52 protein-coding genes (2 of these 52 running past the window's edge) are annotated in these 55647 nt (G+C 64.3%); 15 read left to right on the forward strand and 37 right to left on the reverse strand.

What is annotated here, in order from left to right:
- From ACZ1JX_RS19230 to ACZ1JX_RS19240, 3 genes are all read right to left on the reverse strand, one after another.
- A protein-coding gene (locus tag ACZ1JX_RS19230; RefSeq protein ID WP_465126877.1) for a TonB-dependent receptor crosses the window boundary here: on the reverse strand, positions 1-1235 show its 5' portion. The gene continues 340 nt to the left of window position 1, outside the view; only the first 1235 of its 1575 coding nucleotides appear in the window; it begins with the start codon at positions 1233-1235; its stop codon lies beyond the left edge, outside the window.
- Positions 1130-1903 carry a TonB-dependent receptor gene (locus ACZ1JX_RS19235; protein WP_465126551.1) on the reverse strand — a complete coding sequence of 258 codons (774 nt, stop codon included), beginning with the start codon at positions 1901-1903 and terminating at the stop codon, positions 1130-1132. Before ACZ1JX_RS19235 ends, ACZ1JX_RS19230 begins: the two co-directional genes overlap by 106 nt.
- A gap of 249 nt (positions 1904-2152) precedes the next feature.
- Positions 2153-2833 (reverse strand): GntR family transcriptional regulator, encoded by a 681-nt coding sequence (locus tag ACZ1JX_RS19240; RefSeq protein WP_465126552.1) that lies wholly within the window; start codon positions 2831-2833, stop codon positions 2153-2155.
- Positions 2834-2927: 94 nt separating this feature from the next.
- On the opposite strand from ACZ1JX_RS19240, the gene ACZ1JX_RS19245 reads away from it, so the two are divergent.
- Positions 2928-4460, forward strand: a complete 1533-nt coding sequence (locus ACZ1JX_RS19245; RefSeq protein ID WP_465126553.1) for a malonate--CoA ligase — start codon at positions 2928-2930, stop codon at positions 4458-4460.
- Between the two features lie 10 nt (positions 4461-4470).
- Entirely contained in the window at positions 4471-5703 is a 1233-nt protein-coding gene (locus ACZ1JX_RS19250; protein WP_465126554.1) for an SLC13 family permease, read from the forward strand.
- On the opposite strand, the gene ACZ1JX_RS19255 is transcribed toward ACZ1JX_RS19250, so the two are convergent.
- Positions 5700-6785 carry a DUF1214 domain-containing protein gene (locus tag ACZ1JX_RS19255; protein ID WP_465126555.1) on the reverse strand — a complete coding sequence of 362 codons (1086 nt, stop codon included), beginning with the start codon at positions 6783-6785 and terminating at the stop codon, positions 5700-5702. The genes ACZ1JX_RS19250 and ACZ1JX_RS19255 overlap by 4 nt on opposite strands.
- A gap of 32 nt (positions 6786-6817) precedes the next feature.
- Here ACZ1JX_RS19255 and ACZ1JX_RS19260 point away from each other — a divergent pair, with 32 nt between their 5' ends.
- Positions 6818-7303, forward strand: a complete 486-nt coding sequence (locus ACZ1JX_RS19260) for a nuclear transport factor 2 family protein (RefSeq protein ID WP_465126556.1) — start codon at positions 6818-6820, stop codon at positions 7301-7303.
- Here the strand turns inward: ACZ1JX_RS19260 and ACZ1JX_RS19265 are convergent.
- Positions 7288-8013, reverse strand: a complete 726-nt coding sequence (locus tag ACZ1JX_RS19265) for an SDR family NAD(P)-dependent oxidoreductase (protein WP_465126557.1) — start codon at positions 8011-8013, stop codon at positions 7288-7290. The genes ACZ1JX_RS19260 and ACZ1JX_RS19265 overlap by 16 nt on opposite strands.
- 26 nt (positions 8014-8039) lie before the next feature.
- Complete coding sequence (locus tag ACZ1JX_RS19270; protein ID WP_465126558.1) at positions 8040-10409, reverse strand: TonB-dependent receptor; 2370 nt, start codon at positions 10407-10409, stop codon at positions 8040-8042.
- A 176-nt stretch (positions 10410-10585) separates the two neighbouring features.
- On the opposite strand from ACZ1JX_RS19270, the gene ACZ1JX_RS19275 reads away from it, so the two are divergent.
- Positions 10586-12370, forward strand: a complete 1785-nt coding sequence (locus ACZ1JX_RS19275; protein ID WP_465126559.1) for an FAD-binding protein — start codon at positions 10586-10588, stop codon at positions 12368-12370.
- A gap of 3 nt (positions 12371-12373) precedes the next feature.
- Here the strand turns inward: ACZ1JX_RS19275 and ACZ1JX_RS19280 are convergent, their stop codons facing one another.
- Positions 12374-13171 carry an SDR family NAD(P)-dependent oxidoreductase gene (locus ACZ1JX_RS19280; protein ID WP_465126560.1) on the reverse strand — a complete coding sequence of 266 codons (798 nt, stop codon included), beginning with the start codon at positions 13169-13171 and terminating at the stop codon, positions 12374-12376.
- 74 nt (positions 13172-13245) lie between these two features.
- Positions 13246-15771 (reverse strand): TonB-dependent receptor, encoded by a 2526-nt coding sequence (locus tag ACZ1JX_RS19285; protein ID WP_465126561.1) that lies wholly within the window; start codon positions 15769-15771, stop codon positions 13246-13248.
- A 435-nt stretch (positions 15772-16206) separates the two neighbouring features.
- On the opposite strand from ACZ1JX_RS19285, the gene ACZ1JX_RS19290 reads away from it, so the two are divergent.
- Positions 16207-17259, forward strand: coding sequence for a hypothetical protein (locus ACZ1JX_RS19290; protein ID WP_465126562.1), 1053 nt, complete (start codon positions 16207-16209; stop codon positions 17257-17259).
- A 21-nt stretch (positions 17260-17280) separates the two neighbouring features.
- Here ACZ1JX_RS19290 and ACZ1JX_RS19295 read toward each other — a convergent pair whose 3' ends face one another.
- Entirely contained in the window at positions 17281-18531 is a 1251-nt protein-coding gene (locus tag ACZ1JX_RS19295) for a TetR/AcrR family transcriptional regulator (RefSeq protein WP_465126563.1), read from the reverse strand.
- A gap of 157 nt (positions 18532-18688) precedes the next feature.
- Here ACZ1JX_RS19295 and ACZ1JX_RS19300 point away from each other — a divergent pair, with 157 nt between their 5' ends.
- From ACZ1JX_RS19300 to ACZ1JX_RS19310, 3 genes are read left to right on the forward strand one after another with little or no spacing between them, the layout of a single operon-like run.
- Positions 18689-19543, forward strand: a complete 855-nt coding sequence (locus ACZ1JX_RS19300) for a hypothetical protein (RefSeq protein WP_465126564.1) — start codon at positions 18689-18691, stop codon at positions 19541-19543.
- Between the two features lie 13 nt (positions 19544-19556).
- The gene (locus ACZ1JX_RS19305; protein ID WP_465126565.1) at positions 19557-19961 is read left to right on the forward strand and encodes a steroid Delta-isomerase; all 405 of its coding nucleotides are present in this window, start codon (positions 19557-19559) and stop codon (positions 19959-19961) included.
- 17 nt (positions 19962-19978) lie between these two features.
- Positions 19979-20749, forward strand: a complete 771-nt coding sequence (locus ACZ1JX_RS19310) for an SDR family NAD(P)-dependent oxidoreductase (RefSeq protein WP_465126566.1) — start codon at positions 19979-19981, stop codon at positions 20747-20749.
- A gap of 11 nt (positions 20750-20760) precedes the next feature.
- Here the strand turns inward: ACZ1JX_RS19310 and ACZ1JX_RS19315 are convergent, their stop codons facing one another.
- The 21 genes from ACZ1JX_RS19315 to ACZ1JX_RS19415 all read right to left on the reverse strand — a co-directional run bounded on the left by ACZ1JX_RS19315 (position 20761) and on the right by ACZ1JX_RS19415 (position 39743).
- Positions 20761-21423 (reverse strand): TetR/AcrR family transcriptional regulator, encoded by a 663-nt coding sequence (locus tag ACZ1JX_RS19315; RefSeq protein ID WP_465126567.1) that lies wholly within the window; start codon positions 21421-21423, stop codon positions 20761-20763.
- A 101-nt stretch (positions 21424-21524) separates the two neighbouring features.
- A complete protein-coding gene (locus ACZ1JX_RS19320) occupies positions 21525-22295 on the reverse strand; it encodes an SDR family NAD(P)-dependent oxidoreductase (RefSeq protein WP_465126568.1) in 771 nt (256 codons plus the stop codon).
- 13 nt (positions 22296-22308) lie between these two features.
- Positions 22309-23838: a FadD3 family acyl-CoA ligase gene (locus ACZ1JX_RS19325; RefSeq protein ID WP_465126569.1), complete on the reverse strand. Its 1530-nt coding sequence runs from the start codon at positions 23836-23838 to the stop codon at positions 22309-22311.
- 6 nt (positions 23839-23844) lie between these two features.
- Positions 23845-25047, reverse strand: a complete 1203-nt coding sequence (locus tag ACZ1JX_RS19330) for an acetyl-CoA C-acyltransferase (protein WP_465126570.1) — start codon at positions 25045-25047, stop codon at positions 23845-23847.
- Positions 25048-25058: 11 nt separating this feature from the next.
- Entirely contained in the window at positions 25059-25436 is a 378-nt protein-coding gene (locus ACZ1JX_RS19335) for a steroid Delta-isomerase (RefSeq protein WP_465126571.1), read from the reverse strand.
- A 5-nt stretch (positions 25437-25441) separates the two neighbouring features.
- The gene (locus ACZ1JX_RS19340) at positions 25442-25900 is read right to left on the reverse strand and encodes a MaoC family dehydratase (RefSeq protein WP_465126572.1); all 459 of its coding nucleotides are present in this window, start codon (positions 25898-25900) and stop codon (positions 25442-25444) included.
- 4 nt (positions 25901-25904) lie between these two features.
- Positions 25905-26690: an SDR family oxidoreductase gene (locus tag ACZ1JX_RS19345; RefSeq protein ID WP_465126573.1), complete on the reverse strand. Its 786-nt coding sequence runs from the start codon at positions 26688-26690 to the stop codon at positions 25905-25907.
- Complete coding sequence (locus ACZ1JX_RS19350) at positions 26687-27865, reverse strand: acyl-CoA dehydrogenase family protein (RefSeq protein ID WP_465126574.1); 1179 nt, start codon at positions 27863-27865, stop codon at positions 26687-26689. Before ACZ1JX_RS19350 ends, ACZ1JX_RS19345 begins: the two co-directional genes overlap by 4 nt.
- Complete coding sequence (locus tag ACZ1JX_RS19355; protein ID WP_465126575.1) at positions 27862-28917, reverse strand: acyl-CoA dehydrogenase family protein; 1056 nt, start codon at positions 28915-28917, stop codon at positions 27862-27864. Before ACZ1JX_RS19355 ends, ACZ1JX_RS19350 begins: the two co-directional genes overlap by 4 nt.
- Before the next feature lie 22 nt (positions 28918-28939).
- Positions 28940-29845 (reverse strand): SDR family oxidoreductase, encoded by a 906-nt coding sequence (locus tag ACZ1JX_RS19360; RefSeq protein WP_465126576.1) that lies wholly within the window; start codon positions 29843-29845, stop codon positions 28940-28942.
- Positions 29846-29867: 22 nt separating this feature from the next.
- On the reverse strand, positions 29868-30308 hold the full coding sequence (locus tag ACZ1JX_RS19365; protein WP_465126577.1) for a nuclear transport factor 2 family protein: 441 nt from the start codon (positions 30306-30308) through the stop codon (positions 29868-29870).
- 2 nt (positions 30309-30310) lie between these two features.
- Positions 30311-31462 carry an acetyl-CoA C-acetyltransferase gene (locus ACZ1JX_RS19370; RefSeq protein WP_465126578.1) on the reverse strand — a complete coding sequence of 384 codons (1152 nt, stop codon included), beginning with the start codon at positions 31460-31462 and terminating at the stop codon, positions 30311-30313.
- Positions 31455-32486, reverse strand: coding sequence for an acyl-CoA dehydrogenase family protein (locus tag ACZ1JX_RS19375; RefSeq protein ID WP_465126579.1), 1032 nt, complete (start codon positions 32484-32486; stop codon positions 31455-31457). The genes ACZ1JX_RS19370 and ACZ1JX_RS19375 overlap by 8 nt, the downstream gene beginning before the upstream one ends.
- Positions 32487-32500: 14 nt before the next feature.
- Positions 32501-33646 carry an acyl-CoA dehydrogenase gene (locus ACZ1JX_RS19380; protein WP_465126580.1) on the reverse strand — a complete coding sequence of 382 codons (1146 nt, stop codon included), beginning with the start codon at positions 33644-33646 and terminating at the stop codon, positions 32501-32503.
- A complete protein-coding gene (locus ACZ1JX_RS19385) occupies positions 33646-34401 on the reverse strand; it encodes an enoyl-CoA hydratase family protein (protein ID WP_465126581.1) in 756 nt (251 codons plus the stop codon). Before ACZ1JX_RS19385 ends, ACZ1JX_RS19380 begins: the two co-directional genes overlap by 1 nt.
- 3 nt (positions 34402-34404) lie before the next feature.
- A complete protein-coding gene (locus tag ACZ1JX_RS19390; protein WP_465126582.1) occupies positions 34405-35472 on the reverse strand; it encodes an NAD(P)H-dependent flavin oxidoreductase in 1068 nt (355 codons plus the stop codon).
- On the reverse strand, positions 35472-36365 hold the full coding sequence (locus ACZ1JX_RS19395; RefSeq protein ID WP_465126583.1) for an enoyl-CoA hydratase: 894 nt from the start codon (positions 36363-36365) through the stop codon (positions 35472-35474). Before ACZ1JX_RS19395 ends, ACZ1JX_RS19390 begins: the two co-directional genes overlap by 1 nt.
- A 13-nt stretch (positions 36366-36378) precedes the next feature.
- Positions 36379-37173: a CoA-transferase subunit beta gene (locus ACZ1JX_RS19400; protein WP_465126584.1), complete on the reverse strand. Its 795-nt coding sequence runs from the start codon at positions 37171-37173 to the stop codon at positions 36379-36381.
- Positions 37173-38099 (reverse strand): CoA transferase subunit A, encoded by a 927-nt coding sequence (locus tag ACZ1JX_RS19405; protein WP_465126585.1) that lies wholly within the window; start codon positions 38097-38099, stop codon positions 37173-37175. Before ACZ1JX_RS19405 ends, ACZ1JX_RS19400 begins: the two co-directional genes overlap by 1 nt.
- On the reverse strand, positions 38051-38974 hold the full coding sequence (locus ACZ1JX_RS19410) for a VOC family protein (RefSeq protein WP_465126586.1): 924 nt from the start codon (positions 38972-38974) through the stop codon (positions 38051-38053). The genes ACZ1JX_RS19405 and ACZ1JX_RS19410 overlap by 49 nt, the downstream gene beginning before the upstream one ends.
- Before the next feature lie 7 nt (positions 38975-38981).
- The gene (locus ACZ1JX_RS19415) at positions 38982-39743 is read right to left on the reverse strand and encodes an SDR family oxidoreductase (RefSeq protein ID WP_465126587.1); all 762 of its coding nucleotides are present in this window, start codon (positions 39741-39743) and stop codon (positions 38982-38984) included.
- 233 nt (positions 39744-39976) lie between these two features.
- On the opposite strand from ACZ1JX_RS19415, the gene ACZ1JX_RS19420 reads away from it, so the two are divergent.
- Both ACZ1JX_RS19420 and ACZ1JX_RS19425 read left to right on the forward strand, forming a co-directional pair.
- On the forward strand, positions 39977-41428 hold the full coding sequence (locus tag ACZ1JX_RS19420; protein WP_465126588.1) for an FAD-dependent oxidoreductase: 1452 nt from the start codon (positions 39977-39979) through the stop codon (positions 41426-41428).
- A gap of 100 nt (positions 41429-41528) precedes the next feature.
- On the forward strand, positions 41529-42491 hold the full coding sequence (locus tag ACZ1JX_RS19425; protein WP_465126589.1) for an aldo/keto reductase: 963 nt from the start codon (positions 41529-41531) through the stop codon (positions 42489-42491).
- Positions 42492-42493: 2 nt separating this feature from the next.
- Here ACZ1JX_RS19425 and ACZ1JX_RS19430 read toward each other — a convergent pair whose 3' ends face one another.
- Positions 42494-43294: a sugar phosphate isomerase/epimerase family protein gene (locus ACZ1JX_RS19430; protein WP_465126590.1), complete on the reverse strand. Its 801-nt coding sequence runs from the start codon at positions 43292-43294 to the stop codon at positions 42494-42496.
- A 209-nt stretch (positions 43295-43503) separates the two neighbouring features.
- Here ACZ1JX_RS19430 and ACZ1JX_RS19435 point away from each other — a divergent pair, with 209 nt between their 5' ends.
- From ACZ1JX_RS19435 to ACZ1JX_RS19445, 3 genes are read left to right on the forward strand one after another with little or no spacing between them, the layout of a single operon-like run.
- Positions 43504-44196 carry a hypothetical protein gene (locus tag ACZ1JX_RS19435; RefSeq protein ID WP_465126591.1) on the forward strand — a complete coding sequence of 231 codons (693 nt, stop codon included), beginning with the start codon at positions 43504-43506 and terminating at the stop codon, positions 44194-44196.
- 19 nt (positions 44197-44215) lie between these two features.
- Positions 44216-45820, forward strand: coding sequence for a GMC family oxidoreductase (locus ACZ1JX_RS19440; protein ID WP_465126592.1), 1605 nt, complete (start codon positions 44216-44218; stop codon positions 45818-45820).
- The gene (locus tag ACZ1JX_RS19445) at positions 45817-46905 is read left to right on the forward strand and encodes a zinc-binding dehydrogenase (RefSeq protein WP_465126593.1); all 1089 of its coding nucleotides are present in this window, start codon (positions 45817-45819) and stop codon (positions 46903-46905) included. The genes ACZ1JX_RS19440 and ACZ1JX_RS19445 overlap by 4 nt, the downstream gene beginning before the upstream one ends.
- Positions 46906-46959: 54 nt before the next feature.
- Here ACZ1JX_RS19445 and ACZ1JX_RS19450 read toward each other — a convergent pair whose 3' ends face one another.
- The 3 genes from ACZ1JX_RS19450 to ACZ1JX_RS19460 are packed head-to-tail and all read right to left on the reverse strand — an operon-like array spanning position 46960 to position 50202.
- Positions 46960-48045: a Rieske 2Fe-2S domain-containing protein gene (locus ACZ1JX_RS19450; RefSeq protein ID WP_465126594.1), complete on the reverse strand. Its 1086-nt coding sequence runs from the start codon at positions 48043-48045 to the stop codon at positions 46960-46962.
- Positions 48046-48059: 14 nt separating this feature from the next.
- Positions 48060-49229, reverse strand: a complete 1170-nt coding sequence (locus ACZ1JX_RS19455; protein WP_465126595.1) for a flavin-dependent monooxygenase — start codon at positions 49227-49229, stop codon at positions 48060-48062.
- Positions 49230-49281: 52 nt separating this feature from the next.
- Positions 49282-50202 carry a VOC family protein gene (locus ACZ1JX_RS19460; protein ID WP_465126596.1) on the reverse strand — a complete coding sequence of 307 codons (921 nt, stop codon included), beginning with the start codon at positions 50200-50202 and terminating at the stop codon, positions 49282-49284.
- A gap of 238 nt (positions 50203-50440) precedes the next feature.
- Here ACZ1JX_RS19460 and ACZ1JX_RS19465 point away from each other — a divergent pair, with 238 nt between their 5' ends.
- Positions 50441-52195 carry an N-acyl-D-amino-acid deacylase family protein gene (locus ACZ1JX_RS19465; RefSeq protein ID WP_465126597.1) on the forward strand — a complete coding sequence of 585 codons (1755 nt, stop codon included), beginning with the start codon at positions 50441-50443 and terminating at the stop codon, positions 52193-52195.
- A 12-nt stretch (positions 52196-52207) separates the two neighbouring features.
- Here ACZ1JX_RS19465 and ACZ1JX_RS19470 read toward each other — a convergent pair whose 3' ends face one another.
- Positions 52208-52855 (reverse strand): TetR/AcrR family transcriptional regulator, encoded by a 648-nt coding sequence (locus tag ACZ1JX_RS19470; RefSeq protein ID WP_465126598.1) that lies wholly within the window; start codon positions 52853-52855, stop codon positions 52208-52210.
- A gap of 126 nt (positions 52856-52981) precedes the next feature.
- Between ACZ1JX_RS19470 and ACZ1JX_RS19475 the strand changes: the two genes are divergently transcribed.
- Positions 52982-54064 carry a hypothetical protein gene (locus ACZ1JX_RS19475; RefSeq protein ID WP_465126599.1) on the forward strand — a complete coding sequence of 361 codons (1083 nt, stop codon included), beginning with the start codon at positions 52982-52984 and terminating at the stop codon, positions 54062-54064.
- A 116-nt stretch (positions 54065-54180) separates the two neighbouring features.
- Here the strand turns inward: ACZ1JX_RS19475 and ACZ1JX_RS19480 are convergent, their stop codons facing one another.
- Together ACZ1JX_RS19480 and ACZ1JX_RS19485 are read right to left on the reverse strand one after the other, a co-directional pair.
- Complete coding sequence (locus tag ACZ1JX_RS19480) at positions 54181-54861, reverse strand: TetR/AcrR family transcriptional regulator (protein ID WP_465126600.1); 681 nt, start codon at positions 54859-54861, stop codon at positions 54181-54183.
- A gap of 166 nt (positions 54862-55027) precedes the next feature.
- Positions 55028-55647: the 3' portion of an SDR family NAD(P)-dependent oxidoreductase gene (locus ACZ1JX_RS19485; protein WP_465126601.1), read on the reverse strand. 196 nt of this gene lie beyond the right edge of the window; 620 of the gene's 816 nt are visible here — the last part of the coding sequence; its start codon lies off the right edge, out of view — the gene reads right to left on this strand; its stop codon occupies positions 55028-55030.

Consider the following 55647-nt stretch of genomic DNA (forward strand, 5'->3'; position numbering starts at 1 on the left):
AGGCCCTTCCAGTCCCGCTCGACGGTGGCACCGCTGATGATCAGGTTCGGCTTGAAATTGCCATAGCGGGCATTGAGCCAAGCCACGGCAACGTCAAAGTGATCGTTGTCGCCAGCCTGGATGTTGCTTTCGAGTTCGATGCCATCGACCTTGGCAGTCGCCGCGTTGGTCGTGACCTGGCACTGGCCGCCTGCCGGGGTACACGTGGCGACCTGGCTGACCTGCAGGTTCTTGTAATCGTAGTGGAAGCCCGAGAGGTTTAGGCGGACGCCGCCGCCGAGGCGGGTCTTCAAGCCCGCTTCGTAAGAGGTCAGGGTCTCCGGCTCGTAGTACAGCGCGCCAAGCGTGCGGTTCTGGTTGCAGGAGGCGTTTTCAGCGGTGTTGCAGCCGTCATTGAAGCCGCCGGCCTTATAACCCGTCGAGACGGTGGCGTAGAGCAGCGTCGTGGCGTTCACGTCATAATCGAGTCCGAGACGCCACGTGGTCTTGCTGAACGAGCGCGCAGCGTTGTTGTTGGCCTTGCTATCCGTCGGCAGGTTGCAGGCCACGGTCGAGCAGGTGACGGTGTTGCCGATGCGCGACTTGTCGTCGTGCGAATAGCGTATGCCGGCGGTGAAACGCAGCGAGTCCTGCAGGCTGTAGGTGGCTTGCGCGAAACCGGCGTAGGATTTGGCCTTGGTCGGATCCTGCGGGAAACCGAACACATAGCCCGGCGCGTTGGGAGTCGGGTTGAGCAGGCCGAGCAGGTAGAAGCCGATGCCCGACTTTTCCTCGAAGTAGTATCCGCCGATTTGTGCCTTGAGCGGGCCATCGCCGTTGGTGGCAAGGCGCAGTTCGTGGCTCTGCTGCCAGTATTCGCCGTCGAAGCGGGTGGCGATGGCACGTGCGCCCAGGCCACGGATGTTGATGCCGTCTTCGTGACGTTCGAATTCGCGGTAGGAGCCGAGGTAGTTCACCGTGACCGGGCCCAGGTCGTAGCTGAAGTCAGCCATCACGCCCCAAGTGCTGTTGTTTCGGTCGGTGCCGAAGTTGGACGGCACGTTGAGCGTGCGAAGCTGGCTCGAGGACCGGTCACCGCCGATGTAGGTCGGATTGACGAAGTTGGTGGTGGCGTTCGAGTAGACGTTGCTCAGTGGCAGGGCATTGACGTTCTGGCCATCGATGCTGGAATAGTCGGCCCGGACGACAAGTTCTCCGCCGCCCAGATCAAAAAGGGCCGAACCGCGGAGCGACAGGTTCTCTTTGAACGGGCTGAGCTTGGAAGTGAAGCCGGTACCGCCTTTAGGTAACTGTCGCGACGGTCGTAGTTCACCGCACCGCGCAGGGCGATCTTTTCGCTGACGGGGACGTTGATGACGCCGGTCGCCTGGAAGGTGTTGTAGTTGCCGTAGTTGAGGTCGACCGAACCTTCGAACTTGTCGAGCTTGGGCTTGGCCGAGATGACGTTGACGACGCCGGCCGTGGTATTGCGACCATAGAGTGTGCCTTGCGGGCCACGAAGCACTTCGACGCGGCCGATATCGAAGAACGACACTTCCTGGACCTGCGGACGGGCGATGTAGATGCCGTCGAGCATGAACGCGGCGGAAGGGTCGCCCTTTTCGGTGCCGTCCGTGCTGGTCACGCCGCGGATCGTGATCTGCAGGCCGTTTGCACGGTCGATCGAAAGGTTAGGGACGGTCTCGGCAAGGGCAGTCGGGTTAGTGATCCCCTGGCTGACGAGGGCCGTACCGGCAACGGCCGTGAGCGCCACCGGCGTCTTGGAAGCAAGCGACTCGGTGCGGTTGGCGGTGACGACAATGTCGCCATTGTCCACGGGTTGATCGGCTGCTTCCTGCGCGGAGGCCGATGTAGCACATAGCACCAATACCGAGGCCAGGCCGGTTAGTTGCAGTCTTTTCATTAACTTCCTCCCTTGAGACAAAAGCCGTCTTGAGACAACGCTGTCATACGAGGGGGTGTTCGAACTCTTTTCTGTCCGAACGATCTGCTTCAGGCCTCCCCTCGCGTTACAGTGTGTCTGCACGCGATGTTATGACCCCTGCCTTGCACAGCAGATTTGACAGCGCAAGGCAAAAATGCATGTTCTCGAGGATATCGATATTGTGCATGCCAATGTACCATAAAAACAGCCTTGTGCATGCAAGGAGGGTTACTCGACTTTCTTGTCCAACTGCCGAGCAAAGCCCTCAAGCGCACTTGATGCATTGAACATGTGCGCACGCATGAGTTTGGCGGCTTCCTCACCATCACCGCGCATCACGGATTCGACAAGTTCACCATGCTCGTGCCGGGACCGTTCAGGGCGCCCGCTTTTGCGGAGCTGTGCGCGACGGAAAGCAGCCATGCGCTCGCGCAGCGCCTTGGCCTGCTCGACCATGAAGGCATTGTGCGTTCCTTCGTAGATCGCGTCGTGAAAGCGCCAGTTGAGCCGATCGTATTCATCGACATCCCCGCGTGCGACGGCGAATGCTGAATCCTCGTGAATACTGCGCAATGCACTACGTTCGGCCGGCGTCATCCGCCATGCTGCAAGCCGTACGCACATCGCCTCGATCTCGGCGGAAAGCTCGAACATCTCGAATATGCGTTCCGTGGTCATTGCTGCGACGACCGCACCGCGGCGCGGCCGCATTTCAACGAGGCCCGCTGCTGCCAACTGGCGCAGCGCTTCGCGAACCGGGGTGCGCGAAGCGCCGAAGCGATCACCGAGCAGCTGTTCGTCCAACTGGGCCCCAGAGGGAAGCGCGCCGGTCGTGATCTCATCCGCCAAGGCCAGGCGGATGCGATCGGATAAGAGCATACCGGCTGCTGAGTCAGGATCGAATTTCATATTGCTGCATGCTCATGAATGTGATTATTGGAATCTTGCATACACATATGCCGGAAATAACAGCATCTGGCAAAATGTCACAAGGACCCTACTTTTGGCCCAATCAGCCGAGCAGAGCATTCTGTCCCTTTTCCTTGCCAGTTCTGATGCGACGCCAGACGCTCCGTTCCTGATCTCGCCTGACGGAGCCGTCCTCAGTTATGCTGCCGCACGTGCGCGGTCAGCCCAACTGGCGCATGCGTTTCGCCAAGCCGGCGTCGAGCCCGGTGACCGGGTGGCGATACAGGTGGAGAAATCTCAAACTGCCTTGCTGACGTGGTTGGCGGCACTGCAGGCGGGCGCGGTCTATTTGCCGCTGAACACGGGCTATACCGTCGGCGAGTTGCGCTACTTCCTTGGCGATGCCAGCCCGGCACTGGTCCTCTGCCGGACCAAGGACGAGGCGGCAATGGCGGCGCTGTGCAAGGAACTGGGCGTTCCTGAACTGCTGACGCTTGATGACGCAGGCACCGCCGGTTCGCTGGTCGATGCTGCTGCAGACCGACCGGAGCACTTTGATGCCGTGACGCGCGGACCTGACGATCTGGCCGCAATTCTCTACACCTCGGGCACGACCGGACGCTCGAAGGGGGCGATGCTCAGCCACGCCAACCTGGCCTCCAACGCGCTGACGCTGCTGGATTACTGGCGCTTCACCAGCGCGGACCGGCTGCTCCATGCATTGCCGATCTTCCACACGCATGGCCTGTTCGTCGCCACCAACCTGACCATTGCAGCAGGCTCTGCGATGATTTTCGTCGAGCGATTCGATGCCGGGGAACTGGTCCGCCTGATGCCGCAAGCCTCGGTGCTGATGGGCGTGCCGACGTTCTATTCGCGCCTGCTCGCCCAACCCGGATTCACCCGCGAACTTGCGCAGGCGATGCGCCTGTTCATCTCGGGCTCGGCCCCGCTTTCGGCCGAAGTGCACACGGAATTCAGCGCCCTGACCGGCCATGCCATTCTTGAACGCTATGGCATGACCGAAACCAACATGAACACCTCGAACCCGTATGAGGGCACGCGCAAGCCGGGCAGCGTCGGGTTCCCGTTGCCGGGGGTGGACTTGCGCATTGCCGATCCTGAAAGCGGGACGGCGCTGGCGCAGGGCGAGATCGGGGTGATCGAGGTGAAAGGCCCCAACGTGTTCGGCGGCTATTGGCAGATGCCGGAGAAGACCGCCGAGGAGTTCCGCGCAGACGGATACTTCATCACCGGGGACCTCGGGTTCATCGATGCAGAGGGCTATGTCCATATCGTCGGGCGGGCCAAGGACCTGATCATTGCAGGCGGCTTCAACATCTACCCTGCCGAAGTCGAAGCCGCGCTCGACGAGATTCCCGGCGTTGCCGAAAGCGCGGTGATCGGCGTGCCCCATGCGGATCTGGGCGAAGCGGTCGTTGCCGTGGTCAAGGCGACCGATCCTGCACTGGATCAAACGGCGGTTACCACTGCTCTGGCTGACCGACTGGCCCGCTTCAAGCAACCGCGTGCGGTGGTGTTCGTTGACGAATTGCCGCGCAACACGATGGGCAAGGTGCAGAAAGCACTGCTGCGCGAGGCCCACGCGGGCCTGTTCGCGGGTTGAGCGTAACGCGATGATTCTTCTGTCCATCGCGATCCTTGTCGCCATCTTTGCGGCGGCAGTGTGGCTACCGGTCAACATGGGCCTCATCGGCCTTGCCGCGGCGCTGGGCCTTGGGGTGTTCGGCGCAGGCCTTCCGGTCAAGGATGTGCTGGCGGGCTTTCCCGCCGACCTGTTCCTGACCCTGCTGGGCATCACTTACCTGTTCGGTATCGCCAGTCGGAATGGCGCGATTGACTGGCTGGTCGCGCGGGCCGCAGTATTGCTCGGACGCCATACGGCCCTGGTGCCGCTGCTGGTGTTCATGGTGGCGGGTATCCTGACCGGCCTTGGCGCGATGGGGCCTGCTGCCGTTGCCATTGTCGCCCCTGTGGCGATGCGGCTTGCCCGAAGTCACGGCTTTTCGCCACTGATGATGGGCCTGCTCGTGGTGCATGGCGCGCAGGCGGGCAGCTTTTCGCCCATCTCGATCTATGGCGGGATCACCGCCAAGGTGCTCGGGCAGAGCGGCATTGCCGCAGATGCACAATACCTGTTCCTTGCCAGCGCCGCGTTCAACGCCGCGATTGCCCTGCTCGTCTGGGCATTCTTCATCCGGCGTGAATCGGTCGCCGGTGTCGGTCATGAAGCGCGGCTCGAACCTGTCGTGCTTGACCGCAATGGCGCCTGGACGCTCGCCGGTCTTGCCGCGCTGGCAACTGGCGCGCTGCTGTTCAAGATCGACATCGGCTTCATGGCGCTGCTGGTGATCCTCGCCCTCGCCGTGGTTGCACCACGCACGCAGGACGGCGCACTCAAGCAGGTCGATTGGTCGACGATCCTGCTGATTTCGGGGATCGTGATCTACGTCAGCCTGCTCGACCGGATCGGCACGCTCGACGCGATCAGCGCGATGATCGGGCGCGTCGGCTCACCGATGCTGGCAGTGCTTCTGCTGTGCTATCTGGCGGGCGTGGTCTCGGCCTTTGCGTCCTCGACAGCCCTTCTCGGCGTAATCGTTCCGCTCAGCCTTCCGATCCTTGCCGCAGGACAGTTGCCTGTCATGCCCGTCGTGGCCGCGATCTGCATCGCGAATACCATCGTCGATACCTCACCCTTCTCGACCAACGGCGCGCTGATCGTCGGCAATGCGCCGGAGGACGAGCGGCCTGCGATGCTGCGCAAATTGCTGGGCTATGCGGCAATCATCGTCGGCGTGGGGCCGTTGCTGGGCTGGGCGGCATTCGTGGGCTTGCCGATCCTCTAGAGCTTCACAACGCGCATCGTGGGCACGATGTTTTCCGCCGCATTGATCCAGCGCCACAGGCCTGTGCCGGAACGATGGCCGGCAAGATCGACCCAGTTGCCGAAACCGGGGTCCGCATCGGCGCAGACCACGACCACGCTCCCGTCCGCCTCGTACTTTGCCATCGAGTTGTTGAGCCAGACCTTCTGGTGCACATGGTCGAGCGACTCCATCCACCAGTTGTCGATCTGCAGGTTCCACATGCGGCAATCGGGCACAGGAGACTCGATCACGAGAGCCTCGCCGGGCTTCAGATCGTAGTAGAAGTGCCCGTACCAGATGTTGGGATCACCGCCTGCCTTCCAGAATATCTCCTGCGGGGCATCGTAGAACTGGTTGGGGTGCGCCTTGAACCATTCGGACCAGTTGGCGAAAGTATTGGCCGTTCCCTTGGCCCATGCGGCCGACGCCATGAGTTGCTGTTCGATCAGCTCTGGCGTGAGCAATGCGGGGACTGCGGGCCCGGCGCTGATCCGCTCGACCGTGATGTCGGCAGGGACTTGGGTCTTCTTGTCGTCGAAGGTCTGGCGGACGATCAGCAGGGTGGTGTCGTCGGCCATCGGCAGCCAGTTGCCCGGTTGCGGATCGCGGCTGACCACGATCTCGAACGTGCCATCGGGACCGAACTCCATCTGCGCGAACTCGATCTCGCCGGTCGAGGCCATGGTGCCGTCGATGGCATAGCGGTTCGCCTTGCTGCCGATCGAGAAGTAGGGGACCGAGTTGCGCTTGCCGGTGATGCGATAGGTGCGGTCACCGCGCACGACGCATTGCTGGTAGAGGTTGTCCGGATTGTCCGCGCCGATCTTGATCTTGTCGTCGCACAGCAGGAACAGGCGCGGGAAATCGGGATCGGCGCTGTCGACCAGCATGTTGAGCGCAGTGCGTGCCAGGCGGCTGAGGTAGCGCAGGCCCTCGGCCTGATCGAGCGCAGTCGTCGGCGTGGACGGCCGGGCGAGAACGTCACCCGCTTCGGCCAATTGTGCGCAGAACTTGCGCCAGACATGGTCTAGGGTGCCGACATCGGACTGGGGATCGGTCATCGGGGCTGGCCTTTCGCAGGAGGAGTGAGTCTATGTCGCTGGATATCGCAACGCTCGCCGCGCGGCTTCAGGCGCTTGAAGACCGCGAGGCGATCCGTTCGCTGATCGCAGGCTATGGTCCACTGGCCGATTGCGGCGATGCGCAGGCTCTTGCCGCGCTGTGGTGCGATGATGGGAGTTATGAGGTCGTCGGGTTCGCCACGGCGCGCGGCCACGAGGAGATCGCGGCCATGATCGACGGCGCGGTGCACCGGCAACTGATGGCCGACGGCTGCGCGCACGTGCTTGGGCCGGTTGCAGTGGACCTTGACGGCGACACGGCTACCGCGCGCGGGCACTCCGTGGTGTTCCGCCACGCCGATGGTGATTTCGAAGCCGTGCGGGTTTCTGCCAACCGGTGGACGTTGGTGCGCACCGAACAAGGCTGGCGCGTATCTCACCGCGCCAATGCCCTGCTGGACGGGGAAGAGGCGGCTCGCATCCTGCTTTCCCCGAACAGGCCTCAGCCGGCCAGCTGACCGCCGTCGACTGTAAACAGCGAGCCGGTGATCTTGCGCGCCTTGTCGCTGGCAAGGAACGCGAACATCTCGGCGATGTCCTCGGGCGCGCAGGAGCCGTCGAGCAGCTTGGGCGCATTGCGCATCATCAGCGCCCAGTCGACGCCTTCGGGCGGCGGCGTGTTCTCGGTCATCGGCGTGATGACGTGGCCGGGACAGATCGCGTTGATGCGCACGCCTGCGGCCGCATACTCGATGGCGAGGCCCTTGGTGATCGCTGCCACTGCGTGCTTCGAGGCCGAGTATGCTGCGTTGTAGGGCTGGCCCTGCAGCGCGGCGGTCGAGGCGGTGTTGACGATGTTGCCCTTGCTCTTGAGCAGGTGCGGCATCGCGGCTTGGCAGATCACGAAGACGCTGGTGGCGTTGACGTGCATCAGCAGGTCGAAGTCTTCGGCAGCGAAGGTTTCGGAACGACCCCACTTCAGCAGGCCGGCGATATTGCAGACGATGTCGAGCCCGTCGCGCGCGGCGGTGTCGACCAGCGCGCGGCACGAGGCATAATCGGTTGCATCATACGCTTGGACGGCCGGGGCGTTGTGGCCAGCGGCGGCAATCATCGCCGCCGTTTCCTCAAGCCCTGCAAGGTTGCGATCGCCGATGGTCAGCGTCGCCCCCTCGGCGGCAAAGCGGATGGCGGTGGCGCGGCCTATTCCCGAGGCCGCGCCGGTCACCAATGCTCTCTTGCCTGCGAACAGCATCAGAACTTCACGCCCAGCGTGAGGCCGTAGGTGCGTGGATCGGGGAAGTACCCGACCGTCAGGCCACCGAAGCCCGGGCCAAAGTCGATGAAGTTCGAAGGATCGCGCTCCTTGGTGAGGTTCTTGACCCAAAATGCAAGCTCGGCCGTGGCACCGCCCAGCGGCACTTCCGACACCGCAGCGCGCAGGTTCACGATCGTGCGACCCTTCGACTTGGTGTTGTTTGCGTTCTGCGCCGAAGCGTTCGGCGTCACCAGCGCATAGGGGAAGGTGTAGTAGCTTGAGACGTAGTTGATATCGCCGTTGACGTTCAGGCGACCCCAATTGCCCTGCGCCACGCGAAGATCGACGCCTGCCGCAGCCGTGGTCTTGGGCGTATGCGGGAAGGCGCGGTTCTTGGCGACGTTGGTATCGACGCCGTTCACCGCCTCGATGTAGTTCTTGTACTGCGGATCGAGGAAGGCCAGCGAGCCGTTGATCGTCAGCGCGTCGACCGGACGTATCACCGTCTCGATTTCAAGACCGCGAATGCGAGCCGAGGCGGCGTTCCTGACGATCGAGGAGGCAGCGCCATTGGCGGTGAACACCGAGAGCTGGATGTCCTTGTGCTCGTCCCAGAAGCCCGCGACGTTCAGGATCACCTTGCCATCGGCAAGGCGCGTCTTCACGCCAACTTCATAGCTGTCGACCGTTTCCGGACGGTAGGGGTTGCACAACTCGAACGCACCCGAAGGGCAGTCTGCAGTCGGCGCACGGAAGTCGTTGGTCTCACCGTTGAACCCGCCCGACTTGAAGCCCTGCGCGAAGCGGGCGTAGAGATTGATGTTCTGGTTCGCCTGATACGCAAGGGTAATGGCCGGGTTGAAGCGGTTGTACTTGGCATCCGGAACGCCGCCGTAAGGAATGTTGGCGACGACCAGCGGAGACGTGATGCCATTGGCGGCATCATAATTGATCCGCAGGAAGCGGCGCACGTCCTTCTTCTCGTGCGTATAACGCCCACCGAGCGTCAGCTTGAGCGCATCGGTGAAGTTGTAGTCAAGCTGGGCGAACACCGCGAAAGCTTCAGTGTTGGAGCCATAGTCGGACTGATACGAGGCACCGCCACCGAAGAAGCTTTGCGGCCCGAGCGTCTCGGCCTTTTCCTTGTAGTAGAACACACCCGCGACATACTTGAGCTTGTCGCTCATGGTCTGGCCGGAAACCTGCAGTTCCTGGCTCCAGCTGTGGAAGCTGGTGTCGCGACCGGTGAAGGCCACCGGCAGCGGCGAGCCGTCGAGGTCGAGCGAGTCCGCCCACTTCAGGTTGCGATAGGCCGTGATCGACTTGACGGTTGCGCCGCCCAGATCGAGCGCGAGCGTGAGCGCGTGGCCATAAGTGCGCGAACGTTCGTAGAGCGGGTTGGCATCAAGCGATGCGGTCGACTGGCGGTCTGCCCGGTCATAGAGGTTGAGCGGGAAGAACGCGCCTGCGAACGGATAGCTGGGCGAGTTGGGATCGAAGATGTCTTCCGGGCGGCCATTGCGGTTCACGCGGATGAGCTGGGCATAGTCTGGACGCTGGTCGAACTTCGAATAGTCGAACATGTAGTCGGCTGTGAAGTTGCTGCCTTCAGGCTTGAAACGCAGCTGGACCATGCCGCTCTTGCCATCGAGGTCGTTGGTGCGACCTGTGCGTGCAGGTCCGGCCAGGAACGCCTGCGGATAGGGATTCGGCGTCAGCTTGATGAAGCCATCGCGCTTCTGGATCTGGCCGGAAAGCTTCAGCGAGAACGGGCCCATTGCCGGAAGGTCGAGCACGGCGCGGCCCTTCCAGTAGTTGAAGTTGCCATGGGTCAGCTCGCCCCTGAAACCGAGTTCGCCGGTCGGCATCTTGGGCACGAGGTTGACCGCGCCCGCCAGCGCGTTGCGGCCATAGAGCGTGCCCTGAGGCCCGCGCAGGATTTCGACGCGCTCCAGATCGGCAACGTCGAAGATCGAGCCCTGTGCCTTGGCGATATAGACGCCGTTCAGGTACAGGCCGACCGCCGGTTCCCAGGTTACCGCCGGGTTGATCGTGACCGAGCCGCGGATGGCGATCTGGGAGATCGTCTTGTTCGACGGCGCGCGTTCGAACTTCACGTTCGGAGCGACCGAGCCAAGACTGTCGATCGAGGTGATGCCGCGCGTCTCGAGGAACTGGCTGCTAACTGCCGAGATGGCGATCGGCACGTTCTGGATGTTCTCCGAACGCTTCTGCGCAGTGACGACGATTTCGCCAATTCCGGAGTCGTTCTGGGCAGCACTATCCTGCGCAGCTTCCTGCGCGAAGGCCGGGCCTGCAACAAAGGCAAGCGAGCTCAATGCCGTGGCGGCAAGTAGATTCCTCACGATGTCCTCTCCCTCTCGTGGATTCGTTCAGATACGCTCTTGCGTATTCCAATTCGGTCCAAAGTCTATGATTTTGAAACGAGATTGACAAGCATTTCTTGCAAAATGTAGCTGAATGCGTTTTTTGAGTAGCAGTTGGCTGCGCACAATGGTCATCGCGGCGAGGAGAGAGACCCATGGAGCAGGCACACGGCAAGGCGGGGCCGCTTCATCCGGAAAGCGTCTGGCGCACAGGCACTTGCGCAGCATTGCCGCCACCCGGCTCTGCCATACGGGATTGGGGCCTTGCCATCGACGCGCCGCTGCGTCTCGCCGATGCCGATGCGCACAACTGGGCTGGCGAGGCCGACATGGTTGTCGTCGGTCTGGGCGGCGCCGGGGTTTCCGCAGCGCTTGAGGGACTCGAGCAGGGCCTCTCGGTCATCGCGCTCGATCACTACGACGGCGGCGGCTCCTCGGCGGCGAATGGCGGGGTCTATTACGCAGGCGGCGGCACCTCGATCCAGCGCGAGGCCGGGGTCGAGGATGATGCCGGGAGGATGGAAGCCTACTTGCGCACTGAAGTGGGCGACGTGGTGCCCGAACATGCGCTCAAGGATTTCTGCGCACGCAGCGTCGAGACGTTCGAGTGGCTGCGCGGACATGGCGCACCGTTCAGCGCCACGCTTTACAGCAAGAAGACGTCCTATCCGCCGCTCGACCGGTTCCTCTATCACCCCGACAGCAGCCTTGCCGAACCGTTCCGCAGCCATACCCCGCCCGCCGCGCGCGGCCATCGCACGGTGCGGCGCAATGGCAAGAAGCCGTGGGGCCTGGGCGCCGGGATATGGGAGCCGCTACGCGATTCAGCGCTTCGGCGCGGTTTGCAGCTCCACACCCAGGCCGAAGCACGTCAGCTTGCACTGGACGAGGCCGAACGGGTCATTGGCGTGCGCGTGGAAATGTTCCGCGATCCTGAAGTCCGGGCGAAGCATTCGCGGCTCGTGGCAAAGGCAAACGCCTGGATGGCGATGTTGCCGCCGACCTTCCCCGGCGCGCGCTTCACTTACGCGCGCGGTTTCAAGTTCCTCGCCAGGGCGCGCGCACTCGAGGCGACGAGCCGCAGCAGTGCGTGGTTCCGGGCGCGACGCGGCGTTGTGCTGAGCGCGGGCGGGTTCATCTGCAATTCCGACATGGTCCGCCATTTCGCGGCGCCCTATGCCGCAGGTCTTCCCAACGGCACGCTGGGAGACAACGGCAGCGGCATCATGCTCGGCGTCACGGCCGGGGCGGCAACCGGTCTGATGGAGCGCGTTTCGGCATGGCGATTTCTCTCGCCCCCCGCCTCGTGGGGACGCGGCATGCTGGTCGATGGAACCGGCGCACGCTACGTCAACGAGACATGGTATGGCGCAAGGATCGGTGACGCGATGGTCGAGCGCCACGGCGGCCGGGGCTGGATCGTGCTGGACCGCAAGCTCTATCGCCAGTCGCTGCGCGATGCCTTCGCACCCGAGACGCTCGCCTTCCAGCGCGACATCACGCTGGTCAACGCGCTGTTCGCGGCCGTGAAGGCCCCTTCCCCCGCCGCGCTTGCCGCAAAGCTCGGCTTCGACCAGGCGGTATTTGCGCAGACGCTGGAGACCTACAACCGTGCCGCGCTGGGCGAAATGACCGATCCCCTGTTCAAAATCGGGGCAGACCTCGCCGTGCTGGACGAGGGTCCGTTCTATGCCATCGACGCCTCGGTCGATGCCCGCATGTTCCCCATCGCCTGCATGACAGTCGGTGGATTGCTGGTGGACGCGCGGACCGGCGCGGTCAAAGCGCTCGATGGGGGGCGCGTCGAAGGGCTTTACGCGGCGGGGCGAAATGCGGTCGGCATCTGTTCCAACCTCTATGTCAGCGGCCTGTCCTACGCCGATTGCGTGTGGTCAGGCAGGCGTGCGGCCCGGGCGATGGCGAGCCTGGCCGATATGTGATGCTCAGCCGTCGTCGCCAAAGTCCGGCACCCACGGAACGCCGTTGATGTGGCCGCCGCCGTCCACGAAAAGCGTGTTGCCGGTCAGATAGCGGGCGTCTTCGCTGGCAAGGAACAGTGCCACGCCACCGATGTCCGCTTCCGGATCACCCATGCGGCCCATCGGGTTGGAAGCCGCGCTTGCAGCCGCCACGTCGGGCGCCATTTCGGCAAAGCGGCGGTATGCTGCCGAGACCGCTGCCGGACAAATCACGTTGACGCAGATGCCCCAGGGCGCCCATTCGCGTGCGGCAGTCCGCGAATAGGCGCGCACCGCCTCCTTGGCTGCGTTGTAATCGGCCGTTCCCATGTGGGCATTCACGCCATTGAGCGAGGCCATGTTGACGACCCTGCCCCACCTACGCGCCTTCATGTGCGGCAAGGCCCGCTCCATCGCCCACTTGGTTGCGTAGAGGCACATCCTGAGAGCATCTTCGAAACGTTCGTCGGACTTGCGCTCGATGCGGATCGGGCCTTCACCGCGATAGGCATTGTTGACCAGGATATCGACCGAACCGAAACGGTCGGCGCATAGATCGACCGCTGCAAAGACGTCATCGCGGCACGACACGTCGCAACGGATGAATTCGGCACTTGCACCAAGCCCGCGCAGTTCTTTGGCCACCGATGGGCCTCGCTCGGCGTCAAAGTCGGCAACGATGACACTCGCGCCTTCGCGGGCAAAACGCCGCGCGATGCCATGCCCGATCCCGTCCGCAGCCCCGGTGATGACTGCGGCGCGTCCTTCAAGCCTGGTACCCATCGATTGTCCCCTTGGGCAAGAAACCGAAAGAGGCCGGGCAATCATGCCCGGCCTCCTTCAATGATCCGCTTCGATCAGTTGCCGAAGCTGTAGCGCAGGCGAACGCCGAACATGCGCGGTTCGCCGTAGATCACGCTCTGCGCACCGATGGTCTGGAAGATGCCGGTGTTCGAGATGATGTAGTTCTTCTTGGTGATGTTGGTGGCAAACAGGCTGAGGTCGACCGGTGCGCCCATCACGCCCTTCCAGTCGAGCGTCGCATTGAGCAGGCCATAGCTCGGCAGCAGCACGCCTGGCTCGTTGATCGTGCCGTCCGGGAAGCGTTCGGTCGAGAACGGCGCGGTCGGCTGCTTGTCGGTCCAGTTGTAGCTGAGGAACAGGCTCAGGTTGCCGACATCCTCCGAAACCGGCAGCGTGAACCGCCCATAGACCGACACAATGTTTGGCGAGAGATACTGCAGCGGACGGCAGGTCATGTCTGCGCCGGCAAAGACCTTGGGCGAGGTGATCGACTGCGCGGTGCAATCCCACACACCCGAGCTCGAATCGAACTTGAACGACTTGTACTTGGCGTTGAGGTGGCTGTAGTTGCCGCCCAGTTCGATGTTCTGCGTCGGTTGGATCATCGCCTCGACTTCGACGCCCTTGATCTCTGCCGAAGCGTTGTTCAGCGTGATCGCGCCATTGCCGCCGGTTGCACGGTTGAAGTCACCGGCAGCGCGCTGGATGTTCTTGTAGTCCAGCCAGAAGCCGTTGACGTTGAACCGGCCGCGCATGCCTCCGGCATTGAAGTCGGTCTTGAAGCCGGCTTCGTAATCGGTGACGGTTTCCGGCCCGAAGGTTCGTGTGTTTTCGAACACGGCGTAGCTGTTGAAGCCGCCGGCCTTGTAGCCGCGGGTCACCTTGCCATAGACCATGATGTTGTCGTTCGGACGGTAGTCGAGCCCGATGGTCCAGTTGGGCGAGGAGCTCTTGAGCTTGGCGCCGAACAGGCAGGTGTTCAGCGGATCGGCAATGGGCTGCCCGGGATTGGGATTGGATTTCCACGAGCAGGCCGTGACAAACTTCGCGCCGCCCGGCAGCGGGACATAGCTGAACGACGTGGTTGAACCCTCCACGGTGTCCCACGTGTAGCGATAGCCCGCAGTCAACCGCAGACGGTCGAGCGCCGATGAGAAAGCGCCGAAGTCCAGCGAGCCCTGTGCATAGAGCGCCTTGGATTCATTAGTTACGCGGATCCGGCTTTCGCCGATGGAGCATCCGGTGGTCGTCTGCAGCGCGCAAACGTTGATCGAATAGGACTCCATCGTCCCGCGCGGGCTCTGCTTGTAGTAGAAGCCCCCGACGGTGTAGGTCAGCTTGTCGTCCAGACCCGTGCCCTGCAGCTGCAGTTCCTCCGTCACCTGCTTGTACCAGTCGCGCGGCGCAGTGCGGCTTTCGACCGTGGTGCCGGTGTCATAGACGGGAGCGATCGTGCCGTCCTGATCGTTGGCGTAATAGGACTTCAGTTCCGAGTAGCTGAGGATGTTGCGCAGTTTGAGCGAATCGGTCAGCTCGACGTCGGTAGTGTTGCTGATGCTCCATGATTCCAGCTTGGCAAAGCTGTCCATGCCGTGCGCGGTCTGACGGATGCCGCGTGCGTTCTGCTGGTTCAGCAGGTTGGTGTAGAAGCTGCAGTTCGCAGGGCCGGTGCCAGCGCCGCAGAAGTTGAAGGTGGGCGCGATGGCGCCGAGCGGGAACGATACCCCGGGTGCCACCGGAATCGGGCGCGTGGCGAGGCCGACGAAATAGTTGGTGTTGAAGTTCTTGGCGATCGAACCGGTGCCGTTGCTGTGCGACTTGCCGTAGTAGGCCAAGGTGTAGTTGGTGACGCCTTCGAATGGCTCGAGCCACAGACCGACGCGGCCCATGCGCCAGTGCTGGTCGTCGCGATCCTTGTTCCAGTTCACGTCGTGGGTGAAGCCGTCGCGATCGCGCGAGGCGCCAACGAGGCGCAGGCGGACCTTGTCCGAGATCGGCAGGTTCAGCACGGCCTCGGTCTCGATCATGCTGTAGTTGCCGGCGCCGACCTGGACATAGCCTTCAAGCTTGTCGGTGGGCTTGGCAGGAGTCAGCAGGATCGCGCCGCCCGTCGTGTTGCGGCCGAACAGGGTACCCTGCGCACCGGCCAGCACCTGCACGTTCTGGAGATCCACGAAACTGCCCGGGCCGCCCTGGCCCGACAGCGTGATCGCCGAAACGAGCGGCACTTCGTTCATGTACACGACGACGGCCGGAGAACCCTGAAACGAGGCGCTCTGCCCACGGATCGAGGGTGACATGACATCGCGCGAGGCCTGGCCGTTCGGGCCGACCACGAGCGATGGCACCGAAGCCTGAAGGTCCTGAAGCTGCGTCAGACCGCGTTCGCGGATGCTCTCGGCGCTGATCGCGGTGATCGAGATCGGCACGTCCTGCGCGCGTTCCTCGCGACGGTTGGCCGTGACGATGATTTCCGTGTTGCTGGGCTGGTTGCCTTCGCTGGCCTGTTCTTCTGCAGCGGCCTCTGCAGCATAAGCAAGCTGCGGCAGCGCGATGCAGGACATGGCAACGCCGGCCATCAGACCCGCGCCACAGCGGCGAAGCGTTACCGACTTAAGATATCGTTCCTCAGGCATAACTCTCTCCCTCCAAGCGCAAACGGCGTCACGACCCGCAATGATTCGCGGGTCACGGAACGAGAGAAGTGCACCAAGCTGTCATAGCCAGGTCGCCCCAAGCCGACCCGCCACAGGCGGGCGTACACCCTTCATCCCGGATTCTGTTCTGTTGTTGAGTCGAAACTAACAACTACGCAAAAAGACTGCAACACCCAATTTTCATTCGTGCTTTGCGTAGTGAATTCGGAGTTAAGCTGCCGATTTCCCGAACAGCGCCCAGCTCAGGCGGCGCAACAACCGACCTTGCCAACATCCAGGCGATCATCTACGAAATGTAAGCAAATACACACTTTTCTGGTTCGGCGACCATGTTCGGACCGTGCCGAGGGAGTCCCCATGTCAACTGCTTCGATCTTCCGCCCCGTCGCGCCACCCCGCGTCATCGAGGACGCATACACGTCGGACCAGCACGCCCGCATGCTCGATCTGGTGCGTCGCAATGGTCCGTGGTCACTGATTCTTGCGCAGCATTTCAAATCGCCGGAGGAAGTCATCGCGACGACCTCCGGTTCCATCCCGCCGGGCTTCACGCCAACCTGGGACATGTTCCTTTCTCCGGTCTTCCGGGGCTACTTCGGCACCGGCGCCACGCCGTTCTATCCGGAGATCGAAGACTGCTTCTACAACAGCAAGTTCCTCGCTCTGGTGCGCGACTACTGGGGCGCAAAGTACGCCACTGCCGAGAACATGCTGTTCAACATCCAGGGACCCTGCTCGGGCGGTGGCAGTCCGCATGTCGACGCCACTCGCTTCCGAGGCGCATCGATGGGCAACACTCCGATCTGGCTCATGAACACCATGGTCAAGACCGGCCTGTTCGAGCGCTGGCGCGCCAAGAAGGCCCAGGTCATCGCCTGGTATTACAAGGGGCGCACCGGAGGCGGATTCACTTATTGGCCTGATGGTCCGCGCGAAGCCCCGCAGCAGATCGAAGCGCCGATGTGGGGCCGGGCCGTGGTCGTCGAGAATGAGAAGATGTTTCACACCGCGCAAACCAACGGCCCCGCCGCGCTGCGCCGTCCTAAAGGCCTTGCGATCAATTCGTTGATGGAGGCCGACCCCGAAGACCCCAACGGCTGGCAGATCACCACCGACGGCAAGGTCATCCAGAATATCCCGGAAGAGGAATTCCGCTTCCTCGTCCACTGGGGCGCCGACATCTACTTGGACATGGCCGAATTGAAGCGTGCGCTCGACCATACCGACGATCTGACGCACGATATGATCTTCGACATCATCATCTCCGACCTGCGCAAGCGCGGCGAATCGTTCCAGGTGCCCAACGATCCGCTGACCGATACCGCATTCATCGGCATGCTCACGCGGGTCTTTGACCCCGGCCAGCCTTCGATCTTTCCGCCGGAGCCCGAAGTTCGGCAAGCAGCCTGATGGGGCAAGTCGCCGCCCTTCTCAGCCGCCAAGTCCGTTGAGAAACAGCTTGGCGACGCGCAAAGCGTGGCGCGAAAGCGCGTCGCCTGTCGGACCCTGTCCGGCTGCAAAGGCTCGGTTGCCCTGCATGGCAAGGACCAGGCCCTGCCACGCAAGCCAGTCGGCATCGGGATGTCCGGAAATGCGCGCAATCCAATCGGACAGCGGAGCCACCCACGGCGCGCGCACCGCATCATGTACGGCGCGGGCAAGCGCCGGGCTGCGGCGCGATGCCGAAATTGCCACGCGGTGCAGCGCGACCGAAGCGGGGCCGGTCAGATGCACTGTCGCTCTTGCAAGGTAATCGGCCAGATTTGCCGCTGCCGCACTATCAGCCAGCCTGGAAGGCTGCGCCGTCACTGCGACCTGCGCCGCAAGATTGCGCAGCACGGCCTCGAACAGGCCAGCCTTGCTCTCGAAATGGCGATAGAGCGTGCCCCGCCCGACTTTGGCCTCCGCGCCGATTTCGCCCAGACTTGCCGCCTCGAAGCCTGCGTGCAGAAAGTGTTCGGCCGCCACGTCGAGCAGGCGACGCAAGTGGGGCGGATACTCGTCCATGCCAGCGGGAATGCTTGCCGCCTGGTCCGGCCGTTCCGGCATTGGCGTTCCGGCAGGCATGCCCAGCACGCCATGCTCGAACAGCGCGGCGACTTTTGCCGCAAGGACCCTGCGCCTGGTGTCGGATGGCGGAGCAAAGCCCATCAGCAGCGCAGAGCCTTCCACCGAGAGCGATCCGAAATCCAGCGCATCCTCGATGGAGATTGCCCGGCTCAGTCCCTTGGCTCGGGCGATTTCCGCAATCGCCTCGCGCACCGGCTCCATCCGTGCCGCCTGCGCCGCCTGAAGTTCGGCGGCGAAGGCAGGCATGCGGTTGCCCAGGCCCGCAGCGAGCCACGCAGGGCTGAGCAGCCCGCCACCGGAAGCTGCGTCGAGAATGGCCTCGGCAAGACCGCCCAGTTCCTCGGCGATCGGCATGGCCGAATCCCGCGCTATGGCCTGGGCTTTCGCCACGAAGCGGTCGGCCATTTCCTCGAGCGCGGCAGTGAACAGAGCCTGCTTGTCCGGAAAGTGGCGGTAGATCGTTTCCTTGCTGACACCGGCCTTGCGGGCGATGGCGTCGATGCTCACCCCGTCGAAGCCTTCGGCGACGAATTCAGCGCGCGCAACCTCCAGCAGATGCAGCACACGCGGCGGCACCCGTTGCTCGGTCCGGTTCTGCAGGGCGGTGTCCATGGCCTGCCTATAGCATCAAGCCGATCGCATGCATCCTCTCCGAAGATGTCGCATACACAACTTGCCACAAGGCGAACGGTCCGATACCGTTCGGAGTCAAAGGACTAATGTCGTGCGGCTTGAATAGCCTGCAACATTCACGGGAAGGACAGCACCGATGGCCGATATGCCTTACCTCGCGCGTGGCGTGATGCCTGTAGAAACGCCCTCGAGCGTGCTCGTCTCGTCCTCGAAGTACCTTAACAACCCTCGCCTGCGCGAATGGCTGGCCATGATCCTGCTCCGCCGCAACGGGCCGGACCTGCCACCGCCGGCCGAGATGTACGAGTTCCTGCCGATTCTCGAGGAATTGCGCGACCACGCCGCCATCGAGGACATGTTCACCGCCGAGCGCCGGATCAATCCGGAACTCGACGCCTGGCTTTCGGAAGGGTTCTACTCGACCTACACCATCGAGGATTTCGCGCAGTACGCCCCCGGATCGCTCGGCGGAATCTTCTACCAGTGGATCACCGAAGGAAACTACGAGATCCAGATCACGCCCTGGCGCGAACCGAAGAGCCAGCTGGAGTTCTACAACCTGCGCTCCGGCCAGACCCACGATTTCGAGCACATCCTGTGCGGTGGCGGCTTCAACTTCATGGGCGAGCTCGTCCCCTACTGGTATCGCCTGACCAACGTGTTCAAGCACATCCGCAACCCAGAGCTTGCCGCTGAACTGAGCGTCATCCAGATATTCGGGTCCCTGCGCTACACCGTCCGCACCATCCTCCACTACCCGCAAGTATGGGACACCTGCACCGATGCGATCCAGCGCGGGATGACGGTGGGCAAGGCAAGCGACGCGCTGTTCATGAAGAAGCTTGAACCCTGTTTCCACCTGCCACTGGACGAGGCCCGCGCTGCGCTAGGTGTGCGCGGGGCCGTCGATGTCGACACCGAACTGGAGGGTGCATATTGGGCCGGGCGCATCCCGCTCTCCGATCTGGAACAGCGGATAGCGGCAGAGTAGAGGAGCGCGCTTCATGGCTGACGAACCGACGCAGACAGCCATGAAGCGCACGCTTCAGGCCTATGTCGACCTGATCAACGCAGGCGATGCAGCCGGCGTTACCGCCCTTTTCGCGCCACACGCCGTGATCGAAGACCCCATCGGATCGAAACCGCGATCAGGCGCTGCCATTGCTGCATGGTTTGCCGACACCGTCGCCTTCAAGACCAGGATAACGCCGGTCGCGCCACATCGCGGTTCGCACGGGCGCGAGGCTCTGCTCATTTTCGATGTAGAGTTCACGCCGCCGGGTGGTGAACGTATGCGCATCCGGTCTGCAGATGCCTGCACGTTCGACGCCTCAGGCAAGATCACGAGCTTGCGCGCGTTCTGGGGTCCGGACGACATCGGACCGGAGACCTTACAGCCGACCGCATGAACAGGGAAACGTCGATCATGATTTCAAGACTGCTGGACCGTGCCGTGATCGTCGTCGGGGCAGGCACCGGGATCGGCGCGGCAACGGTTGAACGCCTTTGCGCCGAGGGCGCACGGGTCTGCATTGCAGATGTGAACCTTGCCGCCGCGCAAGCCGTTGCGAACCGGATGAACGAGGCAGGGTACGAAGCGCACGCCCTTGAAGTCGACATCACCGACGAGGACGCCGTCAAATGCTGCTTTGCCGATGCCGTTCGAAAACTTGGACGCCTCGATGGGGCGCACATCAACGCGGCGGACTTGCGCACGATCTTCCTCGATTCCGATGCGCTGTCGCTGGATCTCGCAACGTTCGACCGCACTTTGGCGGTGAACCTTCGCGGCCATCTGCTCTGCACGCGCGCCGCACTTCCGCACCTGCTGAAGAGCGAGCATGGCGCGATCGTCTATACGAGTTCGGATGCCTCGATCTCGGGCGAGCCGGAGCGACCCTCATATGCCGCTTCGAAAAGCGGGCTCAACGCGCTCATGCGGCACGTGGCGAGCAAGTGGGGCAAGCATGGGCTCACCGCCAACTGTGTCGCCCCGGGATTCGTCATGACGCCCGAGATGATCGCAGGCGGAACGGTGCCGCCGGACTGGATCGACCACTGCATTGCCCAGACCCGCAGCACGCGCCTCGGCAAGGTGGAGGACATCGCGGCGATGGTGGCTTTGCTGTTGTCGGAGGACGGGCGCTGGATCAACGGACAGGTCATCCACGTCAACGGCGGCGCACTGCTGACCTGACCTCGCCAGGCTCAGCCCAGCCCGGCAAAGTACTCCGCGATCTTGGCGTCGGGCATGCCAATGCCGCGCAGGCAGAACCATGTTGCCTGGCGCACGAGTTCCTCCGCCTCAATGCCATAGGGTCGGGCGGCCGGGGGCAGCCCGCCAATCGCCGCAATCATCGTGCCGACGTGTTCGATGAACATTGCGGCTGCCGGAACGTGCAGCGCTTCGCCGGTCAACCCGCCCTCGGCCCGCGCCGAGGCATAGGCTGCATCCATGCTGGCGGCGTTGCGGCGCTGCGAACGGCGATAGATCAGGCTGGCATAGGACCCATCGCCCGCCAGACTGGCCAATGTCATCCGATGCGTATCGTAGCGCTCGGGATCGCCCGCATCGGTAACGCTTGCGGCGACGAAGCTGTGGATCGCTTCGGCCAAGCCGAGCGACCCTTCGGCATGGATGCCCTGCTCGCGCCAGCGCTCGTCCTGTTCGAGAAACACCTGCCGCAGGACTGCGCGATAGAGCGCCAGCTTGCTGGGGAAATGCCGATAGACCAGCGCTTCGGAAATCTTGGCTTCCCGCGCGATCTGCAGCGTCTTGGCGCCGTCGTAACCATACTGCGAAAAGACCCGCCGCGCCGCCGAAACGATCTGGCTGCGACGCTCGGCGCCGGGAATGCGTGTTCTAGCCATGAACACTCACTTACTTCCGGGATGCCTCGTGTCAACCGCACCAATGCGCGCATATGCGCAGCGCATAGCGCACCGCGCGCACTCACCACGTTTCGACGGGTTCAGGGACCGACGGGCAGCATCACCGGAGCGAAGGTCGAAAGCAGCGCCGCGTCGAGCACCTGCGCCTGCCCGGTGATGAACCCGGCAGCCGGGCTCGACAGCCACAGCGCGACTTCGGCCACGTGCTGGGCACTGCCCATGCCGCGCAACGGCACGCGCGGTAGTGCCAGCGGATCGACCATGGCAACATCGGCCGCGCCGATCAGCGGGGTTTCGACGCCACCCGGGCAGATCGCGTTGATCCGCGCCCCACGCGCGGCAAATGCATCGACGCAGGACTTCACCAGCCCGACGATGCCGTGCTTGGCCGCACTGTAGGCCGGATTGGCTGGATGGCCGACCACGCCTGCCGCCGATGCCGTGACGACAACCGCCCCGCCTTGCGCGATCACCGGCTGCACCGCCTTGATCCCGCCAAAAGTGCCCTTCAGGTTGATCGCAACGACCTTGTCGAAGAACGCCTCGTCAACGGTGTCGAGCCCTTCGGCCGCGCCATAGAAGCCTGCGTTGAGGAACGCGATGTCAAGCTGCCCTGCCTGCGCCATGACCGTATCAACCATCGCTTGGTTGCTGGCATAGCTCGCAACGTCGACCTGCACCGCACTGGCATTGCCTCCGATCTCGGCCGCAACCGCTTCGGCACCTGCAAGGTTCAGGTCCGCGCAGAACACCCGCGCACCCTCCTGCGCAAAACGGATCGCCGCCGCACGGCCGATGCCCGATGCGGCACCGGTTACCAGCGCCACCTTGCCTGCGAATGTTCCGGCCATCCTCGTCTTCTCCCTATTGGCTGCGCAGTTCGGTCTTGAGCACCTTGCCCGCAGCATTGCGCGGCAGGTCCTCGACCAGCACGAAGCTGCGCGGCACCTTGTAGTTCGCCATGTTCTCGCGCGACCAGGCGATCAGCTCCGCCTCGGTCGCAACCGCGCCAGGACGTGGCACCACGTAAGCGCGGCCCACTTCGCCAAGCCTTTCGTCCGGCACGCCCACCACGGCAGCCATGCCGACGGCAGGATGCTCGGCCAGCAGCTTCTCGACCTCGGCCGGATAGACGTTGAAACCGCCCGAGATGTAGAGGTCCTTCATCCGGTCGGTGATCCGCACATAGCCGCGCTCGTCCATCGTCCCGACATCGCCGGTATGGAGCCAGCCATCGGCGTCGATCGTCTCTGCCGTCGCTTCCGGGTTGTCGAGGTAACCGAGCATCACGCCCTGACCGCGCACCTGCACTTCGCCGGTCTCGCCGCGCGGAACCTCGTTGCCGTCGGCGTCGGCTATGCGCACCTCGTTTCCGGGAAAGGCCTTGCCGCAGGTGCGGGCGATGGTTTCGGCATCGTCACCCGGCACGCAAGTGGTGATATTGACGCACTCGGTCATGCCATAGGCGGTGATCAGGTCCACCATGCCAAGGTCGTTGCGGATGCGTTCGACCAGCGCGGGCGGCACGCTGGCCGCTCCAGTCGTCCCGCCGCGCAAGGACGAGCAGTCCCACTGCCGCTTGTCGAGTTCGGCCAGCAGCATCTGGAAGATCGTCGGCGGCCCGGGCATGAAGGTGATCCGCTCGCGCTCGATAAGGTCTATGGCCTGCGCCACATCGAACTGCGGCATCGGCACGGCGACGGCGCCCGACAGGATGCACGCCACCCAGCCCACCTTCATTCCAAACGAATGGAAGAACGGGTTGGCGATCAGGTAACGGTCACTCTCGCGCAGGCCCGTATTGGCACACCACACGGCCGCCTGCGGCAGAACCCGGCCATAAGTCATCAGCACGCCCTTGGGGCTGCCGGTGGTGCCGCTGGTGAAGAGGATGTCCGAGACGGTATCGGCATCGATGCCCGCCAGGGCGACATCCACGGCGGGATCGCCTGCGCCCTTCCCGCCTTCCGCCAGATCACCTTCCAGCAGCAGCGTGGCCTCGAGCGCAGGCAGGTCCTCGTCCGCGATCAGCGCGCGATAGTCGATGCCGAGGAAGCCCTCGACCGTGAACAGCAGCTTCGCATTCGTGCGCCGCAGGATGTCGCCCGCCTCACGCCCTTTCAGCCGCGTGTTAAGCGTGACCACGGCCGCACCGCAGGTCATCACCGCAATCGCAGCAACGATCCACTCGCGCGAATTGGGCGCCCAGATCGCCACCCGATCCCCTGCCCCCACACCACGCGCCAGCAAGGCCGAAGCCGCAGCCCGGCTGCGCTGCCACAGCTCGGCAAAAGTCCAGACCTGCCCGTTCTCCAGCACCGCCGGAGCATCGGGCCAGGTCTGCGCCGCTGCCTGTGCAGCGTGGGGTATCGTCAGCGGAAGCGGATCGAGCACGGCGCGTCAGGCCACTTCGAACAGACCGGCGGCACCCATGCCGCCCGCCACGCACATCGAGACGACGACGTACTTCACACCCCGCCGCTTGCCCTCGATCAGCGCGTGCCCGACAAGGCGCGATCCGGTCATGCCGAAGGGATGCCCGATAGCAATGCCGCCGCCGTTGACGTTGAGCTTGTCGGGATCGATCTCCAGCTTCTTCTGGCAATAGACCGCCTGTGAAGCGAACGCCTCGTTGATCTCGAACAGGCCGATGTCGTCGATCTTGAGGCCCGCCCGGTCGAGCAGCTTGGGGATCGCGAAGACCGGCCCGATGCCCATTTCCTCGGCGCCGCAACCCGCCACCTGGAACCCGCGATAGATGCCCAGAACGGGCCGCCCTTCGGCCTTCGCGGTATCGAGGTCCATCAGCACCTGCGCCGAAGCGCCGTCCGAAAGCTGGCTGGCGTTGCCTGCGGTAACGTGCTTGCCCTCGGCAATCACCTGTCCGTTCTTGAACACCGGCTTGAGCCCCGCCAGCGCTTCGTAAGTCGTGCCTGCACGCACGCCTTCGTCCTTAGCGAGCGTGACCTCTTCCTTTCCGGTCTCGTTGCCTTCCTTGTCGAACAGGGCCTTGGTGACGGTAATCGGCACGATCTCGTCATCGAACTTGCCCGCGGCCTGCGCGGCGGAAGCGCGCTGCTGCGAGATGGCAGCGAACCGATCCTGCTCCTCGCGGGTCACGCCATAGCGTTCGGCCACGATCTCGGCGGTCTCGATCATCGCCATGTAGGCATGCGGGTCCGCCGCCTTGATGAATTCCGAACGGTTGCGGAAGGCAGGCGTGTGCTTGTTGAGCGTCAGCGAGATGCTCTCCATGCCGCCCGCAACGGCCACGTCGATCTCGTTGCACATGATCCCGCGCGCAGCCAGCGCGATGGCATTGAGGCCGGAAGAGCACTTGCGATCCAGCGTGAAACCGCCGGTCGTATCGGGCAGGACCGATCCGTGTACGGTCAGCCGGCCAAGGTTGTAGCTCTGCGTGTTCCAGTGGTTGCCGACGCCGAGGTAGACGTCGTCCACCCGCGCAGGGTCGATGCCTGCCCGTGCGATGGCGGCATTGACCACGTGCGACGACAGGACCGGAGCTTCGGTGTCGTTGAAGGCCCCGCGATAGGCCTTGCCCACGCCGGTGCGGGCGGTCGAAACGATGGCGGCTTCACGCATCTCAAATCCTCTCAGGCAAAACCGTGCATGTTGGTCGGCCCGAAATAGGCCCGCATCTCGACGACCTTGCCGTCGTCATTGAACTTGAACGTATCGATCACGTCGACGTGCATGTCCTTGCCGCCAAGGTTCAGCAGGACCGAGAACGCGAAGGCAGCATAGGGTCCGCACACGCGGATCGGCCCCTCCAGCTTCAGCTTCGCTCCGGTCTGCATCGAGGCAGTGTAGAATTCGAGGATCGCCGCCTGCCCCACCTTGGGCTCGGTCCCGACCGGGTCTTCCACGCTGGCGTCGTCGGAAAAAAGCGCGGCCACGCGCTCGGGAGAACCGGCGTCGAACGCCGCGACATATTCGTGGACGGCGGCTTCCATGGTCTTGGCATCGGTCATCGCACTTACTCCGGAAAATAGCGGCTGATGGTATCGAGCACGCAGGCGGGCTTGTCCTGCCCCTCGATCTCGACGGTCACGCGCACGACCGACTGGATCGCGCCCTTCACTTCCTCGACCGAGACGATTTCCCCCACACCGCGAATGCGGCTGCCGACCTTTACCGGCGACAGGAACCGCAAGCGGTCAGCCCCGACGTTCACCGCATGGGCAAAGCCGCGCACCTCGATAAGCTGCGGCAGGAAGAAGTTGACGAGGCTCATCGTCAGGTAGCCATGCACGATGGTCCCGCCGAACGGCCCGGCCTTGGCGCGCTCGACATCGACGTGGATCCACTGGTGATCGCCGGTCACATCGGCAAAGCCGTTGACGCGCTCCTGATCGACCAGCAGCCAGTCGGTCGGCCCCAGCCTGGTCCCTTCGCTGCCGATCAGGTCGGCGGGCTTGTCGAACACCTTGGCCATTGCCTCAGGCCCTCTGGCTGGAAACCGGGACGATCTCGCCGGTCATGTAGGAGGACAGGTCAGAGGCGAGGAACAGCATGACGTTGGCCACTTCCCACACCTCGGCAGGGCGGCCGTAAGCCTCGGTCTTGACCAGTTGCGCCAGCATTTCCTCGGTAGTCACCTTGGCAAGGAACGGGTGCATCGCAAGGCTGGGCGCGACCGCATTGATGCGCACGCCATGTTCGGCAGCTTCCAGCGCGGAACAGCGGGTGAAGGCCATCACGCCCGCCTTGGCCGCCGCATAATGCGCCTGTCCCTTCTGCGCGCGCCAGCCCAGCACCGAAGCGTTATTGACCATCACGCCCTTCTTCGCCGCATACATCGAGGGCAGGAAGGCGCGTGTCATGCGGAACAGGCTTGTCAACGTGACATCGAGCACGCGGCCCCACTGCTCGTCGGTCATGTCCACGACCGGCACTTCGCCGCCCAACCCTGCATTGTTGATGAGGACGTCGACGGTGCCGAACGCCTCGAGCGATGCATCGCGCAAGTCCTGTACCTGCGCTTCGCTGGTCACGTCGCAGACCTGCGTCAGCGGGCGCTCGCAGCCCACTTCTGCCGCGATGCGGTCCGCCGCCTCGCCCAGGCGGCGTTCGTGGAAATCGCTGATGAGAACGCGCGCGCCCTCTTCGGCGGCACGCTTGGCAACTGCGAAGCCGATGCCGGTCCCGGCGGCGGCGGTGACGACCACCGACTTGCCCTTCAGCATGCCCAAGGGCGTCGGATAAGAAGGAACAGGAACGCTCATGCTTGGCCTCTCGGTTCGCGCGGCAGTCGCAGACCGCGCTCGGCGATCAGGTTGCGCTGGATCTGGTTGGTGCCGCCGTAAATCGTGTCGGCACGGGCATAGAGGAACAGGTTGGGCAGTTGTGGCCACTCGTAGTGCGCGCTTGGCGAGACTTCTCCAGCCTGACCCAGAACCTCCATGCCCAGCTCGCCAATACTGCGCCGCCACGTCGCCCACTGAATCTTGTAGGTCAGCGCCGCGCCGTCGATGGCGGCAAGGTCAGTGCCCGAAAGCATTCGCAGCGCGCCATAGCGCATCAGGCGCAGCCCAATCTCGGCTTGCGCGATCTTCTGCCGCAGGACCGGATCGGAAGCCTTGCCATTGGCCTTGGCCGCATCGATCACCGCGTCGAGCTCGTTGCGGAACTGCATCTGCTGGCCCAGCGTGGAAACCCCGCGCTCGAACGCCAGCAGCGCCATCGCCACTTTCCAGCCCTCGCCTGCTGCGCCCAGCATGGCATCGGCGGCACAGCGTGCGTCGGTGAGAAACGTCTCGTTGAACTCGGCCTCGCCATTGATCTGGCGGATCGGACGCACCTCGATGCCGGGCTGGTCCATGTCCATCAGCAGGAAAGACAGGCCCTTCGGCCCCGCCGACCCTTCTTCGCTGCGCGCCACGACGAAGATCATGTCCGAATAATGCGCAAGGCTGGTCCAGACCTTCTGGCCATTGACCACCCATTCGCCACCATCGATCCGCGCCTTGGTCTTCACATTGGCAAGGTCCGATCCGGCATTGGGCTCCGAATAGCCCTGGCACCAGATCTGCCGCCCCGCCGCGATCTCGGGCAGATACTTCGCCTTCTGCTCCTCGGACCCGAAGGCAAGGATCGTCGGCCCGGCCAGCTCCACGCCGATGTGGTTGATCCGATTGGGAGCACCCGCACGCGCGTATTCCTCGGCGAAGATCACCTGCTGTGCGATGGTCGCGTCCTTGCCGCCCCAAGCGCGAGGCCAACCGATGCAGCCCCAGCCCGCCTCGCCGAGCCGCTGCTCCCATTCCTTGCGACGCGGGATCGCATCGCACAGGTTGGTGATGCCGCGAATGTCAGCGAAATCCCCTGCCATTTCCGCCTGCAACCAAGCCGCGCACTCGGCGCGGAAGGCTTCTTCTTCAGGCGAGAAGCCAAGCTTCATGCAGCCGCTCCCAGAACTGCCGAGGCAACCTGCTCACGGTGCCACTGCCCATCGCCCAACAGCGTCTGGATCGAGCGAGCGCGCTTGAAGAACAGGTGCGCGTCATGCTCCCAGGTGAAGCCGATCCCGCCATGCAGCTGGATCATGTTGCCCGCGCACATGAAGTAGGTGTCCGCGCAGAACGCCTTGGCCGAATGCAGCGCCACCTGCGCCTCGTCCGATCCTTCATCCACCGCACAGGCCGCCCAATAGACCGCCGAACGCGCCTGTTCGATCTCGATCATCATGTCGGCAAGGCGATGCTTGTAGGCCTGGAACGATCCGATCTGCCGCCCGAACTGCACACGTTCCTTGGAATAGGCCACGGTCCGATCCAGCGTTGCCTGCGCCCCGCCCAGAGCTTCGGCGGAAAGGCAGATCCACCCGGCCGCCAGCGCGCCCGCAATCGCGGCATCGCCATCGGCCAACTGCTCGCCCTGCGCGCCGTCGAGTGTCGCGGTGGCAAACGGACGTGTCTGGTCCATCGTGACATGCGCCTGCACGCTCACGCCCGCCCCCTTGAGGTCGACGATCCACGCCTCGCTGCCCGAATGCACCAGCAACAGGTCAGCCGAAGCGCCATGCGGCAGGAACGGGAAGGTGCCCGAGATACGGCCATCCTTCACGCTCAGCTGCGGCGCCCACGCCGCCGTCGCGATCAACTCGCCTGCCGCCAGACGCGGCAACCACTCGGCCTTCTGCGCCTCGGACCCACCGCGCGCGATGGCCTGCCCGATCATCACATGACCCAGCAACGGCAGTGCCGCAACCTGTGCGCCTGCCGCCTCGGCCACCTGTGCCATCTCGACCATGCCGAGCCCAGCGCCGCCATGCTCGTCAGGCAGGCCGATCCCGGCAAGGCCGAGTTCCGTCGCGAATGAAGTCCAAAGCTCCCGGTCGATCCCGTCCGCCGCCATGGCCTTTCGCGTGCGCTCGCTCGTCGCGTTTTCAGCGAAGAAGCCGCGCACGGTCTCGGCGATCATCGCCTGTTCGTCGGTGAAGGCAAATTCCATCGTCTCTACTCCGTCCGGGCTCTCAGGCCGTGCCCCATACCTTGCGCGGCGGCACGCGCGCCTCGATCAGCTTCGCCACCGCATCGCCCACTTCGGCAGGCTCCCACTTCGCGCCCTTGTCCACCACCGGACCCTCGCGCCAGCCATCCTCGAGCATGATCTTGCCGCCTTCGAGTTCGAAGACGCACCCCGTCACGTCGCGGCTCGCGCTGCTGCCCAGCCACACCACCGTGGGAGCAACATTGGCAGGGTCCATCACGTCGAACGCCTGGCCTTCGGTTGCCATCTTCTCGGCAAAGGCCTGTTCGGTCATCCGCGTGCGGGCCGACGGGGCGAGCGCATTGGCGGTGATCCCATACCGGCCAAGCTCGGCCGCCTGCACCAGCGTCAGCGAGGCAATGCCGCCCTTCGCAGTGGAGTATGCAGCCTGTGCGATCGAACCCTGCAGCCCCGCACCGCTCGAGGTGTTGATAATCCGCGCATCGGGATCGCGCCCGTCCTTCTGCTTGGCCCGCCAGTAGTTCACCGCATGGCGCGCAAGGCAGAAGTGGCCGCGCAGATGAACGTGCATCGTCGCATCCCACTCTTCCAGCGTGGCCGAAACGAACATGCGGTCGCGCACGATGCCGGCGTTGTTCACTACTACGTGCAGATCACCGAACGCATCGAGCGCGGTCTGCACGATGCGGCCTGCAGCATCCCAGTCGGTGATATCCTCATAGTTGGCCACGGCCTTGCCGCCCGCCGCCACGATCTCGGCCACCACGCCATCGGCGGCGCTGGTATCGCGGCCCTCGCCGCCAAGCGACGTGCCGATATCGTTGACCACCACGTTCGCGCCTTCAGCAGCAAATGCCAGCGCATAGGCCCGGCCCAACCCGCGTGCGGCTCCGGTAATGATGACGGTGCGGTTCTCGCAAATGCCCAAGGCAATTCTCCCGTAAGGTTCTTCAGCCGACCGGCAGCAGCAGGTGCTGCGAGAGGTCGCCGATGTAATCGAGCATCGAATAGTCGCGCGTGGCGAAGCGCCAGGTGCTTCCCACGCGTTCGAACGTGTCGTGATAGCGCCCCGAAGCGATCGCCTGCAGCGGCAGCTCCGGCGCCTGCTGGAACACGGTATAGACCGAGCGGCAGCTCGCCGTTCCCGCCGCTTCGTCGATTTCGAGGATCGGATTGGTGATGACGTGCCGCGTGCGCGGCGTGCCGCAAGGGTGAATGCGCACGAACGCACGCCACTGCTCCAGCATCGCTGCACTGCCTTCCACCACGCGCCCCCCGCCAAGAGTGACGCGCGCATGGCTGAACATCGCCGCGACCTCCTCGAGCTGGCCTGCGTCCATCAGTTCCGCATAGCGGTAGAGCAGGTTGGTGATGGCGGTGGCGGCGTGCATCGTCAGAGCCGCTCGATGATCGTGACGTTGGCCTGGCCACCACCTTCGCACATCGTCTGCAGGCCATAGCGGCCGCCAGTGCGCTCCAGCGCGTTGAGCAGCGTCGTCATCAACCGCGCGCCCGAGGCGCCCAGCGGATGGCCCAGCGCAATCGCACCGCCGTGGATGTTCACCTTGTCATGCGGGATGCCCAGTTCCTGCATCCACGCCATCGGAACAGAGGCGAATGCCTCGTTGCATTCGAACAGGTCGATGTCGTCAACCGTCATCCCCGCCTTGGCGAGCGCATATTGCGTCGCCGGGATCGGCGCGGTCAACATCCACACGGGATCATCGGCGCGAACCGAAATGTGGTGGATGCGGGCGCGGGGCTTCAGGCAATGTTCCTTCACAGCGCGTTCGCTGGCCACCAGCAGGGCTGCAGCGCTGTCGCAGTTCTGGCTGGCCACGCCTGCGGTGATGACCCCGCCTTCCTGCACGGTCCGCAAGGCGGCAAGGCCTTCCAGCGTGGTGCCGGGGCGGATGGTCTCGTCATGGGCAAGATCGCCCAGCGGTGCGATTTCGTTCGCAAACCAGCCTGCGTCGGTGGCGGCCTGAGCGCGCTGGTGGCTGGCGACGGCAAACTCTTCCATGGCGGCGCGGGTGATGCCCCACTTGGCGGCAATCATCTCGGCTGAATTGATCTGGTTGAGCAGCCCATCGCCATAGCGTTCGCGCCAACCGGCCGAGCCGGTGAACGGATCGCCAAAGCCATAGGCCTCTCCGGCATACATCGCGGCGGAAATGGGAATGGCATTCATGGCCTGACTGCCACCTGCCACCACCAGATCCTGCGTCCCGCTCATCACGCCTTGCGCGGCAAAGTGCAGCGCTTGCTGGGAGGAACCGCACTGCCGGTCAATCGTGGTGCCCGGCACATGCTGTGGCAGGCCCGCCACCAGCCACGCGGTGCGGCCGATATCGCCCGCCTGTGGCCCGATGGTATCGCAGCAGCCCCACACCACATCGTCCACCAGATTGGCATCAATCCCGGTCCGGGTGATCAACGCCTTGATGGGATGCGCGGCAAGGTCGGCCGGGTGGATATGGGCAAGGCTGCCCTTCTTGCGCCCGACAGGCGCGCGCACGGCATCGACGATATAGGCTTCAGGCATGTTCGGTCTCGCGTGCAAAGGTCTGGTCGGCGCCAAGCGGCTGGGTGAAGATGCGCGTGGCGATGCGGCTGCGATGGAACGCGGGCGTGCCCCACGCCGCCTTCAGCGCCAGCGCGCGCTTGAGGAAAAGGTGGACGTCCACTTCCCACGAATACCCCATCGCGCCATGCACCTGGATCGAAGCCCGCGCGGCCTTCTCGGCCGCTTCAAGCGCCACGATCTTGGCCTCGGACACCCGCGCCCGCGAATGGACATCGCAATGTCCAATCTCCGCCGCAGCGGCCAGCACCACCGGCCGCGCAAATTCGATGGCGGTCTGCGCGCTGGCAAGGTGATGCTTGACCGCCTGGTACGATCCGATCGGCTTGCCGAACTGCATGCGGTCCTTGGCATAGGCAACCGCCAGATCGACCGCCCGCTGCCCCAGCCCCAACCCTTGCGCCGCCGCAAACAGTGAAGCGCGGTCAAGCGCCAGCGTCCAGTCGGCGGCGCCAAGGTCTTCGGCCTTGCTTTCGTCCCATTCGATGCGGAACAGGCGGCGGAAGGGATCAATGGTTTCGGCAGGCGTCAGCTTCACCTGATCCGGCTTGGCGAGGAAAGCCCGCCCATCCTTCTCGATCAGGATCGCCGCAGCAATATCGGCATTGGCGACGACCGGATTGATCGCCGGAGCCACTGCGATGATCGCCACAGGATCTGCCAGCGCAGGATGATCCGGGGCAAGGCTCGCCAGCAGCGGTGCGCCAATGCCGGCGCTCTCGGCCAGCGGTTCGGGCAGCGCGACATAGCCTGCCTCGATGGCGATCAGGGCGAGGTCCAGCTCGGTCAGCCCCATGCCGCCCGCCGCTTCGGGCAGGAGCAGCAGGCTAAAGCCGTTCTCGACGATCTGCGCCCAGCGCGCGGCGTCGAACGCCACGCCCTGTTCCATCATCTTGTGCCAGTGATCCGGCGTGCAGGTATCGCCCAGCAGCGTGCGCGCCGTCTCGGCAAACATCAGCTGTTCGTCGTTGAGGGTGAAGTCCATGTGCCCGTCCCTCCTCAGCGCGGCAGGCCGAGCATGCGCTCGGCAATGATGTTGCGCTGGATCTCGTTCGACCCGGCATAGATCGGCCCGGCTAGCGAGAAGATGTAGTCGTCGAGCCACTCGTGCTCCCCAGTGGGCGGCAGCAGCTCTGCCTCCGCGCCCAGGATCGCCAGCGCTGTTTCGTGGAGGTGGATGTCCATCTCCGACCAGAAGATCTTGTTGGTCGAAGCCTCCGGCCCGATCTTCGCACCCGCCATCAGCCGCGATGCGGTCTGGTAGATGTTGAGCGCATAGGCCTCGGCATTCATGTGCGCGCGCACCACATCGGCCTCGAGCGCCGGATCGCAGCTGTCCTTGCGGCTCTGCCACAGAGCGGCAAGAGCGGCGGCGGCTTCCTGGAACCGCGCCGGGCTGCGCAGCATCAGACCGCGCTCGAACCCTGCCGTCGCCATGCAGATGTGCCAGCCCTGCCCCTCGTCGCCCAACCGGTTGAAGGCAGGCACGCGCACGTTGTCGAGGAAGATCTCGGCAAAGCCGACATGGCCATTGATCTTGCGGATCGGATTGCGGGTGACGCCTTCCTGGTCGAGCCGGAAGAAGATCAGGCTCATGCCCTTGTGGCGTTCGCTGCCCGGTTCACGGAACAGGCCGAAGGCCCAGTCGGCAAAGGCGGCGCGGCTCGACCAGATCTTGTGGCCGTTGAGCACGTATTCGTCGCCCTCAAGCACGGCAGTGGCACGCACCCCGGCAAGGTCCGATCCCGCCTGCGGTTCGGACCATGCCTGCGCCCAGATTTCCTCGCCGCTTGCCATCGGTGGCAGGAAGCGCTGCTTCTGTTCGTGCGTGCCGAATTCCATCAGCGTCGGGCCGAGCAGGAAGATGCCGTTCTGGTTGACGCGGCCCGGCGCGCCGGCACGATAGTACTCTTCCTCGAAGATCAGCCACTGGATCAGGTCGAGCCCGCGCCCGCCATATTCCTTGGGCCATGTCACCATGCCCCAGTCGCCGCTCTTGAGCGTCGCTTCCCACTGGCGATGCGCTTCGAAGCCCTCACGCGTCGCGTCGTAATGTTCGAGCGGCGCCTTGGGCACATGCGCTTCCAGCCATGCGCGAACTTCTGCGCGGAAAGCCTGCTGTTCGGGAGTGTACGTCAGGTTCATCAGAACTTCGCCGCCTTGCCGGTTTCGACAAAGGCATCGCGCGCCTTCTGGCTGTCTTCGTGCATGTACATTTCCAGCGTGAAGCCCTGCTCCCAGCGGTAGCCGCGATCGACGTCGCGCGGTTCAAGGCCGTTTAGCGCTTCCTTGGCGATGACCAGCGCCTTGCGGCTCTTGGACGCGATCACGGCGCAGAACGATCGCGCTTCCTCGACCAGCGTGTCTCGCGGCACGACCTTTTCCACCGCGCCAAGCCGGTACGCTTCTGCCGCCGGAATGTTGCCACCGGTAAAGAACGCCGCACGCACCTTGTGCAGCGGCAGCATGCGCGAAAGATGGCTGGCCCCGCCCATCGCGCCGCGATCGACTTCCGGCAGCGAGAAGAACGCGTCGTCCGCCGCAATGATCGTGTCGCTCGCCCCGCAGATGCCGATGCCTCCGCCGATCACGAACTTGTGCGCAGCCACTACCACCGGCACTTCGGCGTCACGGATCGCCTTGAAGGTCAGATAGTTGCCGCGATTGAGCACGGTGATGCGCTCGGGATGCGCCTGCATCTCCTTGATGTCGACCCCGCCGCAGAAGCCGCGTGACGTCTCTGCCGCACGGATCAGCACGACGTTGACCTCAGGATTGCTCGCCGCGGCCGTGATGATCGCCGGGAGCGACATCCAGGTCTCGCTGTCGAAGGCATTGACCGGGGGCACGTCGAAGACAATCTCGGCTATCCGGTCACGGATTTCGGTGGTAATGGGCATGGGTCAGTTCCCGTTACAGAGCGCGGAAATGCGCGCGCGCGCTTCGGTTTCGATCTCGTTCATCAGGTCGGCGCACGTCGGCAGGTCTTTCAGCCGCCCGGCCACGACGCCGGTCGCCATAAGCCCGTTCTCGGCATCGCCCGACACCACGGCGCGCATGATCATCATCGGTGCAGCCGCCGCCATGATGGCCTGTGCCAGAGGCATCTCGCCATGCGCGGTCATGGCGCGGGCAGTTGAAATCACCTGCCCCCAGCTCATGCCGTTCTGGCGCTTCATCTCAAGCCCCGCTTCCATCGCGCGAGCCCACATCGCCAGCTTGCCCGATCCTTCGATCCGCCGCAGCAAGGGGTTCAGGATCATGCGCTGCGGAATGCCATCGACCTTGGTCGAGACCGCAATATCGCCGGTCCCAGCCTTGACATAGGCTGCCTTCGGACCTTGCGGCACCGGGCTTTCCGCCGTCATCAGGAACCGCGTGCCCATGGCAATGCCAACCGCGCCATAGGCAAGCGCCGCCGCCAGCCCGCGCCCGTCGCCAAAGCCACCAGCGGCCACCACCGGTACGCCAACGGCATCCAGCACTTGCGGCAAAAGCACTGTCGTCGGCACCGCGCCGGTATGCCCGCCACCCTCGCCGCCCTGCACGGTCACCATCTCGCAGCCGAGCTGGACCATCTTCTCGGCATGCTTCACCGCGCCCACGGTGGGGATGCACAGGATGTCGGCATCGCGGAACGCGCCGATCATCTTCGCATCCGGCCCGCGCCCGAAGCTCACCGCACGCACCCGATCCTTGTTGGCAAGGATCAGCTGGACGATCTCGGCGGCGCCGGGCTGGAAGCTGTGGAAGTTCACCCCGAAATTGTGCGGCGTCAGGTCTCGCAACCGGGCGATTTCCTCGGCGGCTTCCTTGGGCGTCATCACCGCCGCTGCCAGAAACCCGAAGGCCCCGGCGTTGCTCGATGCCGCAACCAGCTCCGGCTTGGCGACCCAGCCCATTGCGGTCTGGATCACCGGCAGCCGGCAGCCAAGCCGCTCGGTCAGGACAGTGGCAAGCGGATCGGCCATCAGGACTTGTCGGCCTTGTTCGCCGCCGCCGCCGATTTGCCGCTCACCCCGGCAATCGAATTGCCGGTGACGAGATCGTTCTGCGCATGGGCGAAGTGATGCATGTGATAGACCGCATCCATCGCCGCACGCTTGCCGCGCAATTCTTCCACGTGGTTAACGGACTGCTTGGTCAGCCAGTTGCCCAGCCGCCCCTGCTTGGCGAGCTTGTTCGCCCACGCCGCAGTCGCCTCGCGCAGTTCCTCGCGCGGGACCACCTTGTTGACCATGCCAAAGCTGTAGGCCCGCGCTGCCGGCATGCGCTCGCCCAGCAGCAGGAATTCCTTGGCCACACGGGGCGGCAGTTCATAGGCATGGGCGAAGTATTCAACACCCGGAATGCCCATCAGCGGGTTCACCGGGTCCTGAAAAAACGCATCTTCCGAAGCCACGATGAGGTCGCACACCCAGGCCAGCATCAGCCCGCCCGCAACGCAGGCGCCCTGCACCATGGCGATGGTCGGCTTGGAAATGTCGCGCCAGCGGCGGCACATGCCGAGGTACTGTTCCTGCTCGCGGGTATAGAGCAATTCGGCGCCCGGCTTGTTGGTGTGCGGCGGGAACATCAGCCGCTTGTCGAACTCGTGGTGCAAGTCGCGCCCCGGCGTGCCGATGTCGTGCCCTGCCGAGAAGTGCTTGCCCTCGCCCGCCAGCACGATCGCGCGGACATTGTCGTCCTGCACCGCGCGGTTGAATGCATCGTCGAGCGCGTAAGTCATCTGCCCGTTCTGGGCATTGTTGAACTGCGGCCGGTTCATCGTGATCCAGGCCACGGCGTCGATCACCTCGTAACGGACGGGCTCTTCCGTCTCGTAGACGATGTCGACTTTCTTCGGCTCGACGAGGTCGGTCATGCTGTCATCTCCCTCAGGCAGCGGCGCGAACGGCGGGCGGGTTGTCCTTGAGAACGCTGGCGCGGACATTGTGCGGGTCGAGGCTGGCAATCACCGCCAGTTCTTCCGCCGTCGGCAGCCGCGTCACTTCGACGTTGTCGGCTTGGCAAAGCTCGAATCCCGTCGCGGCCTGCACTTCCTCGAACGTCACGCCGGGGTGCAGCGAGATCACTCGGATGGCGTTTTCCGGCCCGCCGAAGTCCATCACGCACAGGTTGGTCACGATCCGGCGCAGGTTCACGCCCGAGAAGTTGCCGCCCGCAACGCGCTTGGCCGGATTGTACCCCACGCCCGAGATCATATCGACCTGAGGCACAAAGACGCGCGGCCCATGCGCGGGGAAGAAGAACGAATTGGGGTGGTAGATCGTGTTCCCCGGAAACCCGCGCACGCCCAGCATCTGGGTCTTGGGCTTGTCGTAAGTGCCGCCCATGTACGAGAGGTTGATCTGGCCGAAACGGTCAAGCTGCGTCGGCGTGACCATGGCATGACGCCGCCCGGACCACACCGCACTGTCGAAGAAACGCGAGAACGGCAGGTATCCCGCCGGCTTGCGATCGTCGTACTTGCGCGGCCCCAGCGGCACCGGCTGCTCGACCAGGTAAGCCTCGCCATCGGTCATCATCAGTTCGGGCGTGTGGGTCAGCTTGGCAAGGCCAGCCGCAAGGCGCGGCACAGGGCCGACGCCGGTTGCGACGATTTCGCCATTGCCCCGGAAAGCTTCCGCACAGGCGACGATGCACAGGTCTACAAGAGTGATGTCGCTCATCAGAAAATCGGCAGCGAGAGAGCCGCTACCGCCTCCTTTCCGCCAATGGATTCAAGATAGACGGCTTCCGAAGCGCCGACGAAACGGTCTGCTACTGCCGACCATTCGCCCGGGTCTTTCGCACTGTCAGCGTAAGCCTTGAACGCCTTCATGTCCCAGCCATAGTGCGGCGGCATCGAGCTCGGATGTGCGCCACAGGGCATTTCGACCACGCCCGAAACGAAGCAGCGCTCGAAGATGTTGTCCTGCGCACCTTCCGGATAATGGTCCTCCATGCGGTCGACCAGTTCCTCGCACGAAACGTAAGTCTTCGCGGCGGCCTTGGCGAACCACTCGTCATAATAGACGTCCGGCCCGAACACCTGCACGTTGCCGCGCCAGTCGCTCCGGTTCACGTGGATCAGCGCCGCATCGAGCTTGAGCGCAGGCATCGCGATCAGCGTTTCGCCATCGTCATAGGGCGACTGCACGGTCTTCAGCCCGCCCAGCTCGGCCAGATCAGTGCCCAGACCGACCCGCGTCGGCAGGAACGGCAGACCGAAGGCCGCTGCCTTGAGGCCCCACTGGAACATGCCTTCGTCCAGCTCCAGCACTTGTAGCACGCCACTCTCGCGGGCCTTGCGGAACCACGGCTCCAGCGGAATGGCATCGAGGCTGACAAAGGCGAAGACCAGCTTGCGCACTTTGCCCGCCGCACAGAGCATGCCGACATCCGCACCGCCATAGGCGACCACGGTCAGGTCCTTGAGGTCCGAGCGCATGATCTCGCGCACCAGCGCCATCGGCTTGCGCCGCGGGCCCCAGCCGCCGATGCCGATGGTCATGCCATCGGAAAGCTGCGCGACGATCTCCGCCGCAGTCATGCGTTTATCAAGGCTCACGCCCGTTCCCCCTGCTGTTCTTTCATGGCTTTCTGCCAGGCCCATTCATGCCCCCACACGCTGATTGCTTCGTGGCGGGTCGTCTCCCAGCTGGCCGGATCGATCACCAGGCTGTCCCAGCCGATCTCGAGATCGAAGCCCGAGGGCGTCTGCACGTAAAAGCCGGTGGTCTCGTCATTGACATGCCGCCCCAGCGTCGCGCTTTCCGGATATCCGAAGCGCTTCATCCGGTCATGCGCCTTGCCCACCTCGATCAGCGTCGGCAGCTCCAGCATGATGTGTACCGCGCCCGAAGGCGGGATCGGCCCTTCGCCGAACGCGATCGAATGGTGCCGCCCGTTGTCGGCATGAAGGAAGGCAAAGCCCATCGACGGGCCTTCCGGGCCGAACAGCTGGAAGCGAGGCATGTCGGTCTGGCCAAAGCCCAGCACGTCGCAATGGAAGGCGATGGTCTCGTCGAAGTTGGGCGCGGAAAACACCGCATGGCCCATGCCCATCGCACCGGTCACGAACTCGGGCACGCCGATGGGCGAAACGAACGGCGCATCGGTGCGCGCATCGCCACAGTAAAGCTCAAGCCCGTTGCCCGCAGGATCGCTGGTGCGGAACATGGCCTCGGCGCCACGCCCCCTCGCCTCGGCTTCACTTGCCCATTCCACCGGACGGCCCGCCGCTGCAACCTTCGCCGCCAGCGCATCAAGCGTCGCGCGGTCGTCCACTTCATAGCCCGCCGCCACGAACCACTCGCGCGAACCGCTCTCGATGCGGAAGCGGAACACCCGGTCGTCCACGCGATAGAGCGCCGCCCCATCGCTGGCATCGGCAACCCGCATGACTCCGACGAATTCCGTCAGGAAGCGGTCCCATTCATCCGGCTTTGCGGTTTCCACCACGACATAGCCCAGCGCCTTGATCGACATGGCCCGGTTATCCTTTCACGAGGTCGAGGAAGTAGGGCCGCTCGCCCCCGCCATCGACATTGATGCGCGCGCCGCTCACCCACGAGGCGAGGCTCGAACTCAGCCACAGGACAGCGCCTGCGATGTCCGCCCCGGTGCCCATGCGCTGCAGCGGCAACGACTTGGCGACCGCATCTTGCGCCGCGGCATCGCCATAGGTTTCTTCTGAAGTCTCGGTCTGCATCAGCCCCACGATGATCGCATTCACGCGCACGCCGTCCGGGCCCCACTCCTGCGCCAGGCTCTGCGTAAGGCTGAGCAGCCCCGCCTTGGCCGCGCCATAAGCCGCCGTCATGGGTGAGGGACGAATCCCCGATACGCTGGCGATGTTGACGATGCTCCCCGCACCCAGCTTCGCCATGTGGGCATAGGCATATTGCGACATGTACATCGCCGAATGCAGGTTCAGCTTCACGATCGCGTCAAAGAAGCGCGGGCTCGACGTCGCCGGTGCCTGCGGCGATCCTCCGGCATTGTTGACGAGGATGTCGATGCGCCCATGCTGCGCCGCCACTGCCTCGACCAGCGCTTCGGCCTGTTCGGGATCGCGGATATCTGCGGCACGAAATGCGATGCCCTCAGGCAGGTCCGCAGGTTCGCTGCGGCCGCACACCGTCACCGCTGCACCGGCCTTGGCTAGGACCTCGGCAATTTGCCGCCCCAGCCCGCGCGTACCGCCCGTGACGATCGCGACCTTGCCCGACAGATCGATGTGATCAGTGCCCTGCACGGGGCGGCTCTCCCTTTGCTTTTTGATACGGGCAAAGCTCGCATCAACAGATTCGAAATCGCCAATATCGAAAGGCGATTGGGTTTTCAATTGACGATTTGCGTATCCAATGCAATTGAAAATTACGAATGCGGTGCAGAAATGCGCAAATGAGTCGGCAAGGCCCTTCACCGGGCCTGCCTCTGAACGGCGGACGAAAACGATCCGCGAAGGCTTGGGAGCGGAAGACCGGAATGACAGCATATTCACAGTATCGGCCCCTGCCCCTCGAACAGGTCCCGCAGTGGGATTTCGAGACGGACGTCGCCATCGTCGGCTTCGGCGCAACCGGTGCCTGCGCCGCGATCGAGGCGCGCACCGCGGGTGCACGCGTCATGCTGTTCGAACGCAGTTCGGGAAGCGGCGGCGCATCGGCCCTGTCGGGCGGTGAAATCTACATCGGCGGCGGCACCGATGCCCAGAAGGCCGCTGGCTTTGACGATACGGTCGAGGACTTCACCGCCTACCTCAAGCTTGCCGGCGGTCCCTGCGTCGATGACGCCAAGTGCGAACGCTATGGCCGCGAGGCCCTTTCGCACTATCAGTGGCTCAAGGATCAGGGCGTGCCCTATCGCGGCAACTTCCTGCCGGGCAAGATCATCGAACCGACCGACGATTCAACCCTGATCTGGTCGGGCAGCGAAGCCGCCGCGCCCTTCTACCGTCAGGCCAGGCCCGCGCCGCGCGGCCACGTGATCCAGCACATGGGCTGGGGTGGCGGGCGTCCGCTGGTCGATATCCTCGAGGCCCGCGCACGCGATCTCGGCACCGAGATCCACGTCGATGCCCGCGCCGTTGCCCTGATCACCGAAGGCACCCGCGTTGCAGGCGTGGTCGTACGGATCGACAACAAGGACCGCTTCGTCCGCGCGCACAAGGGCGTCGTCCTTGCCACCGGCGGCTTCGTGTTCAACGATGCGATGCGCCGCAAGTACTGCCCCGAGAGCTTCCGGGTAAACAGCCCCATCGGCGACAAGGACGACGGCATCGGCATCGAGCTCGGCGCTTCGGTCGGTGGCGATCCCATCCACATGGACCAGTTCTTCACCACCTGCCCGTGGACCATCCCTGAAGAGCAGGCCTATGGCGTCTTCGTCAACGTCGCCGGACAGCGCTTCATCAATGAGGACTGCTACCACGGTCGCGTCAGTCGCTGCGCCGTCGACCAGCCGGGCGGCAAGGTCTACCTCCTGCTCGACAGCGCGCACTTCACCCAGCCGCTCGACCTTGCCGGCATCACCATCGCCGGCACGGGCGAGACCTGGGAAGAGGTCGAAGCCGAACTGGAAATGCCCGCCGGTACGCTTTCGACCACCATGCACCTCTACAACACCCACGCCCGCGAAGGCCGCGATCCGCTGTTCGACAAGCAGGCGCCGATCCTCAAGCCCCTCGACCAGTCGCCCTTCGTGGCTCTCGAGTGCAATTTCGAAACGAGCTACTTCAGCTTCTTCACGCTGGGAGGCCTGAAGACCTCTGCCGACGCCGAAGTGCTCGACCGGTCAGGCCAGCCAATCCCCGGCCTCTTCGCCGCTGGACGTTGCACCTCGGGCCTGCCCGCGTGGGGGCATGGCTACTCCTCCGGCATGAGCCTTGCCGATTGCACCTTCTTCGGGCGCTACGCAGGCCGCAACGCGGCTGCCTGAACGGACCCGTGCAAGCATCTCGCGCCAAGCCCCGCGAGATGCTTGCACGCCCCGGCTTTTCGGATAAGTCAGCACTTACATGTCTAGAAGGATTCCCGGAATGCTCCAGAAGGTCACGCTGAACAACACCGACCTCACCGTCAGCCGCCTGTGCTATGGCACCAACATGCTCGGCTGGATGCTCGACCAGGGCAAGTCCAACGCCATTCTCGACACTTACGCAGGCCTCGGCGGCAATTTCATCGACACGGCTCGCAGCTATGGCGACTGGATGCCCGACGCGCCCATCGGTGCCAGTGAACGCGCGGTCGGTGCATGGCTCAAGACGCAGCAGCGCGAGGACTTCGTGATCGCCACCAAGGGCGGCTTCTTCGACATGCGCGTGGGCGACTGGCGCAACCGCGTCACCCCGGATGACGTCGCGGCAGACCTTGCGCAAAGCCTCGATCACCTCGGCGTCGACACCATCGACCTCTACTTCCTCCACATGGACAACCCGGAAAGCCCGGTCGAACCGATCATCGACGCGCTCGTCGCCCATCGCGAAGCCGGCCGCATCCGCCACTTCGCCGCGTCAAACTGGTCGGCAGACCGCATCCGCGCCGCCAACGCCTATGCCGCCTCCATCGGCAAGCAGGGCTTCGTCGCCTCGGAAACCTTCTGGGGCCTGGCCGTGCCCGATGCCGCCGCCGCCGCGCAGCAGGGCTACCAGCACTACTATGAAGGCGAATACGAGGCCCTGCACGCAGAAGGCCTGCCCATCGTCGCCTACGCCGCGCAGTCGGGCGGGTACTTTACCAAGCTTGCCGCTGGACAAGTGGGCGAACAGCTCGCCACGCGCTATGCCAACCCCGTCAACGAACGCCGCCTTGCCGTCGCCCAATCGCTGGCCGCAAAGCACGGCGTCTCGATCAACGAGATCGCCCTGTCCTACCTGCTCAGCCAGCCCGATCAGACAATCGCCATCTTCGGCGGTTCATCGCCCGAACAGGTCATCGACAGCGCCAAGGCCGATGCCCTGACGCTCAGTGCAGAGGAACTGGCGTTCCTGCGCAACGCTTGACCCTACGCGATAGCGGCGCGCGCGCTATCCACGGCGCGTCGCGCGCGCATCGCGGTGGTCTCGCAACCCACCGCGTGGTTGCGCGGAATCTCCACGCTAACCGGGCAACTCTGTGGCAACGCGCGCACGAAGCCCGCAACGTCAAACGTACCCTCCCCGCACAGCTGCCGTTCCGACGAAGCCTCGACTTCGGCATTGTCCGGTGCCTCGGCGGCACCGTCGGCAACCTGCCCGTAGAGCACATACCCTGCCGGCGCCGCCGCCAGCTCGGCAATCGACCCGCCCGAGCGCATCAGGTGCAGCAGATCGACATTGATCCCGACCATCCCCGGCCGTCCCACATGCCCCACCAGATCGAGCGCCGCCGCCAGCGAGGGAATCTGGCTCGGCGGATAGAACTCCACCGCAACCTTCAAGCCAAAACCCTGCGCCATGTCGCAAAAGCGCCCGAAGGTATCGAGCCGCCGCGCCGGATCGCGATCATAGAGCAGCGCATTGAGCAGCCCCGCGCCAAGCTCTGCTGCACAGTCCATGGCGGTGGCAAAGGCAGACACATCGGTGCGTCCCGCCAGCGTGAAGGGATAGGCAAGGTCCAGCACAACGCCGAGGTCGTCCATCGCCGCCCGCACCTCGGCCCGCGCCGCAAGGTCGCCGTAGATATCGAACTTCGGCATCAGCGGCAGGACGTCCATCGGTTCCATGAACAGGCACATGCCATCGCAACCGGCCGCCCGCGCTGTCTGCGCAAGCTGGACCGGCGTCGTGTCGATGGCTGTGATGTGATCAAGGGCCAGTCGCTTCATCACTCGATTCCTACCCCCTCGCCACCCTGCGAGTCACCAGTTAAAGATACGCAAGCTCACAACACCCTTGCCCTTGCATCATAAATTTCGAACATGGAGAGGTCTTGAGATACGCGATTATTCATTAGTGCGCACTTACAAATGTTGCGGTCGGGAAACCGCGCTGTTAGGCTGCTCTCGAAAAGCGGCTCAGAGAGGACAGGCTGGACATGGCAACGACTGCACCCGAAATCGCAACTTCCCCGATTGCCGATGGGGGCCTGTCGATGGGCCACCTCGCCCTCCACTATGGCAAGCCCGAAGACGGTCCGCTCGCTTCGCGCCTGCTGCAGATCGCAGGCCTCAAGGAAACACAGGTCCTGCCCCTGCCCAATGGCAACTTCTATCGCTTCGTCGTCTCGGGCAACCACTTCGCGCGCGGCGATGGCATCGTCTACCTCTCCTGCCTGCCAGAGCCGCAGCAGAAGCTGATCGCCGCCATCCACGCCGCCTTGCGCGTCGGCTCCGATGACGAGCACGAAGCGGTCAAGGGTTATCGCGCGATGATGGCGCAGGACTTCGAAGCCAGCTTCCACTTCGGCTTCCTCGTCGATTCGCTCGAGGAACTCGAAGCCATGGTCCTGAACCTGCAGGACCTCAACGAGAACGACCCCGCCTTCAAGGGCCGCCTCAACATCGGCATGAACCGCGCGCGCCGGGGCGATGAAGCAGTCGACGCCCGCCTCGATGCCTCTCCGGTCTTCGGCAAGTCCACCCGCTACGCTTATGGCAGCGCGGGCGTGCAGGTCTTCGTCGAGACCGACCTGATGTGCGCAGGCCAGCTCGGCGAAACCATGGTCCTCGAATTCGACTACGTCTTCCCCGACAAGAACAGCCACATCCTCTCGGTGGTCGAACTCTGATCCGGATTGTGCTTGGCACATGGAAAGCCTTGAATTCGATTATGTGATCGTCGGCGGCGGCGTGGCAGGTTGCATCCTCGCCAACCGTCTTTCCGCCGATCCCCAATGCCGTGTCCTGCTGCTCGAGGCGGGCGGCAAGGACACCAGCCCGCTGATCGCCGCGCCCGGCGGCCTGCTGCCGATCATGATGTCGGGCGCCTTCGCCTGGCCCTATGCCTCCGCACCGCAGCGTCATCTCGACAACCGCGTGCTCTACCTTCCGCGCGGCAAGGTGCTCGGCGGCGGCTCGTCGATCAACGGCATGACCTATGATCGCGGCTTCCATTCCGACTATGACCGCTGGGCTCAGGCGGGCAATCGCGGCTGGTCTTTCGCAGATGTCCTGCCCTACTTCCGCAAGCTCGAAAGCTTCGGCCCTGCATCGAACGAATGGCACGGAACCGACGGCCCGATACAGGTAACCCGTGCCGCGCAAGACCACCCCTTCGCCCAGGCCTTCCTCAAGGCCGGAGCGCAGGCAGGCTATCCCCTGACCGAAGACCTCAATGGCAAGACCCGCGACGGCTTCGGCGTGGTCGACCTCACCGTTGGCAAGGGCCGCCGCTCCAGCGCGTCCTCAGCCTATCTCCGCCCGGCGCGCAAGCGTTCCAACCTCACTGTCCTGACCGAAGCCCAGACCCGCCGCATCACCTTCGACGGCACCCGCGCCACCGGCGTCGTGTTCCGCCGCGCAGGCATCGACACGCTTGCGACGGCAAGCCGCGAAGTGATCCTCTCCGCAGGCGCGATCAACACCCCGCAACTTCTGATGCTTTCCGGCGTCGGCCCCGCCGCCCACCTTGCCGAACATGGCATCGCGCTGGTCCACAACCTCCCCGGCGTCGGCCAGGGCCTGCAGGATCACCTCGCCGCGCATGTGAAGTATCGCTCGACCAAACCGTGGTCGATGCTGCGCTTCCTCAACCCCTTGCGCGGCGCGCTGGCCATGGCGCAGTACCTTGCCCTCCGTAGCGGTCCGCTTGCCGATCCCGGCATGTCGGTCGCCTGCATGGTCCGCTCGGACCCTGCGCTGGACGAGCCTGACATCAAGATGCTGCTGGTCTCTGCGCTGTTCGGACAGAACGGGCGCAAGATGGTGCCGATGCATGGCTTCTATGCGCACATCAACGTCGCACGGCCGGAATCGCGAGGGCGCGTCACTCTCGCCAGCGCCGATCCCGAGGTGCCCCCGGTGATCGACCAGAACTACAACGCCAGCGAAAACGACCGCCGCGTCATGCGCGAAGGTGTGCGCATCGCCCGCCGCATCTTCAACCAGCGCGCCTTCGACGAGATGCGGGGCGAGGAACTCGCCCCCGGCCCACAGGTCCAGTCCGACGACGAAATCGACGCCTATATCCGTGCCCACGCCGAGGCCGACTACCACTCGACCAGCACCGCGCGCATGGGCTCCGATCCGCTTGCCGTGGTGGACGACACCTTGCGCGTCCACGGCCTGCAATCGCTGCGCGTGGTCGATGCCTCGATCATGCCGCACCTGCCCGGCGGCAACACCGCCATCCCGGTCGCCATGATTGCCGAGAAGGCCGCCGACCTGATCCTTGGGAAAGACCCCAACGCATGAAAACGAGAGCAATGGTATGCTACGCCCCCGGCGCTCCCCTGGTCGAGGAACTGCTCGATCTCGCCCCACCGGGACCCGGCGACGTGCTGATCGAGATCATGGCGAGCGGGCTGTGCCACACCGATCTCAGCCAGATCGAAGGCAAGGCCGCGCCCTATCCCTTCCCGGTCGTGGTCGGGCATGAAGGCGCAGGCATTGTCCGCGAAGTCGGCGCCGCGGTCACTTCGGTAAAGGTCGGCGATCACGTGATCCCGGTGGGCATCGGCGAATGCGGCATGTGCGGCAACTGCCGATCGGGCAAGACCAACTTGTGCGAAATGTTCCTGGGCGACATCGCCCTCCAGCCGAGCCCGTTCTCGCTGAACGGCAAACCGGTCTCCGCCTATTCGGGCGTCGGCAGCCTTGCCCAGTTCATCGTCACGGCAGAGCGCAACGTGGCGGTGATCCGCGATGACGTGCCTTTCCACCTCGCCTGCACCGCCGGCTGCTGCGTGGCGACTGGCGTCGGCGCGGTCATGGACACCGCCCATGTCGAAAGCGGCGCGACGGTTGCGGTCTTCGGCCTCGGCGGCATCGGCCTCAATGTCGTGCAGGGCGCACGTCTTGCCGGAGCCGCGCGAATCATCGGCGTCGACATCAACCCGCTGCGCCACGAACAGGGCAAGCGCTTCGGCCTGACCGACTTCATCGACGCGCGCGAAGCCGATCCTGTCTCTGCGATTCAGGCCATGACCCAAGGCGGCGTCGACTATGCTTTCGAGTGCGCCGGGAACGTCAAGCTTATGGGCCAAGCCTTCGAATCCACCCGCATCGGCTGGGGCTGCACCGTCGTCCTCGGCGTGCCGCCAGATGGGCAGGCGATGGAACTGATCCCCTTCCAGCTGCAGCTCGGGCGGCGGGTGCAAGGCTCGTTCATGGGCAACGTCAAGGGCCGCAGCCAGCTTCCCGGCCTGCTCGACCATTTCGCACAAGGCCGCCTCAACCTCGCCGACCTCGTCACCCATCGCCTGCCAATGAGCGAGGTAAATCAAGGGTTTGACCTTATGCGCCGGGGAGAATCGCTGCGCACCGTCGTCGCCTTCTGAAGCAGCAGCAGCTTTGTTCCCGTAATGTTTCCCCGGGGAAACACCGCGAGGATATCAAGCCACCTGCATCACCTCGCCCTCGCCGCGCAGGGTCACGTGCGATCCATTGACGCGGCTCTGGAACTCGTCGGCGCGTTCGCGCGGGTGGAAGAACTGGCGATACCAGATGCGGCCCTTGTGGAACGGCCCATCGTCGGGGATCTGCAGCACGCTGATCGCCGGTTCCTTGTGCTGCCACAGCTCGAAATCCTGCGCGAAGGCGGCGAGCCCGGATTCATGATAGGCGCGGGCGATGGCGGCTTCCTCCCGCGTAGGCTGGTGGTTGTCGGCGGTCTTTGCCATGACTGCGAACCACACCCGTACCTCGCCATCCTTGACCGGGGTGTTGCAGATCATCATCAGCGAGGGATGCTTGCCCTCCATGCGGCACAGAAGGATGCCGGGGCCGGTGTACCAAGTGTCGGTTTCGAGCAGCGCCTCGCTGTCGACCAGCGTGCGGTGGCCCGAGCCGAAGCGCTGGCGCATGATCGGCCCGTCATAGACGTTCTCGAAATAGACCGTGCCCGTGCTGCCGTGGACCGGCGCGAAGTGGGCAATGTCCGACATGTTGTCGAGGATTTCCTGCGGGTGGATCGGCAGGGTGCCGAGGTGATCAGGCGTCCAGCGCACCCAGCCCTCTTCCGTGCGGTCCCATTCGGAAAGCGCAGGCAGATCGAAATCGGGCGCGCCGCCTTCCATGTCGTGCCACATGAAGATGCAGCCCGCGCGTTCCTCCACGGTGTATGACTTCAGGCAGGCGGACTTGGGGATGCCGTGGGTCGAATAGGGGATGTCGTCGCATTGCCCTTGCGAATTGTAGCGCCAGCCATGCGCGGGGCAGCGGATCGAATCCCCTTCCACCTGCATGCCATCGCGCACGATGTACGACGTGGTGTTCTTCGCGATGTGAACGCGCATGTGCGGGCAGAATGCGTCGAGCAGGATCGGCCGTCCGCTGCCCTTGCCGCGATAGAGCACCATCTCCTTGCCGAAGAAGTGCACCGCCTGCGGGGTGGGCGTGACGTCCGCCGCAACGGCGATCATGAACCAGCCGCGAGGGTATGCATTGGGGCCGAGCCCGTAGTCTGCCGTGGTTGCCATGGGATCGATCCTTCTCAGATGAAGCTGTCGGCGTTGGGAGCACCGAGCAGGACGTTGCCGAAGTTGCGGCCGACCTTGCCGGGGTTGTTGGCAACATGGGTGCGCCCGGCGTGAATGTCGCAGAAGATCCGCGCGATTGGCCGCCCACGGAAGATCCCCTCCGCGCCCGAGGCATGGAAGATGCGGCTGATCAGGTCCGCGCAACGGCCCGATACTTGCGCCGACTGGTAACGGAAGGTCAGCCGCGTTTCGACGTCAGCAGCCTGACCGGCGCGGGCCTTAGCGTTGAGGTGGTCGAAGTTGCGATTGAGCACCGCCTTCATCTCGTCGATGGCGGCGGCGGTCTCGGCGATCAGTTCCTGCGTCGCCGGGTCCTGTGCGGCGCTGGAGGCATCGTTGTGCGAAACGCGCTTGGCCCCCGCTTCGCGATAGACGTCGAGCGCGCCCTGCAGCGCCCCGATCGAGGAGGACGAGACCGCCCGCACGAAGACCTGGCCGAACGGCAGGCGAAACAGCGGCGCGTCGTTGACCTTGAGGCCGGGACTGGTCACCGCGAAGCCGTCCTTCGAGCGGTGGACGCGATAGGCGGGGACATAGACGTCCTCCACGGTCACGTCATGGCTCCCGGTCGCGCCGAGGCCGACGGTGTCCCATATCGGCAGGATGGTGAAGTCCTTGCGCGGGATCAGGAAGGTGACGAAATCAGGCTTGCCGGTTTCGGGATCGAGCAGCTGCCCGCCAAGGAACGCCCATTCGCAGTGGTCGACACCGCTGGAAAAGCCCCAGTGCCCGGTCACGCGATAGCCGCCCTCGACCGGCGTCGCCACGCCCTTGGGCATGTAGGAAGACGAGATCAGCGTGGTCGGGTCCTTGCCCCAGACGTCCTCCTGCGCGCGGGCATCGAACAGCGCGAGCTGCCAGTTGTGGACGGCGACAACGCCGAGCACCCAGGCCGAGGACATGCAGCCTTCGGCCACCTTCATCTGCACCGCATAGAACGTCTGCGGGTCCATCTCGTAACCGCCGTAACGGCGCGGCTGGAGGATCTTGAAGAAGCCCGCCTCCTGAAAATCACGGATCGTCTCGTCGGGCAGGCGGCAGAGGCGGTCAGCCTCGTCGGCGCGGGCGCGCAGGGCCGGGATCAATGCCTCGGCGCGGGCGACAAGCTCGGCTTCGGTGGGCATTGTGCTAACGGCTTGGGCAAGAGTCATGGTCCGTCTCCTCATGTTCTGTTGTTCAGGCCGCTGCTGCCAGCTGCGCCTGTTCGTCCGCGCCGAAGCCGACGCTGAAATCGTGGCCCCACAGGCTCACCTGGGTGAATTCGAACTCGCTGTGCGTTTCCCAATCGAGCTGCAGCCCGCCGAACCCGTATTCGAGCGCGAAGCCGCCGGGCGTTGCGACGTAGAAGCTGGTCATGTGGTCGTTGGTATGCTTGCCGAGCGTTGCCATCAGGCGCGCACCGGACTTGAGCATGCGATCGTGGGCGCGGCCCACCTCGTCGAGATCAGGCACTTCGACCATCATATGCACGCAGCCCGCAGGCACCTCGCCCTCGAACAGGGCAAGGCTGTGGTGGCGGGCGTTGGCGCAGTGCATGAAGTCTATGCGCATGGCTGGGCCATCGTCACCCAGCGGGCGGTGGACCATGAAGTCCGACATGCCGAAGCCGAGCACGTCGATCAGGAAATCGCGCGTCGCATCGATCTGCGGCGCGGGCAGGACGATGTGCCCATAACCCAGCTCGCCGGTAACGAAGCCGCGCACCGCCTGCGGAGAAACGAAGCGGGTGAAGTCCGAGATCGGGCCGTAGCACAGCTCGTGGCGGTTGCCGGCGGGGTCGCGGAACCACACCATCTTGGCAACGTGGCGCAGCGCGCGCTCCGCCGGAGTGGAAGTGTTGAAGACAATGCCCTTGGCGGCAAGCTCGGCCAGGGCGGCATCGAACTGGCGGCGGGTGCGCAGTTCCCAGCCGCTGGCGGCATAGCGGTCGATGCCAGCCTGCTCCACAAAGATCCGGCCCGCACGTTCGTCCAAGCGCAGGGCGAGGCCGCCGGGCAGGCGATGTGCGGAGAAGCCGGCGAAGTCCTCGCCGAAGCGCACCCATGCGTCGGGGTCCGTTGCGCTGACCACGCTGTAGGCCAGGCCTGCGATTTCCATGGCTCCGCTCTCCTTCGCCCCTTGATTCGATGGATGCAGAGTGACCTCAGGCCGCGCCAATGAAATTGACGGATATCAATCATGCGTAACTTGAAGGCATAATTGTTACGCATATCGTTGTATCGCATCCCAACCGGCAGTTCATGGCCTTGAAGGTACCCATACTTCCTCACGCAGCGAGGCTTGCCACATGCCGAACGGCCGAGTACCGTTTGCCAAAGACCATGGGAGAACGAGGATGACCACCAAGGCGGACATGCTGATTCGCGGCGGGCTGATCGTTGACGGCACCGGCGCCGAGCCGCACGTCGGCGACGTGGCGCTTCAGGGTGACCGCATCGTGCAGGTGGGCGGGACCTTCACCGGCTCGGCCACGGAAGTGATCGAGGCGAGCGGGCTGGTGGTGACACCGGGCTTTGTCGACATCCACACCCATTACGACGGGCAGGCCATCTGGTCCGACACCTTGTCACCCAGTTCCTCGCACGGGGTAACCACCGCCGTCCTCGGCAATTGCGGCGTCGGCTTCGCGCCCTGCCGCACCGCTGATCACGAGGCGCTGATCCGCCTGATGGAGGGCGTGGAGGACATTCCCGGCGTGGTCATGGCCGAAGGCCTGCCGTGGGACTGGGAGACCTTCCCGCAATACCTTGACGCCCTTTCCGCCCGCCAGCGCGACATCGACGTTGCCTGCCTGCTGCCGCACAGCCCCTTGCGCGTGTGGGTCATGGGCGAGCGGGCCCTGGCGCGCGAAGAGGCGACCGACGAGGATCTTGCCGCGATGCGCGCAATTGCCCGCGAGGCGCTGGATGCAGGCGCCGTGGGCTTTGCCACGTCGCGCCTCAACATCCACCGCACCAAGGCGGGCGAGCTGATCCCCACCTTCAACGCCGAAACGCGCGAGCTGGTGGCGATCACCGAAGCGCTGGCCGAGGCCGGGACCGGCGTGTTCCAGGCGGTGCTCGACGCGCCATTCCAGAGCTGGGAAGAGGAAATGGCGCGGCTCGTTGCCGTGACCAAGGCCTGCGGCCGTCCGTCGACCTTCACGCTCGGGCTGGTCAACAGCGGACCGCGCAACTGGGAAGAGGCGCTGGCCAAGGTAGACGAGGCGCGGGCGCAGGGGATGGAGATCTGGCCGCAGGTGCTGCCGCGCCCGATCGGGCTGATCTCGGGCTGGGCACTTTCGACCCACCCGTTCTGCCTGTGCCCGTCCTATCAGCCCATCGCTGCCCTGCCGCTGGAGGAACAGCTGCCGCACCTCGCTGATCCTGCATTTCGCGCAAGGCTCCTGTCAGAGATGCCGCAGCCCGGCCATCCGCTTGCCATGCTCACGCGCATCTGGGACTGGATGTTCCCGTTCGGTGATCCCCCGCAGTACGAGCCTTCGGCCGACCAGAGCATCGCCGCGCTGGCCCGCGCGCAAGGCCGCTCGTGCGAGGAGGTCGCCTACGACGTGCTGATGGAGCGTGGCGGCAACGGCATGATCCTCAGCACGCTTGGCAATTTCCACGATGGCAAGCTCGATGCGCTGCTCGAACTGGTGCGCCGTCCGGACACGGTGATCGGCCTTGGCGATGGCGGCGCGCACTATGCGGCGATCTGCGATGCCAGCTATCCCACCTTCATGCTGACCTACTGGGTTCGTGACCGGGCAGGCGAGCGCTTGTCGCTGGCCGAGACGGTAGAGATGCTCGCCGCCCGTCCGGCGCGGGTGATGGGGCTGGAGGATCGCGGCGTGCTGCGCGCGGGGCTGAAGGCAGACGTCAACGTGATCGACATGGCCACGCTCGAACTGCATGCGCCGGTAGTGCGCCACGATCTGCCGGGCGGCGGGCGCAGGCTTGACCAGACGGCGCGGGGCTACGTGGCGACGGTGGTCAGCGGCAAAGTGATCCGGCGCGACGACCGGCCCACCGGCACGCTGCCGGGCAAGGTCGTGCGCGGCGGGCGCAAGGCATCGGCACTGGAGGCCGAAGTCGCCACGCTGGCCTGAACCATTGCGCCCTTACGCGCCGCGCTCGCCCATTTGCGGCAGCGCGGCGATAAGCGTGCGCAGCAGACTCTTCTGAAGCGCCATCGCATGCCGATCGGTCGCGGGCTTGCCGGTCAGGCTTTCGAGCAGGGGCGAGGCCCAGAAGAAGCCGAACAGCATGTTGAAGATCGCGACGATCTGCACCGCCAACAGGTCGCCCGAGGCCGCCTCGCCCGCCTTCTCGCTGAGCTTGCGGCCATAGCCGACAACGCGGCCCAGCCAGTCGAGCGCGACAAGATCGGGTTGGGTGTCGGACGAGACGACGGCCCGTACCAGCAAGCGGGCGATGGTCGGATGATCGGCGAGCAGGTCGGTCATGCGGTCGGCCAGTTCGTCGAAGTCGTCGTCCGGGCCGGCCAGGAGCTGGTCCATCAGATCGGTCATCGGGCGCAGCGCGCGTTCGTAGACCTGACGGTAGAGATCCTCCTTGCTGGCGAAGTGCTTGTAGAGCCCCGGCTGCTGGATCCCCGCTTCGGCCGCAATGTCGCGCAGCGCAGTCGCCTCGTAGCCGTTGCGGGCGAACAGGTCCTCGGCGGCATCGAGAATGCGATTGGCCGTGCGGCGGCCTTTGTTGATCGCGCTGCCCGATCCTTGCGGAATCTGATTGCCTGTCCCGTCCATGTCCCCCGCCATAGCCAGATTTGCGGAAAATCGCTTGCGGAAAAAGTTATCACTCTATAACTTTTATGATGAAGAGCCGGTCGGGCCCGGTCACGGCCCAAGTCACCACGGCCAGAGGAGACAGCGATGCTTGACGAATCCCGCAGGCAATATCTTTCAAACCTTCTCCGCCCAGTCTCGCCCCCGCGCGAGATCAGCAATCCGTTCACCGAAGCGCAGAAGCGCGTAATGCTCGACGTGGTGCACGACGAGGGTCCATGGAAGCTGATCCTCGCACAGCACTTTCCCTCGGCGGAAGCTCTGCTGGCGACTTTTGCCGGCGGCTTTCCGGAAGGCTTCAAGCCCACGCTCGACATGTTCATGACGCCGACGTTCCGGGGCTACTTCGGCAACTATTCGACCGCGATCTACCCAGAGCTGCACGAGATGTTCTACAATCAGGCCTTCCTCGAGCACGCCAAGTCTTACTGGGGGGCGCAGTACGCCAAGCCGCAGATGATGCTGTTCAACGTCAACGGTCCCTGCGCCAACACCGATCCGGGACACCTCGATTCCCCGAGCTTCCGCGGTATCCGCTACGAGAATTCGCCAACCTGGCTCTGCTCGATCATGGGGCGTTCCGGACTGTTCCAGGACTACCTGATAAAGATGGCACAGGTGATCACCTGGTTCAGCCACGATCCGGACAGCGGCTTCACCTATTGGCCCGAAGGTCCGCTGAACAAGCCCGCGCGCGTCAAGTCGCCGATCTACAACCGCGCGGTGGTGGTGCAGAACGAGATGCTGGTGCATCGCGGCGAGGCCAACGGTGCGCCGGAGCGTCGCCGTCCTGCCGGCCTGGCTTTCGACAGCGTATTCACCGGCGATCCCGGCGATCGCGACGGCTGGCTGGTCAAGACTGGCGACGAAGTGATCGAGCGCTATCACACCGACGACCTGCGCTTCCTCGTCCACTGGTCGGCAGAAGTGCTCATGGACTTCGACGAACTGAAGAAGAACATGGACGGCACCGACAACCTCACGCACGAACAGGCCATCGACATGCTGATCAAGGACGTGCGTTCGCGCGGGATTCACATCGAGACGCCGAGCGACCCGCTGAACGATCCGGCGTTCATAAGTGCGCTCAATGCGGCCTACAACTTCGGCGGTCCTGCCGAGTATCCGGCCGAAGCTCCTGTGGACGCGCCGTTCGGCATGGCGGCCTGATCCTCTCGCGCAGACGACGGGAAAAGGGCAGTGCGGATCACGGGCATCCTCTCAGAATAGGACACGCGACGCGTTCATCAGGGAATTTATGAACACGCGTGTTCTAATATCAAGGCCTACCAGGCGCTGGTGCCCCACAGGATGACTTCAACCGCCCGTTGCGCAAAACCTTGCAGATCCTCGTCGTTGGCGCCGGAAAAGCCGCCTTGCAGATGCGCCCCGGTAATCCCGGCCACCAGGAGACGCGCAACGGCACGGGCATCGCGCAGGTTGCGCCGGTCGCGCGCGGCAGCGTCCTCGATATCCTTGGCGATAAGACCGATGATGTAATCGTTGCCCCGGCGCCGCATCACCTCCGACAGTTCGGGAAACCGGTCCTGCACCGACAGCAGCAGGCGCTGCAGGGCAAGCACGTCCGGTCTGCCGAGCCACGTCGCAATGATCGTGACGTGGTGGCGCAGGCGCTGCTCGATATTGTCGGTAAGCAAGGCATCCTGCTGCGAGGCCTCGGCCGACCAGTCCTCGATCGACTGTTCGATCACCGCCTTGAACAGCGCTTCCTTCGAGGGATAGCGGGCATAGAGCGTGCCCTTCGATACCCGCGCGGTCTCGGCCACCTGTTTCATGCCGACCGCATCGAAACCATCGGTCAGGAACATGGTGCGCGCCGTGCTGAGAATGGCCCGATCGATCGAGGTGACCTGTTCAGCCGTTGGCCGTCCGCGCACCGGCCGGTGCGGCGCAGTTTGCGTCTTCCTTGCTTCCGAAATGCGGGATTTCCGGGTGCTGGCGTCCATCACGCCGCCTTGTTCCACAGCGGCAGAGCACGTGCAAGCGACGCAACTTAATCGAACGGGTATGGTCTATTACTTGGCTCGAACATTGGGTTCGTGAGCCTTGGAGGCCAGATACCCGGCGAACGAGACGGCCTGCTTCGGCGAAAGCCGGGCCGTATCCCTGGCTTCAGTATCGAAGGCCGATCGCGCCATCGTGGTAGATCGACGCGCCGGTGACGAAGCGGGCATCGTCGCTGGCGAGATAGACGAAGGCGTGGGCGGTATCCTCAGGCTCGCTCGCCACGCCAAGCGGGTTCATCGCGGCTAGTGCCGCTTCAGCCGCCTCGGTGCTTTCCCACATGCCCCGCGCAACGTAATCTTCCAGCCCTTCGCGCAGGATCGGCGTCATCGTCACGCCGGGGTGAATCGAATTCACGCGGATTTTCTGGACCCCGTATTCCAGCGCAGCGCAGATCGTCAGCATCCGACCTGCCGCTTTCGACACGTGATAGCCGATGTTGGTCGCGTTGGGCATGTACGAGGCCATCGACAGGTTGTTGATGATCGACCCGCCGCCGCCGAAGCGCTCAATAGCGCTGGCAAGATGCGGCACGCAGGCCTTGATGCCGAGGAACAGCGCGTCGTGGTTGACGGCCATGACCTTGCGCAGATCGTCGAGCGAGGTCTGCGCGATGCCGCCATGGATCGAGATCCCGGCATTGTTCACCAGCACGTCGATCTGGCCGAAGTCGGCGACGGTAGCGTCCGCAACGCGCGCCCAATCAGCCTCGCTGGTAACGTCCTGCT

The organism is Novosphingobium sp. BL-A-41-Hi4A-0G, assembly GCF_055521735.1.

Excerpts from the sequence above, each read along its gene's own strand:
- ACZ1JX_RS19235 (WP_465126551.1), bottom strand. The coding sequence starts at position 1,903 with ATGAAAAGACTGCAACTAACCGGCCTGGCCTCGGTATTGGTGCTATGT.
- ACZ1JX_RS19240 (WP_465126552.1), bottom strand. The coding sequence starts at position 2,833 with ATGAAATTCGATCCTGACTCAGCAGCCGGTATGCTCTTATCCGATCGC.
- ACZ1JX_RS19250 (WP_465126554.1), top strand. The coding sequence starts at position 4,471 with ATGATTCTTCTGTCCATCGCGATCCTTGTCGCCATCTTTGCGGCGGCA.
- ACZ1JX_RS19255 (WP_465126555.1), bottom strand. The coding sequence starts at position 6,785 with ATGACCGATCCCCAGTCCGATGTCGGCACCCTAGACCATGTCTGGCGC.
- ACZ1JX_RS19260 (WP_465126556.1), top strand. The coding sequence starts at position 6,818 with ATGTCGCTGGATATCGCAACGCTCGCCGCGCGGCTTCAGGCGCTTGAA.
- ACZ1JX_RS19275 (WP_465126559.1), top strand. The coding sequence starts at position 10,586 with ATGGAGCAGGCACACGGCAAGGCGGGGCCGCTTCATCCGGAAAGCGTC.
- ACZ1JX_RS19280 (WP_465126560.1), bottom strand. The coding sequence starts at position 13,171 with ATGGGTACCAGGCTTGAAGGACGCGCCGCAGTCATCACCGGGGCTGCG.
- ACZ1JX_RS19285 (WP_465126561.1), bottom strand. The coding sequence starts at position 15,771 with ATGGCCGGCGTTGCCATGTCCTGCATCGCGCTGCCGCAGCTTGCTTAT.
- ACZ1JX_RS19290 (WP_465126562.1), top strand. The coding sequence starts at position 16,207 with ATGTCAACTGCTTCGATCTTCCGCCCCGTCGCGCCACCCCGCGTCATC.
- ACZ1JX_RS19295 (WP_465126563.1), bottom strand. The coding sequence starts at position 18,531 with ATGGACACCGCCCTGCAGAACCGGACCGAGCAACGGGTGCCGCCGCGT.
- ACZ1JX_RS19300 (WP_465126564.1), top strand. The coding sequence starts at position 18,689 with ATGGCCGATATGCCTTACCTCGCGCGTGGCGTGATGCCTGTAGAAACG.
- ACZ1JX_RS19305 (WP_465126565.1), top strand. The coding sequence starts at position 19,557 with ATGGCTGACGAACCGACGCAGACAGCCATGAAGCGCACGCTTCAGGCC.
- ACZ1JX_RS19310 (WP_465126566.1), top strand. The coding sequence starts at position 19,979 with ATGATTTCAAGACTGCTGGACCGTGCCGTGATCGTCGTCGGGGCAGGC.
- ACZ1JX_RS19315 (WP_465126567.1), bottom strand. The coding sequence starts at position 21,423 with ATGGCTAGAACACGCATTCCCGGCGCCGAGCGTCGCAGCCAGATCGTT.
- ACZ1JX_RS19320 (WP_465126568.1), bottom strand. The coding sequence starts at position 22,295 with ATGGCCGGAACATTCGCAGGCAAGGTGGCGCTGGTAACCGGTGCCGCA.
- ACZ1JX_RS19330 (WP_465126570.1), bottom strand. The coding sequence starts at position 25,047 with ATGCGTGAAGCCGCCATCGTTTCGACCGCCCGCACCGGCGTGGGCAAG.
- ACZ1JX_RS19335 (WP_465126571.1), bottom strand. The coding sequence starts at position 25,436 with ATGACCGATGCCAAGACCATGGAAGCCGCCGTCCACGAATATGTCGCG.
- ACZ1JX_RS19340 (WP_465126572.1), bottom strand. The coding sequence starts at position 25,900 with ATGGCCAAGGTGTTCGACAAGCCCGCCGACCTGATCGGCAGCGAAGGG.
- ACZ1JX_RS19345 (WP_465126573.1), bottom strand. The coding sequence starts at position 26,690 with ATGAGCGTTCCTGTTCCTTCTTATCCGACGCCCTTGGGCATGCTGAAG.
- ACZ1JX_RS19350 (WP_465126574.1), bottom strand. The coding sequence starts at position 27,865 with ATGAAGCTTGGCTTCTCGCCTGAAGAAGAAGCCTTCCGCGCCGAGTGC.
- ACZ1JX_RS19355 (WP_465126575.1), bottom strand. The coding sequence starts at position 28,917 with ATGGAATTTGCCTTCACCGACGAACAGGCGATGATCGCCGAGACCGTG.
- ACZ1JX_RS19365 (WP_465126577.1), bottom strand. The coding sequence starts at position 30,308 with ATGCACGCCGCCACCGCCATCACCAACCTGCTCTACCGCTATGCGGAA.
- ACZ1JX_RS19370 (WP_465126578.1), bottom strand. The coding sequence starts at position 31,462 with ATGCCTGAAGCCTATATCGTCGATGCCGTGCGCGCGCCTGTCGGGCGC.
- ACZ1JX_RS19375 (WP_465126579.1), bottom strand. The coding sequence starts at position 32,486 with ATGGACTTCACCCTCAACGACGAACAGCTGATGTTTGCCGAGACGGCG.
- ACZ1JX_RS19380 (WP_465126580.1), bottom strand. The coding sequence starts at position 33,646 with ATGAACCTGACGTACACTCCCGAACAGCAGGCTTTCCGCGCAGAAGTT.
- ACZ1JX_RS19385 (WP_465126581.1), bottom strand. The coding sequence starts at position 34,401 with ATGCCCATTACCACCGAAATCCGTGACCGGATAGCCGAGATTGTCTTC.
- ACZ1JX_RS19390 (WP_465126582.1), bottom strand. The coding sequence starts at position 35,472 with ATGGCCGATCCGCTTGCCACTGTCCTGACCGAGCGGCTTGGCTGCCGG.
- ACZ1JX_RS19395 (WP_465126583.1), bottom strand. The coding sequence starts at position 36,365 with ATGACCGACCTCGTCGAGCCGAAGAAAGTCGACATCGTCTACGAGACG.
- ACZ1JX_RS19400 (WP_465126584.1), bottom strand. The coding sequence starts at position 37,173 with ATGAGCGACATCACTCTTGTAGACCTGTGCATCGTCGCCTGTGCGGAA.
- ACZ1JX_RS19405 (WP_465126585.1), bottom strand. The coding sequence starts at position 38,099 with ATGGGCCTGGCAGAAAGCCATGAAAGAACAGCAGGGGGAACGGGCGTG.
- ACZ1JX_RS19410 (WP_465126586.1), bottom strand. The coding sequence starts at position 38,974 with ATGTCGATCAAGGCGCTGGGCTATGTCGTGGTGGAAACCGCAAAGCCG.
- ACZ1JX_RS19420 (WP_465126588.1), top strand. The coding sequence starts at position 39,977 with ATGACAGCATATTCACAGTATCGGCCCCTGCCCCTCGAACAGGTCCCG.
- ACZ1JX_RS19425 (WP_465126589.1), top strand. The coding sequence starts at position 41,529 with ATGCTCCAGAAGGTCACGCTGAACAACACCGACCTCACCGTCAGCCGC.
- ACZ1JX_RS19430 (WP_465126590.1), bottom strand. The coding sequence starts at position 43,294 with ATGAAGCGACTGGCCCTTGATCACATCACAGCCATCGACACGACGCCG.
- ACZ1JX_RS19435 (WP_465126591.1), top strand. The coding sequence starts at position 43,504 with ATGGCAACGACTGCACCCGAAATCGCAACTTCCCCGATTGCCGATGGG.
- ACZ1JX_RS19440 (WP_465126592.1), top strand. The coding sequence starts at position 44,216 with ATGGAAAGCCTTGAATTCGATTATGTGATCGTCGGCGGCGGCGTGGCA.
- ACZ1JX_RS19445 (WP_465126593.1), top strand. The coding sequence starts at position 45,817 with ATGAAAACGAGAGCAATGGTATGCTACGCCCCCGGCGCTCCCCTGGTC.
- ACZ1JX_RS19450 (WP_465126594.1), bottom strand. The coding sequence starts at position 48,045 with ATGGCAACCACGGCAGACTACGGGCTCGGCCCCAATGCATACCCTCGC.
- ACZ1JX_RS19455 (WP_465126595.1), bottom strand. The coding sequence starts at position 49,229 with ATGCCCACCGAAGCCGAGCTTGTCGCCCGCGCCGAGGCATTGATCCCG.
- ACZ1JX_RS19460 (WP_465126596.1), bottom strand. The coding sequence starts at position 50,202 with ATGGAAATCGCAGGCCTGGCCTACAGCGTGGTCAGCGCAACGGACCCC.
- ACZ1JX_RS19465 (WP_465126597.1), top strand. The coding sequence starts at position 50,441 with ATGACCACCAAGGCGGACATGCTGATTCGCGGCGGGCTGATCGTTGAC.
- ACZ1JX_RS19470 (WP_465126598.1), bottom strand. The coding sequence starts at position 52,855 with ATGGACGGGACAGGCAATCAGATTCCGCAAGGATCGGGCAGCGCGATC.
- ACZ1JX_RS19475 (WP_465126599.1), top strand. The coding sequence starts at position 52,982 with ATGCTTGACGAATCCCGCAGGCAATATCTTTCAAACCTTCTCCGCCCA.
- ACZ1JX_RS19480 (WP_465126600.1), bottom strand. The coding sequence starts at position 54,861 with ATGGACGCCAGCACCCGGAAATCCCGCATTTCGGAAGCAAGGAAGACG.